The sequence below is a fragment of the Dyella solisilvae genome, from assembly GCF_003351225.1.
Lineage (GTDB): Bacteria > Pseudomonadota > Gammaproteobacteria > Xanthomonadales > Rhodanobacteraceae > Dyella > Dyella solisilvae.
The window spans coordinates 689,211-746,881 of sequence record NZ_QQSY01000002.1; the positions used below are offsets into that span (position 1 = coordinate 689,211).

Here is a 57,671-nt window from a genome sequence, read left to right on the forward strand (position 1 = left end):
GCTGCGGCCGAACAGCGAGGCCAGCAGCACGTTGATCGCAATCGGCACGCATTCAAGCAGCAGCCCGACCATGCCATGCAGCCACAGCCAGCCCATCGCGGCCAGCAGCAGCGTCCACGCCAGCCACGGCAGCGGGCGGCGCGTGGCCAGCGCAGGCGCCATCAGCAAGGTGAGCAGCAAGGCGCAGGCCGCCAGCGAATAGCCCTGCTGATGGGTCAGCATGCCGGCCAGCGCCAGCACCGGATAGGCGAACCACAACGCCATCCAGCGCCGCGGCGTCGTTTTCGGTGGAAGGGCGGAAGAGGACGACATGGGTGTGCTTGGAGCCTGCTCGCGGGACATCGCTACAGCGGCGGCAGCATGCCGCCCGCGCGGGACATCATGCCCGAAGGAAGCTAAACGGGGCGATGCTGCTCGATGTGCTCGGACAGCGTGCGCAGGCTGGTGAAGATCTTGCGGTTCTCGGGGTTGTCCGAGCGCAGCTGGAAGCCATAGCGCTTGGACACGGCCAGCGCGATCTCCAGCGCATCGATGGAGTCCAGACCGAGATCTCCGCCGAACAGGGAGGCATCCGGATCGATCTGGTCAGCCGAGACGCTGTCCAGATTGAGGCTTTCCACAATTAACGTCGCCAGTTCATGTTGTGCGGCAGTCTGCTCGGCCATGCCTTCGATCCGTACGGTGCTAGCGCCTCTCCCCCAGAGGCGGCGGTCGACGAGTGTAACATAGCGACCCTTTCCCCCCGGCTGGAGCCCATGGTTCAGGGACGTGAAAACACCAGGCCGGCCCCACGCCGGGCGCCCCGGGTGTCCTATCGGCAGGCCGACCCGGCGGCCGTGCTGGCCGAGCCCGGCGCCTTGGCCGTGTTTGGCTTCGGGGCGGGCGCGGCGACCAGTGACGATCCTCGCTGGCTGCGTGTGGCGCTGGAAACCTTCGACGCCCCGGCGCCGTTGGAGATCTGGCAGGTGGATGCGCCGGTCACCCAGGGTCGCGAAGGCGACCTTTGCTGGGCCGCCGGTGGCGGATGGCTCTATGCGGCGGTCGAGCTGGATGAAGCCGTGCATGGTGGTCCGCGTGCAACGGCGGCGACCGCCTATGCCCAGCTGCGCGCCTTCCTGGCCGGCCGCAGCGAGCGGCACGTCCTGCGCATCTGGAATTACCTCGCCGACATCAACCAGGGTGAAGGCGACGACGAGCGCTACAAGTTGTTCTGCGAGGGCCGCGTGGACGGCATGGGCGATTTCTTCGCCGAAGGCTTTCCCGCCGCCACCGCCATCGGCCACCACCAGGCGGGCGCGCGGTTGCAGGTTTACCTGCTGGCCTGTGACCAGGCCGGCGAGCGGGTGGAAAACCCCCGGCAGGTCAGCGCCTGGCGCTATCCCCGCCAATATGGCCGCAGCGCGCCTACCTTCGCCCGCGCCATGGCGCTGCCGGCCCAGGACGCGCTGGCCATCTCAGGAACCGCCGCGGTGGTCGGGCACGCCTCGGCCCACGAAGACGACCTGCTGGCCCAGCTGGACGAGACGCTCGCCAATCTGGAGGCCTTGCTCGGCAGCGCCGGCATGGGCGCCGGCTTCGACACGCAGTCTCCGCTGAAGGCGTATGTGCGCCACGCGGCCGATGCGGCGCTAGTGCATGACTTCCTGCAGCGACGCCTGCCCGGCGTCCCGGTGCTCAGCCTGCACGGCGATATCTGCCGGCAGGAACTACTGGTGGAAATCGACGGCTGGCGTTACGCCTAGCACACCCGTTTTAGCCGCCGAAGCCGCGTGGCGAGTGGCAGGCCGGGAAGGCCTGGCGGAAGTGGTCCTGCAGGAATCCTGCGAGCGATGCCTTCCGATCCGGCAGGCCCACATACAGGTCGGCCACCGAGACGTCGCCCTTGCCATCCTCCAGCGCCGACACCGGCACGCTGCTCAGCACCGCCGCGTGGACGGTCAGGCCGCCGGAGCGATAGCGGAACAAAGCGGTGCAGTCGTCGGGGCGCGATTGCCAGCTCATCACCGGATTGGTCTGGCCAAGGTCGATACCCGGCGAGTTGTGCTGGCTGCCCAGGCGTTCACCCGCGCCCGGCAACAGGCCTTCGGTCTCCTCCAGCAGGCAGGACTCGCAAGCCGGGATCACCGTGTAGGTGATCCAGCCGGCTGAGGCGCCCTCGGGGGCGACGAAGGTGTACAGGGTGTTGCCGTCGGCGCCGATGGCCGCGTGCTGCACGCGCCAACCCTGCGGGACCGGCATCCAGCCGACCACTTCGCCGTAGAACCATTGGGGCGCGTCTTTGGACGTCGTGTCGGCCGCCGGCACCGGCGGCAGCTTTGCGGCGTTGGCGCGGACCCAATCACCAGCGCCTGAGTGCACGTCAATCAGCGTGACCATGGCGCCACCGACCGACGTCACGTGCAGCATGTAGTCGACGCCGGGCGCCGACTGCGTCTGCGGCGTCGTGCGCAACTCGCGCACGCCGGCGGAAGCGTGTGACGACGCGGCGGCCAGCACGGCCAGCAGGGCCGCGGCGACGATCAGGAAGACACTGGCGAATCGGTGTTGCATGAACCCACTCCTGTCAGGTGTGCAAGAACCCATGGAACTGGCCTCCACCATCGGCAGAGGACCACACTGTCACGATGAAGCACCGCCCTTGGCGTAGGCCGGATCCAGATGGCCTAGAAACGCGCGGATCTGCGCGTTGAGATACGGGTTGGCCGCGCCCTCCGCCTGATCGACCACGGTTTCGTCGTGGAACGACTGGGTCTTCAACAGGCTGCCGCTGGCCGAGTCGAACACGTGCACGGTGGCGGTGTAGCTCACCAGCGGCGGGCCGTGTCCGCCGCTCATCATGGCGCTGTTGGACAAGGCCATTTCGGGCACGTAGCGCACGACCACCCGATAAGGCCTGGCCTGGTCGCCTGTCGCCGATGGCGTGCCGTTGGAGAAGGCCGGATCATTCGGCGCAACCGCATGGACGGACAGGTGGCGCCAGTCCGCCCAGTCGTCGAAGGCGCGCTCGACAATCTCGCAGTTGACCGTCTTGCTGGTGCAGGCCAGATAGAACTCGAAACGTGGCTTGGCGTCGGCGCCGAACAGTTGCAGCGGCCCGCGGCTCGCCGTCGCGCCACCCGCGCCCACCGATGCCGTGCTCGCACAACCGTGCAGGCACAACGCCGCCAACATCATCGTGCCTAACATCCGGATACGCATGACCAACTCCTTGGTGGGCGAATACGAACCTGCGAAATATCTGCTGGGAAAGCAGGGTTGGACAGCGGCTCAGCTCTTCTTCACCGGGCGACGCCAACCGCCGATCGTCATCTGGCGTGCACGCGCCACGGTCAACTCGCCCGGCGGTGCATCCTTGCCGATCACGGAGCCGGCGCCGATCGTGGCCTGCGCGCCGATGGTCACCGGCGCCACCAGCGCGGTGTTGGATCCGATGAACGCGCCGTCGCCGATGATGGTCGGGTGCTTGTTCACGCCGTCGTAGTTGCAGGTGATGGTGCCGGCGCCGACGTTCACGCCGCTGCCGATCACCGTGTCGCCCAGATAGCTGAGGTGGTTGGCCTTGCTGCCTTCGCCCAGCTTGGCCTTCTTGGTCTCGACGAAGTTGCCGATGTGCACGCCGGCGGCCAGTTCGGTACCCGGGCGCAGGCGCGCGAACGGACCGATGATGCACGGCCCGTGCGTCACCACGCCCTCCAGGTCGCAGTGCGCCTGCACCACGGTGCCGGCCGCGAGGTCCACATCCTTGAGGCGGCAGAACGGGCCGATGCGCACGTCCTCGCCCAGCGAGACCTGGCCCTCCAGGATCACGTCGATGTCGATTTCCACGTCCATGCCGGCACGCACGCTGCCGCGCACGTCCAGTCGGGCCGGATCGGCCATGCGCACGCCTTCCAGCGCCAGCGCCTTGGCCGCACGCTGGCGGTATTCGGCCTCCAGCTCAGCCAGCTGCCAGGGATTGTTGGCGCCGGCGGCCTCGAAGGCGTCCTCGCATTCCACGCATGCGGCGGCGCGGTTCTCGCCGGCGGCCATGGCGAAAATATCAGTGAGGTAATACTCACCCTGCACGTTGTTGCGATCGAGCCGCGACGTCCACCGCTTCAAGGCGTCCGCCTCCGCGGCGACGATGCCGGTGTTGATCAGGTTGGTCGCGCGCTGGGCGTCGTCGGCGTCCTTGTCCTCCACCACCTGGCGCACGAGGCCGTTGCCATCGCGCAGCACACGGCCATAGCCGGAAGGATCCGCCACGCGCGTGGCCAGCAGCGCCACGGTGCCTTCAGCCGAAACCAGCCGCTTGAGGGTCTGCGCCCGCGTGAGCGGCACATCGCCGTAGAGCACCAGCACGACTGCCTCGTCGGGCACGTCCAGCAGGGCCTCGCGCACCGCATGGCCGGTGCCCAGGCGCTGGGACTGCAGCACCCAGCGCAGATCCGCCTGCCCCTCGAAGGCCGCCCGCACCTGCTCGCCGCAGTGCCCGTAGACCAGATGGATCGCCTGTGGCTGCAGCGCGCGCGCCGCATCGAGCACGTGGGCGAGCAGGGGGCGTCCGGCCAGCGGCATCAGCACCTTGGCCTTCTTCGACTTCATGCGCTTGCCTTCGCCAGCGGCGAGGACGATCACATGCAGGGGGGCGGTTTTGTTCATGTGGATCCCTGGATGGAGCTAGCCGCGGAGCATAGCAGCGTGCGGATGGACGGCCTCAGTCGTCTGAATGGCCTAGTTCGGGCACGCCGTCATGGGCGAGCGGCAGCGCCTCGACGAGCGGCCGACCATCGCGCCAGGCGAAGCGGAACAGGTAGCCCACGCTGAACGGCTGCGGCCCGCTGTCCACGTCGTGCGCGTTGCCGGCCGCGTCGGCGGCCCAGCGGCTGGTGCGAAGGGGCATGAAGATCCACTGCAGCGCTGCCTCGCGCACCGCCGCGGCGAATAGGCGGCGCTGCGCATCTGCCTGCGGCTCACCGTCGATACGCACTTCGGCCACCTTGCCCTGTTCATCCACCATCAGCCGCGCCCGGATCTCCTGCGGTGGCAGGCGGGCGGTTACCAGGGTGGGTGGATAGACCGGTAGCGGATGACTCGGCACGTCCCCGCCGGTCGAAGCCTGGCCGAGCGCCAGCGGTATGTGCTGCATGGCGACCGCGGAAGGCGAGCCACCGCTGCGAGGCACAGTAGCGCACGCGCCGAGCACGAGGGTCATGAGCATGATCGCCAGTGGGCCGCGCCGGAGGCATGCGCCGAATCGATCGTCATGCTGCGCCGCCATGGACCGCGCCTCCCAATCGCTGCGCCAGCAGCATAAACAAAAACGCCGGCCCCAAGGCCGGCGCTTCGTATCCTTCGCCCGCTCGCGCGGGGAACGACGGCTTAGTGCTTGAGCGTCTTGCGCAGGCGCTCCAGCGCCTGCAGCTGGGTCATGGCCTGGGCCAGCTTGGCCTGGGCCTCGGCGATCTCGACGGCGTCGGTGCGGTTGGCCAAGGCGTCCTCGGCTTCCTGCTTGGCGCGCTGTGCGGCGGCCTCGTCCAGGTCGGCGGCGCGTGCGGCGGTATCGGCCAGCACGGTGACGACCTGCGGCTGCACTTCCAGGATGCCGCCCGACACCCAGAACTGCTGACGCTCGCCGTTGCCCAGCACCACGTCGACGTGGCCGGCCTTCAGGCGGGTGATCAGCGGCGCGTGGCGGGGCGCGATGCCCAGCTCGCCCATCTCGCCGGTGGCCACCACCAGCTGCGCGTCGCCCGAGAAAATCTCGGCTTCGGCGCTGACGATGTCGACACGGAGGGTATGAGTCATGACGGTATTCCGGTGCGTTCGATGAAAAGCAGACGATGCTGTGTGGAGCTAGGCGAAGCGCGATGCACGCGCTTCACCGCCAGGCTTCACACGGATCAGGCCGCCTTCTTGGCGCCCATCTCCTCGCCCTTCTTGATGGCCTCGTCGATGCCGCCGACCATGTAGAACGCCTGCTCCGGCAGGTGGTCCACTTCGCCGTCCACGATCATCTTGAAGCCACGGATGGTTTCCTTCAGCGGCACGTACTTGCCCGGCGAGCCGGTGAACACTTCGGCCACGTGGAACGGCTGCGAGAAGAAGCGCTCGATCTTGCGGGCGCGGGCCACGGTCAGCTTGTCATCTTCCGACAGCTCGTCCATGCCCAGGATCGCGATGATGTCCTTGAGATCCTTGTACTGCTGCAGCATGCCCTGCACGCGGCGGGCGATGCCGTAGTGCTCGGCGCCGATCACGTTCGGATCGAGCTGGCGGCTGGTGGAGTCCAGCGGGTCGATCGCCGGGTAGATGCCGAGCGAGGCGATGTTACGCGACAGCACCACGGTCGCATCCAGGTGGGCGAAGGTGGTGGCCGGCGACGGGTCGGTCAGGTCGTCCGCGGGCACGTACACGGCCTGGATCGAGGTGATCGAGCCGGTCTTGGTCGAGGTGATGCGCTCCTGCAGGATGCCCATTTCCTCGGCCAGCGTCGGCTGGTAACCCACCGCCGACGGCATGCGGCCGAGCAGCGCGGACACTTCGGTACCGGCCAGCGTGTAGCGGTAGATGTTGTCCACGAACAGCAGCACGTCCTTGCCCTTGCCGTGCTCGTCCTTCTCGTCACGGAAGTACTCGGCCATGGTCAGGCCGGTCAGCGCGACGCGCAGACGGTTGCCCGGCGGCTCGTTCATCTGGCCGTACACCATGGCCACCTTGTCGAGCACGTTGGAGTCCTTCATCTCGTGGTAGAAGTCGTTGCCCTCGCGGGTACGCTCGCCCACGCCGGCGAACACGGACAGACCCGCGTGCGCCTTCGCGATGTTGTTGATGAGCTCCATCATGTTCACGGTCTTGCCCACGCCGGCGCCGCCGAACAGGCCGACCTTGCCGCCCTTGGCAAACGGGCACATCAGGTCGATGACCTTGATGCCGGTTTCCAGCAGGTCGCTGGCCGCGGCCTGGTCTTCGTAGCTCGGGGCTTCACGGTGGATTTCCCAGCTGTGCTCGTGGCCGATCGGGCCGGCTTCGTCGATGGGGTTGCCCAGCACGTCCATGATGCGGCCCAGGGTGGCCTTGCCGACCGGCACCTTGATGGCTTCGCCGGTGTTGCGCGCCTGCAGGCCACGCTTCAGGCCGTCGGTGGAACCGAGGGCGATGGTGCGGACGACGCCGTCACCCAGCACCTGCTGGACTTCCAGCGTGATGTTGGTGCCGTCGATCTTCAGCGCGTCGTAAACCTGCGGCACCTGATCGCGTGCGAACTCCACGTCGATGACCGCGCCGATGATCTGTACAACTTTGCCCTGGCTCATGGAAATGCTCCGGATGGATCTTTTAGGTTCGTTACAGCGCCGCCTTGGCGTCGCTCTATTTAAGTAGTGCAACCATGGATGGTTGCTTTTTGACGCTAGCGATCATGGATGATCGCCCTGAACATTCGCGGTCATGGATGGCCGCTTTTTTGATCTACGCGATCAGGGACGATCGCTCTTACACCGCCGCCGCGCCGCTGACGATTTCCGAGATTTCCTGGGTAATCGCCGCCTGACGCGCCTTGTTGTAGACCAGCGTCAGTTCGCCGATCACCTTGGTCGCGTTGTCGGACGCGCTCTTCATCGCCACCATGCGTGCCGCATGCTCACTGGCGAGGTTTTCCAGCACACCCTGATACACCACCGACTCGATGTAGCGCGCCAGCACGTGCTCTAGCACGGTGACCGCGTCGGGTTCGTAGATGTAGTCCCAGTCGTGCTTCTGCTCGAGTGCGAGACCGGCCACCGGATAGTCCGGCGTGGTCGATCCCGTTTCGGCCGCGGCCAGTTCCTGCGCCACCGCCGGCAGCGGCAGCAGCGCGTGCACGGCCGGCGTCTGCACCATGGTGTTGACGAAGTCGTTGTGGGCGAGGAACACGCGATCGAGGCGGCCGCCCATGTAGGCGTCCAGCGCGATCTTGATCACGCCGATCAGGTCTTCCAGCTTCGGCCGCTCGCCCAGATGGCTGGCGGTGGCGACCAGATTGACGCCCTTGATGCGGCGGAAGAACTGGATGGCCTTCTGGCCCACAGCCACGACGTCGACTTCCACGCCCTGGTTGCGCCATTCCTGGATCGCAGGCAGCAGGCGACGGAACAGGTTGGCGTTGAGGCCGCCGCACAGGCCGCGATCGGTGGAGATGATCACGTAGCCGACGCGGTTGACCGATTCACGCTCCTGCAGGAACGGATGCTGGAAGTCGCTGGTGCTGGCCTGGGCGATGTGCGCGATCACCTTGCGCATGGATCGCGCATAGGGACGCGAGGCCTTCATCAGATCCTGCGCCTTGCGGATCTTCGAGGCCGAGACCATCTCGAGCGCGCGCGTCACCTTGCGCATGTTCTGCGTGCTCTTGATCTTGGTTTTGATTTCGCGTCCGCTTGCCACGTCTGCCTCAACCTTGTGGGTTATTGCGATCCCGGCGTTGCCACCGGCTTGCGGTACGGCCGTTCACACGGCCGTACGCGCGGTCTGTTGCTTACCAGCTACCGGTCTTCTTGTACTCGTCGAGCGAGGACTTGAAGACGGCTTCGATGTCGTTGTTCCAGTCACCGGTGGCGACGATCTTCTTCATCAGGTCGCCGTGGTTCTGGTGCATGAAGGCGTGCAGGCCCTTCTCGAACGGCAGCACCTTGTTCTGCGGCAGGTCGTCGAGGTAGCCCTTCTCGGCTGCGTACACCGACAGCGCCAGCTCGGCCACCGACAGCGGGGCGTACTGCGACTGCTTCATCAGCTCGGTCACGCGCACGCCGCGGTCCAGCTGGGCGCGGGTTGCCGGGTCGAGGTCCGAGGCGAACTGCGCGAACGCAGCCAGCTCGCGGTACTGCGCCAGGGCCAGCTTCACGCCGCCGGACAGCTTCTTGACGATCTTGACCTGGGCGGCGCCGCCCACGCGGGACACCGAGATACCGGCGTTCACGGCCGGGCGGATGCCGGCGTTGAACAGGTCGGTTTCCAGGAAGATCTGGCCGTCGGTGATCGAGATCACGTTGGTCGGCACGAACGCGGACACGTCGCCGGCCTGGGTCTCGATGATCGGCAGCGCGGTCAGCGAACCGGTCTTGCCCTTCACTTCGCCATTGGTGAACTTCTCGACGTACTCCTCGGAGACGCGCGCGGCGCGTTCGAGCAGACGCGAGTGCAGGTAGAACACGTCGCCCGGGTAGGCTTCGCGACCCGGCGGGCGCTTCAGCAGCAGCGAGATCTGACGGTAGGCGACGGCGTGCTTGGACAGGTCGTCATAGATGATCAGCGCGTCTTCGCCGCGGTCGAGGAAGTACTCGCCCATGGCGCAGCCGGAGTACGGCGCGATGTACTGCAGCGCGGCCGACTCGGACGCCGAAGCCACGACCACGATGGTGTTGGCCAGCGCACCGTTCTCTTCGAGCTTGCGCACGACGTTGGCGATCGACGAACGCTTCTGGCCGATCGCGACGTAGATGCACTTAATGCCGGAGTCTTTCTGGTTGATGATCGCGTCGATGGCCAGCGCGGTCTTGCCGGTCTGGCGGTCGCCGATGATCAGCTCGCGCTGGCCACGGCCGATCGGGATCATCGAGTCCACCGACTTGTAGCCGGTCTGCACCGGCTGGTCGACCGACTTACGCCAGATCACGCCCGGCGCGACCTTCTCGATCGGCGAGGTGAGCGGCGCATTGATCGGACCCTTGCCGTCGATCGGGTTGCCGAGCGAATCGACCACGCGGCCGAGCAGCTGCGGGCCGACCGGCACTTCGAGGATGCGGCCGGTGGTCTTGGCCACGTCGCCCTCGCGCAGGTGCTGGTATTCGCCCAGCACCACGGCGCCGACCGAGTCACGCTCGAGGTTCAGCGCCAGCGCATAGGCGTTGCCCGGCAGTTCGATCATTTCGCCCTGCATCACGTCGGCCAGGCCGTGGATGCGAACGATGCCGTCGGACACGCTGATGATCGTGCCCTCGTTGCGGGCTTCCGCGCCGAGCTTGAACTGCTCGATGCGGCTCTTGATCAGTTCGCTGATCTCGGACGGGTTCAGGGTGGTGCTGGACATGGGTCGATATCCTGAAATTTAAGTCTTTGGTGAAGAGTCCAGCCATGGATGGCCAGTTTTTGCTCTTCGCGAAACGGACTTCGCTTGAATGCTTACACCGTCAGCGCGCGAGTCATGCGCGCCAGACGTCCACGGGCGGAGCCGTCGATCACTTCGCTGCCGGTGTCGATCACCACACCGCCAAGCAGCGCCGGGTCGACCTGGGTCTCCAGTTCGATCTCGCGCTTGAAGCGGCGCTTGAGCGACACCTTGAGCTGGTCAGCTTGCGCGGCGTCCAGTGCAAAGGCGCTGGTCACCTTCACCAGCAGCTGCGACTCGGAGTCACGCTTGTACTCTTCGTACTGCGCGGCGATCTCCGGCAGCAGGCCCAGGCGACGATGCTCGGCCAGCTCTCCCAGGAAACGGGCGAACGGCGCATCGGCGGCCATGCCCTGCGGCAGGTGGATGGCCACCAGCTGCGAGGGCTGCACGCGCGGATCGTTGGTCAGACTGGCCACGCGCGTGTCACCGGACACTTCGGCGGCGAACGCCAGCGCCTGCGACCATGCGCCAAGCGAGCCGGCCTCATGGGCCAGCTCGAAGGCTGCACGTGCATAGGGGCGGGCGAGGGTGATTGCCTGGGCCATGACTTAGATCTCGGCCACGAGCTGGTCGAGCATGGCCTTGTGGGCCGACGGGTCGATCTCGCGCTGCACGATCTTTTCCGCGCCCTGGACAGCCAGACGGCCGACCCAGCTACGCAGTTCTTCGCGCGCACGCTGCTGCATGCTGGCGATCTCGTCGGCGGCGGCGGCCTTGAGGCGGTTGGCCTCGGCGATCGCCTCGTCACGAGCCTTGTCCACGATCTGGTTGGCCTGGCCCTGGGCGCGCTCGATGATCTCGGAGGCCTGCTGGCGGGCCTGCTTGATCTCGACGGCAGCCTTGGCGTCGGCGTCCTTCAGCTCGGCGCGTGCCTTTTCGGCGGCGGCGAGGCCTTCGGCAACCTTCTTCTGACGCTCTTCGATCGCATGATTGAGCGGCGGCCAGATGAACTTGGTGGTGAACCAGACCAGGATGGCGAAAGAAACCATCTGGCCCAGGAAAGTCAGATTGATATCCATGAGCTTTCCAATTAACTCCGGTAACGCGTTAAACCGCCAATCGCCGCAGCGCATTCACGCTGCGGCGACTCATTTCCGCCAATTAGCCGCCGACGGCGGTCTTCAGCGCGGCGATCAGCGGGTTCGAGAACGCGAACAGCAGGGCCACGGCCAGGCCGATAATGAACGCAGCGTCGATCAGGCCGGCGAGCAGGAACATGCGGCCCTGCAGCAGCGGGACCAGCTCCGGCTGACGGGCGGCGGACTCGAGGAACTTGGAACCCATGATGGCGATACCCAAGCAAGCGCCCAGAGCGCCGAGGCCGATGATGACGCCGATGGCGATGGCGGTGAGGCCCTGGACGTGAGCGACGAGTTCGACGAGGTTCATGGAAATCTCCTGTGAATCTTTCTAAAGAGTGGTAAGAGCGAAACGGATTAAAGCGAAACCGGATGGAACAGAAACGTCAGTGATGCTCACGCGCCGTGGCGATGTACACGATCGTCAGCATCATGAAGATGAACGCCTGAAGCAGGATGATCAGGATGTGGAAGATGGCCCACGCCGTGTTGAAGATCACGCCCGGCAGGAAGCTGATCCAGCCCGCGAACAGGCCCGCGATCAGCATGAACACCAGCTCGCCGCCGTACATGTTGCCGAACAGTCGCATGGCGAGCGACACTGGCTTAGACAGGTATTCGACGACATTGAGCAGGAAATTGAACGGCACCAGGATCGCCACCACCACCGGGTTGTGGGCGTGGAACGGAGAGGTCATCAGCTCCTTGCCGAAGCCCAGCGCGCCCTTGGCCTGCATGCCATGGCCCAGCACGATGAAGAACACGGCCAGGGCCAGGCCCACGGTGGTGTTGATGTCGGCGGTCGGCACCCAGCGGAAGAAGGTATGGTGCATGGCCTCGATGCCGGCCATTTCCTTGACGGTCCAGCTCGGGGCGTCCAGGGGCAGCAGGTCCATCGCGTTGAGGAAGGTCACCCACATGAAGATGGACAGGGCCAGCGGGGTCAGCGTGCGACGGTCGCCGTGGAAGGTGTCCTTCACCTGGGTGTCGACGAACTCGACAATGATCTCGACGAAGGCCTGTCCCTTGGACGGCACGCCCGACGTGGCCTTGCGGGCCTTCAGCCAGAACCACAGGCAGAACAGCGCGCCCAGCAGGAAGGCCACCACGAGCGAGTCGAGATGGATCTGCATGAACGGGCTGTCACCCAAGCTCACCGTGTTGTGGTGAAGGTGATGCTGGATGTATTCGGTTAGTCCGCCCTGCGGCTCGCTTGCCATGTGTTAGCCCTTGAATCTGAACGCCATCAGATTTATTGCGTAAGCAGCCACCAGCCCCGTGATGGCAGCTAGTGGCGGTAGTTTCCATTGACCAAGGATCATGATCAGCCCTCCGAAGATCACGATCCATTTGAGGACCACGCCTGACATCACGCGCCACATCGTCATGCCGCCCCCACCCAACCCGGCGAAGGTACGCCACGCCAGAAGCGCGGTACCCAGCGCCACGATCGTGGCGCCCGCAGCGGCCGCCATTGCATGGCGGAGCCCCTGCGTCAGGAAGGTGAGTCCCACCGTCGCCGCCACGGCGAGCTGCAGCAAGATAATGCGCAGCGCCAGGCGACGACCGGAAGCAAGACTGTTGAGCACGTGGTGTCCCCGCGCGGTTACGCTCGAAGGCGGCACCGAACCAGCTACGGGCCACGGTCCAATCTGAAAAAGTATATCAGCGAGGCATTTACCGTCACAAGCCGCAGCTGCTGCGACAACTTGTCCGGCCCTCGAAGCCTTCACAATTTCATGCGAAGGATTTCACGCAAAGAAAAAGGGCCGGACTGAAATCCGGCCCTGGACGCAACGTAGGGGGAAGAAGTGCTGCGTCGGTAAAGCGGTCTTACTTGGCGCCAGCGGCCTTCTTCACCGCGGCCACCGGGGCGGCCACGACGTCGTTGGCGGCCTGCTGCTGTTCCTGCACCAGCGCGCCCAGCGACTCGGCGGTCTTCTGGGTCACGGCGATGATTTCCTGGGTCACGGCGACGGCACGCTCGGCGTTCTCGCGGCTGGCGCTCGAAGCCTTCTCCCAAAGGGCGCGCAGGCCATCAATGTCACGCGTTTCCAGCGCCCCGCTGATGAACTCGGCCGCGGCCTCGGACTGCTTTTCCAGAGCCTTGATCTGCAGCTCGGCGATCTTCTCCAGACCCTTCAGCGCCACCGACTGGGCCTTGAATGCGCTGTCGGCCAGCTGCTTGGCGTAGGCGAAAACCTGGGTATTCAGTTGCTGCGTCATGACTTGGTCCCTCGACGGGAGTAGGGGTAGTGGTATGCACTCTACCAAGCCATTTTGTGCAGTGCAATATATTTTTCCTGAACAGAATCACGTGTCATAAAAAGTTCAAGAAAGACACCGCATTACGTCAGACCGACGAAATTGCGCGACGCATCAAAAACTGTCACGGCTACAAGTTGCCCCGGAGGTGCAGGTCTCGTTGACCATCACCTTGTCCAGGCCGGGCAGCGCCGGCTGCAGGCGGGTGAAAATCCAGCGCGCCAGCACTTCGCTGGTCGGGTTCTCCAGCCCCTCGATGTCGTTGAGGTAGTGATGGTCGAGCTGATCGAACAGCGGCGCGAAGGCCGCCTTCAGATCGGCGAAATCCATCACCCAGCCAAGCTGCGGATCGGGCTCGCCCGCGACGTGGATTTCGACGCGGAAGGAGTGGCCGTGCAGGCGCGCGCACTTGTGGCCGGGCGGCACGTTGGGCAGGCGATGCGCCGCCTCGATGTGGAAAACTTTGAAGATATGCATGCGGACATTCTACCGCCGGGTCCGGACATCGCGCCGAAGGCAGGGCACGAACCCACCTCGCGCATACAGCGGACCTGCGTCAGGGAATCTGGTCGCTGAGGATGATCACGTTGAGCTGGCGGCCCTTCCAGTACATCTGGTGGACGCGCTCCCTGAGCAGCTCCAGGGCATCGCCGCGGCAGCTCCCGAAGGTCAGCAGCACCGCCGGTCGCGAACCATCGCCGGGCACCTGCTCGATGTCGTCGACCGGAGGAAATCCGTACTTGTGGAGGAACTCCTTGAGCTCCTCATCCGACGTGTCCGGTGCAATGTTGCCCAGCAATAGACGGCCCATGATCGTCACTCCCGTCAGCAGTTGTTCGCCGGCCATCCCGCTCCACCGGATCAGAATTTCTCCGCGATGTATCGGAACGGGTAATCCGGCTCTTTGTAGTCGCCCCGCTTCTGTCGCTTGGGCAGGGTGACCTTGGGACGGTCCACCTCTTCGTAGGGGATCCGGTTGAGCAGGTCGGCGATGATGTTGAGGCGCGCGCGCCGCTTGTCGTTGGAGTTGACCACGAGCCACGGTGCGAACTGCGTGTCGGTGGCGCGGAACATGTCGTCGCGCGCACGCGAGTAGTCGTACCAGCGGCTGTAGGACTTCAAGTCCATCGGCGACAGCTTCCACACCTTGCGCCCATCGTGGATGCGTCCCTTGAGTCGGCGAGTCTGCTCATCCTCGCTGACCTCCAGCCAATACTTGAGCAGGATGATCCCTGAGGACTCCATGGCGCGCTCCACCAGCGGCGCCACGCGCAGGAAGCTTTCGACCTGCTCATCGGTGCAGAAGCCCATCACGCGCTCGACGCCCGCGCGGTTGTACCAGCTGCGGTCGAAGATCACGATTTCGCCCGCCGCCGGCAGGTGCGGCAGGTAGCGCTGGATGTACATCTGGCTTTTTTCGCGATCGGTCGGCGACGGCAGCGCCACTACACGGAACACGCGCGGACTGACACGCTCGGTGATGGCCTTGATGGTGCCGCCCTTGCCCGCCCCGTCACGGCCTTCAAACACGACGCAGATCTTGGCGCCGGTGTGCTGCACCCACAGCTGGAGCTTCACCAGCTCGGCATGCAGCTTGGCGAGCTCCTCGAGGTAGAGCTTGTTCTTCAGCTTGCCGCCGACCTCGGGCTCGCCTTCGGTCTCGGCCACTTCTGCAGCCTTCTTGTGCTTCGCCATCACGATGTGCCTCCACGCTGTAGAGGAGTGCCCGCCCGGTCCCGGCGGATCCGCCGGTGCGGGAAACCGTTAGAGCTTCAGGCTTGGCGTGTCGACGTTCCGCCAACGCCGGGTGCACGGGGCAATGTCGATGTCTCGTCCCGCTCCGCGGGACGGACTCAGAGCCACTCCAGCAGGTACCAGGCGGTGAACGACTCGCCGGGGGCGAGGACCTGGGCCAATCCCAGGTTGAAGCCGTCGGGCGGGCCGCTCTGCGGCTCCACGCAGGTGGCGTGGTCCGGCTGGTCGTAGACCACCCAGTGGTCGCAGTCGGAGCTCAACTGCAGGCGCTGCCCGGCGCGGTGCAACACCACGGGCCGGCGATTGATGAAGCAGTCGTCCCACGGCCCCGGCGGTGGCTCGACGACCGGCAGGCAGGCCATGCCCTCTTCGTCGCGCGGGTAGCAGCCCGTGGGCGCAAATTCGAGGCGCTCCGGCTTGATGAACCATGGATGCCAGCCGACCGTGGCCGGCATGCCACGTGCTCCCGCCGTGACGGTCAACTCCATCCGCAGCCGGCGCTCGCAGACCAGAAAGCGCTGACGGGCCGTGCCGCCAAACGGCCAGCGCTCGTCCTGCGGCAGAGCCAGTGAGAGCACCAGCTCGCTCGCCCCGTGCACCTCGACTTGCCAGGGCAAGGCGAAGCCCACGCCGTGGATGGCGTGCGCGCCCAGGTTGATCGGCAAGCCGTGATGCTGGCCGCCAAAGCCAAAGCGACCGTGACGGATGCGTCCGGCCCACGGCACCATCGGGTAACTGCCCCAGCCGATCATCGGCGCGTCGGGGCTGTGGCCGACCAGCCAGTCCAGTCCCTCGCAACGGATCTGCGCCACGCGGCCACCGGCGGCCGGCGCGACCGCCACTTCGAGCTCACCCTGGCCGATGCGCAGCAACGGACCCGGCGCCATGGGCGCCATCGCCTCGTCGCTCGGCGGCGTCGGCCCGGTGGCGTCAGGCGCCATAGGGGTCCTGGCAGAGGATGCGGCCTTCCGCGTCGTACTCGAGCTTGGCCATCTTGATCGAGCGCAGGTGGGTCACGCCGCCGGACAGGATCGAGTCGTGATAGAACAAATACCACTGATCGCCGACCGCAACGATCGAATGGTGCGTGGTCCAGCCGACCACCGGGGTCAGGATCCTGCCCTGGTACGTGAACGGGCCGTACGGATGGTCCGAAGTGGCGTAGCACAGCAGGTGCGTATCGCCGGTGGAGTAGGACAGGTAGTACTTGCCCTGATGCTTATGCATCCACGGGCCTTCGAAATAGCGCCGGTCGTGGTCGCCCGCGCGCAGCGGCTGCCCGGCCTCGTCGAGTATCACGATCTCGTGCGACCACTCGGCGAACTGCTTCATGTCCTCGCTGAGCCTCGCCACACGCGGCCCCAGGGCCGGCTCTTCAGGCGTCGGTTCCTCGTTGGACTCGTGGAAGGCGTTGTCGCGGTACTTCTGCAGTTGTCCGCCCCAGATGCCGCCGAAATACATGTAGTGCGCGCCGTCGTCATCCGCGAACACGGCCGGATCGATCGAGTAGCTGCCGACGATGGCCTCCGGTTCCGGCGCGAACGGCCCTTCGGGACGGTCGGACACGGCCACGCCAATCTGGAACAGGCCGTTGCTGCGCTTCGCAGGGAAGTACAGGTAGTAGCGACCATCCTTCTGCGCCGCATCGGGCGCCCACATCTGGCGCTCGGCCCAGGGCACGTCCTTCACGTGCAGCGCGACGCCGCAGTCGACGGCTTCGCTCTCGGGCGACTCCATGCGGAAGACGTGGTAGTCCTCCATGCAGAAATGGTCGCCGTTGTCGTTGAACGGCACGCCGCCCTCGATGTCATGCGAGGGGTAGATGTAGATCTTGCCATCGAACACGTGCGCCGAAGGATCGGCGGTGTAGATGTGCGTCACCAGCGGCGCGGAAATGGCGCGCGCGGCCAGCGCCGACAGGTCTTGGGAAGCAGATTCGTCCGACATGGTAATACCCGGTAAAGATGCGCAGCCGCCTCAGGCGGCCCCGCCGACCGCAAGCCGCCGCTGGCTGAGCTCGTGCTCGATGCGCAGCTCCATGGGCTTGTTGATCTTGTAGAAGAAGAGCAGCCCGACCGCGACCAGGAAGGGCAGGGAACAGAACAGGCTGACGGTGAGGCGGATGCCGTTGACCACGCCGGCCGACTGCGAAGCGGCTTCGGCGACGTAGCCGTAATGGGCGAGGATGCCGGCCACCAGGGCGCCACCCACGCTCAGGCCCACCTTCAGGCCGCACAGCATGGCCGAGAAGATGATGGCGGTGGCGCGGCGACGATTCTTCCACTCCGAGTAGTCCGCCACGTCGGCGATCATGGCCCACAGCAGCGGAATGGTGATGCCGTAGAAGAAGCCGTGCAGGATGTAGGAGCCCACCACCAGGCCGATCGCCGCCGGCGAGTACACGTAGAACGCCAGCAGGAACAGCGTCGAGGCCAGCAGCGCCCCACCGAACACGTCGCGCTTGCCGAAGCGATCGGCCAATCGCTTGGAAAAGCCGATGCCGACGATCATGAAGATGATGCCCATCGCGTTGAACAGGCTGAAGGCCGAGGTGGGCGCATCCTTGGGCCAGCGAAATTCGGTCAGCCCCACATGGGTGAGCAGCGCGTTGAGCCCCGCGATGAAACCGTTGAAGCCCACCCGGTCGAGGAACGCCGACAGCTGCGCCTCATCGAGGTAGTACTTGAAGTAATAGATGTACATGCCGCCCTTCAACGCGAGGTTGACGAACAGCAGGATGGTCACCGCCAGCATGATCTGCCACGGGCGGTTGTTCATCAGGTCGACCAGGTCGTCGCGCACGCTGGAGGCTTGCTCCTGCGACGGCACGATGCGCTCACGCGTGGTGAAGAAGGTGATCAGGAAGAACACCGTGCCGACGATGGCGAATATCGTCATGGTGTTGTGGAAGCCGAGGGCCTTGTCGCCATTGCCCAGGATCAGCACCAGCGGCAGCAGCAGCACCTGGATGATGAACTGCGCCACCATCACCGCCACGAAGCGGTAGGAGGACAGGCTGTTGCGCTCGGCCATGCTGCCGGTGAGCACACCGCTCAGCGCCGAATAGGGAAGATTGTTGGCGACGTAGACCATCACCAGCAGCGCATAGGTGGCCATGGCGTAGGTCACCTTGCCCTGCTCGCCCAGGTTGGGCGTGCTGAAGGCCAGCAGCGACAGTCCGCCGAACGGGATGGCGGTCCACAGCACCCACGGGCGGAACTTGCCCCAGCGGGTATGCGTGCGGTCGGCCACCAGCCCCATCACCGGAGTGAACACGAAGGCGCCGAGAATGCCGACCACAAAAATGAGCGTTGCCGCCGTCCCCGCCGGAATGCGGAAGACGTCGGTATAGAAAAAGGCGAGAAAGGTCACCAGGGTCTGGAAGATCAGGTTGGCGGCCAGGTCTCCCAGGCTGTAGCCGATCTTTTCCACCACCGAAAGCTGTTGCGGGGTGCTGCTGTTCATGCGCGCTGGTGTGCCTGTGTAAAGCTGAGAAACCGGGGCTCCTGCCTTCCAACATCCATCATGACAGGGAGCGGCCCGTCCGGCTCGGGGTAGCCGGACGGGCCGTCACTGCTTCGCGGGCGAAGTAACTGCTTAGAAGCTGCCGCGCACGCCGAGCATGATGGTGTAGCCCGGGTTGTAGTACGTGTACGCCGCGTTGTCGTAGGTCATCGTCTGGCGCAGGCCTGCCTTGGTCAGGTTGATGACGTTCAGCGTGAGGCTCGGCTTGGACGTGACGTTCGCAAACTGGTAGCTGGCCGACAGGTCGAGCTGGCCACGGGCGTCCGTCTTGATCTGCGCAAACGGCAGGCCGTTCTGGTTAGCCGTGGAGCTGATCTGCTGGGAGTTCCAGGTGTAGGCCAGGCGAACCATGGCGCCGTAGTTTTCCCAGTAGGCGGTGACGTTGTAGGTGTGCGGCGAGATGCCGATCGCCTGCGCAGGCACGCCGTTGCCGATGCTCTTCTGGGACACCACCGTGTAGTTGCTCTGGATGCCCAGGCCCTTCACGATGAAGTCGAGCGGCTGCACCCAGTTCGCTTCCGCGCCCTTGATCTGCAGCAGGCCATCCGCGTTCACCTGCTGGCTCACCACGACCTGCGCCGCGCTCGGGCCGCCACGCAGGTTGATCGCCGCCTGCTGCGTATCCGTCAGGCTGGAGAACGGAATACCCATCTGCGAGAACGGAACGACGTTCGTGCCCTGGACGGTGAAGCCGTTGATGCGCTTGCCGAACAGGTCGAGCGCGACATAGCCCTCGGCGCCGGTGTACCACTCGCCGCCGATATCCAGGTTGTTGGAAATGTACGGCTTCAGCTTCGGGTTGCCCTCGGAGGCCACGTTCGCCGACGGGTCGCTGAAGTTGGTGTTCGGCAACATGGCGCTCGGGTCCGGACGGGTCATCGAGCGCGACGCCGCCAGGCGCAGGATCACGCTGTCGGTGGCGTTGTAGGCCACGTTCAGCGACGGCAGGTAGTAGCCGTAGTTGTTCTTCAGCGTGACGTAGGTCAGCTGGCCGCCGAGATTGGACGGACCGGCGATGGTCTGGTCGGTGTAGGCGTGACGGATACCGCCATTGACGCGCAGGTCATGGCCGTTGATATCCCACTTGCCGTTGCCTTCCAGGTACATGCCCCAGGTGCTTTCCTCGATGTTGCCGGCGTTGGCGCCGCTCGACGCCGAGTAGGCGAGCGGTGCAGTGGCATTGAGGTAGGCGTAGTTGGTGGCCGCCATCAACGCAGACGAATTGACGTTGATGAAGCCGTTCGGACCGGCAGTGACGAACTGGCCCCAGTTGCTGCCGACAACAGACTTCACCTCGTTACCCCAGGCGGTGCTGTTGTCGTAAGCGCGGATCTCGCGCGCGATGTCGTCGTAGGCGACGCCGGCGCGGAGGTTGTTGCTGTCGTCGCCGTACTGGAAGTCCCAGCGCGTGCCCTGGTTGTTGGTTACGCGCGCATCGTTCTGGATGTTGACGCGGTAGTAGCTCCAGGGCAGCGTCGGATCGTTGAGATTGATCCCCGGGGTGATGGTCGGGAAGTTGCCACCGGTGTTGTTGAACGACACCGTGGTCGTGGGCGACATGAGCAGGATCGACGGCGCTTCCTGGCGATACCAGCTGCGCTGGCTATAGCCCTGGAAGTCCAGCTTCATGTCGTCGCCGAACAGCAGCGTGCCACCCGGATTGATGTTGTAGAACTTGGTGTGCTGGTCGTACGGGCGCTGTTCCAGGAAGTACTGCGCGTTGGCAAAGTTCGCCTGGGTCACCACGTTGTTCTGGTCGACCTGCATGTTCACCGGGATCATCTGGCCGTTACGGCCGACCAGGTCCATGTCGGTGCGCAGGAAGTTGCGCTCCTTCTGCGAGTACAGCGTATCCAGGTAGAAATGCGCCCAGTCAGCCGGACGCCACTCGAACGAGGCCATGGCGGACTGGTGGTCGTTGGTGCCGTTCGTGAAGGCATCGCGACCAAGGCGCGGGATCAGCGCATTGGCAAGCTGCGACGTGTTCAGGCCCGGGTTCAGCGCCAGCAGCCCTGCGTTGTTGAGGGTCGTGCCAGGCACCAGGCCGAGGCCAGCGCCTGCCGGCACCGTGCTCGGAATGACCCAGCTGCTGCCGCTCGGGCTGCAATGGCCGGTGGCGTTGCCGCACTGGGCGGCGCTCAGCTGCGGCGTGGTGAAACCAACCGTCTCGTAGCCGTTGACGTCATAGTCGTTCTTCGACGCCTGCAGGCCGACCAGGGCGCCCCAGGTGTTGTCAGCGCTGGTGTAGCTGCCGATCACCGCGCCGCGCGGACGCACGTCGCTGCCGATCGAGTTGTAGCTGGCCTGAGCCGAATAGGTCAGGTGCGTGCCCGGGTTGTCGAACGGGCGGGTGGTGCGCATGTCGACCACGCCGGCGATGCCGCCTTCGGTCATGCCCGGGGTCGGCGTCTTGTTGACCGTCAACTGGGTGAAGAACTCGGTCGGCAGCAGGTCGAGGTCGACCTCGCGGTTCTGGTTCTGCGCGTTCAGGCCGCCGGCCGAGGCCACGGCAAGCTGGGAGCCGTTGATCAGGATCTTGGTGAAGTCAGTGCCCAGGCCGCGGATCTGCACGTTCACGCCTTCGCCCGTCACGTCGCGCGTCAGCTGCACGCCCGGCACGCGGGTGAGCGACTCGGCGATGTTGAGGTCGGGGAACTTGCCGATGTCTTCGGCGAACACCGAGTCGGTGACGTTGGTCGCGTCACGCTTGGCGTCGGTCTGGAACTGGATACTGGAGCGGTAGCTGCCAGACACGTTGACCGTGCCCAGCGTCTTGGTCGATGCCGACGACGGACCGCTGGCGGCCTGGCCATTGGCCTGCTGGCCGTTGTTCGTCTGCGGCTGGGTCTGATCCTGCGCTGCGGCCGGCGTCGACGGCTGGTCTTCCGCGTGCGCGACGCCCACGGCGCCAAGCAGGACGAGACTCAAGGCATGCGCCAACACGGTTTTCTTGATTCGAGCTTGCTGCACCATACTCCCCTCACGATTTCTGGTGACCAATCGTCCCCCGAGCGCCGCAATGGCGCCCGCGATTCGTCTTATTGGTGGTTTGTACTTCGCACCCGACGGCACAGCGTCGCGGCGTGCTCGAAAAGGTAGCGCTAACACTTGCGCCCCGCACGCTGCATGGCAGCAAACATTTCTTGCGATCAAAAACAACCGAAAATTCGGCTACATGGACCGTTTTTCCCAGCCCTGTCCGGACTGCTGCGGATGCAAATGACATCCACGGAAAACAGTGGCAATAATGGTAGCGCTATCACTTTCGAATTCAGTACAGGTGGGGGACGCCATGGCGGCAGCCGGGGACATGCGCAACGTGGCGCCAGGGTCGGGTCAGGACGGGGATCATGCTGCACCCGCGTCAAAGTTCGGGGCCGGCATCGGCCGATTCCGCTGGCGCGTCTGCGCCATGCTGCTGGCCGCCACCACCATCAGCTATATCGACCGCCAGGTGCTGGGCGTGCTCGCGCCGTTCCTGCAGGACAAGATGGGCTGGAGCGAGGTGCAGTACAGCACCATCGTCACCGCGTTCCAGGCCGCCTATGCGATCGGCCTGCTGTGCGCGGGGGCGGTGATTGATCGCTTCGGCACCCGCATCGGCTATGCGCTGGCGATCGGCATCTGGAGCCTGGCGGCGATGGGCCATGCGCTGGCCACCGGCGTGGTGAGCTTCGCCGTCGCGCGCTTTGCGCTGGGGCTGGGCGAGTCGGGCAATTTCCCGGCAGCGATCAAGGCCGTCGCCGAATGGTTTCCGCAACGCGAGCGCGCGCTGGCCGCCGGCATCTTCAATTCGGGATCCAACATCGGCGCCATCGTCGCGCCTTTGCTGGTGCCGGTGGTGGCGGCGACCTTCGGCTGGCAGGCCGCGTTCCTTTGCACCGGCCTGCTCAGCGCCACCTGGCTGACGGCCTGGCTGATCACCTACCGCACGCCCGACCAGCAACCCCGGCTGTCGGCGGCCGAGCGGGCCTATATCGGCGCGGAACCGGCGACGGCGGCGGCGCGAGTGCCCTGGCTGCAGCTGCTGCGCCATCGCCAGACCTGGGCGTTCGCCGCGGCCAAGTTCTTCACCGATCCGATCTGGTGGTTCTTCCTGTTCTGGCTGCCCAAATTCCTGCATGCCAAGTACGGCCTCGGCCTGGTGCAGCTCGGCGCGCCGCTGATCATCATCTTCCTGCTCGCCGATGCCGGCAGCATCGCCGGCGGCTGGCTGGCCGGCTGGCTGATCCGCCGTGGCCTCAGCGTCAATCGCGCGCGCAAGGGCGCCATGTTGTTGTGCGCGCTACTGGTGCTGCCGGTGATGTTCGCCGCCAAGGCCGGCAACCTGTGGCTCGCCGTGGCGCTGGTGGGCCTGGCCACGGCCGGGCACCAGGGCTGGTCGGCCAATGTCTATACGCTCACCTCGGACCTGTTTCCGCGCCGCGCGGTGGCCTCGGTGGTGGGCATGGGCGGTTTTGCCGGCGCGGTCGGCGGCATGCTGATTTCCACGGTGATCGGCCTGCTGCTGCAGGCCACCGGCAGCTATGTGCCGGTGTTCCTGCTGGCCGGCGGCGCCTACCTGTTCGCCCTGCTGGTGGTGCAGCTGCTCGTGCCCAGGCTGGAGCCGGCCGCACTGGATGATCAACCCTCGACTGGCGACCACACGTCCGGAGAAACAACCGCATGAACATCGCAAGGCACGCATGGCTGGGCATGTTGCTGCTCGCCGCGGCATGGACGGCGCACGCCGCGCCGCTCGCCGACGGGCAGGCGAAGTTCCTCGGCAGCGCGTACAGCCTGCATCAGGCCGAAGGGTTCGCCGACTACTGGAACAAGGTCTCGCCCGAGAACGCCGGCAAGTGGGCCAACATGGAGCCTGTGCAGGGGCAGATGGACTGGGCCAAGCTGGACGAGGCCTATCACTTCGCCAAGTCGCACGGCTTCCCGTTCCACATGCACGTCCTGGTGTGGGGCCAGCAGCAGCCGACGTGGATGAAGCGGCTGCCGCCCGACGAACAGCGTCGCGCCATCGAGGCGCACTTCGCGGCGGTCGCCGAGCGTTACCCGGATCTGGATTTCGTCGAAGTCGTCAACGAGCCGCTGCACCATCCGCCCAAGGGCTGGTCCAGGGACAGCGGCGGCTACATGGATGCACTCGGCGGTCACGGTGACAGCGGCTGGGATTGGGTGATCACGGCGTTTCGACTGGCGCGCCAGCACTTCCCGCATGCCAAGCTGCTGATCAACGACTACAGCATCACCGGCAGCGACAAGGCCACGCAGCGCTACCTGCAGATCATCCAACTGCTGCAGCGTGAGCATCTGATCGACGGCATCGGCCTGCAGGAGCACGCGTTCGAGACCACGGCCAAGGTGCCGATGGAGGTGCACCGCGCCAACCTCGACCGGCTGGCGGCCACCGGCCTGCCGATCTACGTCACCGAGCTGGATATCGACGGCCCCACCGACGAAGCGCAGCTGCAGGATTTCCAGCGCGTGTTCCCGGTGTTCTGGGAGCATCCCGACGTCAAGGGCGTCACGCTGTGGGGATTCCGGCGCGGCCTGTGGCGTGACAAGCACGGCGCCTACCTCGTGCGCGAGGATGGCAGCGAACGCCCCGCCCTGACCTGGCTGCGCCAGTACGTCGAATCGACCGCTGCGCACCCCGCCGACGCCCCGGCGCAGGCGCCGCGATGACGCCCTGGCTGCAACGACTTCCCGACCTTTCCCTGTCCACACTTCCGACCGACACCCCCTCGCCATGAACTCCGCACCCCACCCGCTGACGCTGCACGAAGACCGTCTGTTTGCCGCCGAGCCCACCCAACGGGCCATCGCGCGCCGCCTGTACGCGCAGGTGTCTGGACTGCCGATCATCAGCCCGCACGGCCATACCGATCCGTCCTGGTTCGCCGGCAACGCGCCTTTCGCCAACGCCACCGAGCTGTTGCTGGTGCCGGACCACTACGTGTTCCGCATGCTCTACAGCCAGGGCATCCCGCTAGACGCGCTGGGCATCCCGCGACGCGACGGCTCGCGCGCCGATGTCGATCCACGCGAGGCGTGGCGTGTGTTCGCCAGCCATTTCCACCTGTTCCGCGGCACGCCCTCGTCGATGTGGCTCAACCACGTGTTCCACGACGTGTTCGGCCTGCGCGTGCGCCTGGACGCCAGCACGGCGGACCAGTACTTCGACCACATCAACGCCGCGCTGCAGACGCCGGACTTCCGTCCGCGCGCACTGTTCGAGCGCTTCAACATCGAGCTGATCGCCACCACCGAGTCGCCGCTCGATCCGCTGGAGCATCACGCAGCCATCCGTGAAAGCGGCTGGGGCGGCCGCGTGATCACCGCCTATCGCCCCGACGCGGTGGTCGATCCGGAGCACGAGCAGTTCCCCGACGCGCTGCGTCAGTTCGGCGAGCTCACCGGCGAGGACGTGTACAACTGGGACGGCTATCTGCGTGCGCACCGCCAGCGCCGCGCTTTCTTCGCTGCGGCCGGCGCCACCTCCACCGACCACGGTCACCCGACCGCGGCCACGGCGAACCTCTCCCCCGCCGAGGCGCGTCGCCTGTTCGACACGGTGGTGCGTGGCGAGGCCACTGCCGCTCAGGCCGAACTGTTCCGCGCCCAGGTGCTGACCGAGATGGCCGCCATGAGCCTCGACGACGGCCTGGTGATGCAGCTCCACCCGGGCTGCTTCCGCAACCACAACCTCGGCCTGTTCGAGCATTTCGGTCGCGACAAGGGCGCGGACATCCCGCTGCGCACCGAGTACGTGCACGCGCTCAAGCCGCTGCTCGACCGCTTCGGCAACGAGCCGGGCTTCCAGCTGATCCTGTTCACGCTGGACGAGAGCACCTACAGCCGCGAACTCGCGCCGCTCGCGGGCCATTACCCGTCGCTCCTGCTGGGACCGGCGTGGTGGTTCCACGACGCGCCGGAGGGCATGTGGCGCTTCCGCGAGCAGACCCTCGCCAGCGGCGGCTTCTACAACACCGTCGGCTTCAACGACGACACGCGTGCGTTCCTGTCGATCCCGGCGCGCCACGACGTGGCCCGTCGCATCGACTGCGCGGTGCTGGCCAAGCTGGTGTCTGAGCACCGCATGGAGGAGGACGAGGCGGCCGAACTCGCGGTGGAGCTGGCCTATCGCCTGCCCAAGAAGGCTTATCGCCTGTAATCAGGCGGAGCGGGCAAGGTGTCATCGACACCTTGCCCGCGACCCGTGTGCGATCAGCGCGCGAAGGCGTGCAGGCGCACGCGGTAGATACGTATCTGGCGCGGATCCATCATCAGCTGACGGCCCTGGTTGCTCTGGTCGCCGTTGAGTCGCTGCAGCACCGTCCAGCCCGCGCCCGAGCGCGTCACTTCCTCGATGCTGCTGATGCCCGCCACGCGGGCGTCGGTGTCGGGATCGCGGCGCACATTCACATGCAGCCCGCTGCCCACGACGAAGAACTCGTCCGGGGCGGACTCCAGCACCAGCATCGCGCCGTCGTCCGTGAGCAGGGTCTTTTCCGGCCACGAACGCGCCAGCGTCCCCGAGAACAGATAGCCGCCGAGCGAGACCGTCTGGGTTGCGCGCGGACTCTTCGCATGCAGCACCATGCCGCGCGTGCGGTTGTCGGCCTGCGCGGCGGGCAGCATGTCACCGAGCTGCTTGAGTGCGCCGTAGACCTGCATCATCAGCGGATCCTGCCCGCCGTCCTTGCCCGGGGCGGGCAGGCTGTCGATATCGAACGGGCTGAAGCCGAAGCCGCGCGCCTGGCCGTAGGCGTACAGCGCATTGTACGGCGCCACCTGCAGTCTCGCCTCCGGGATGAACACTGGATTCCCCAGCGCCTGGTAACGCTGCACCCAGTACTCGAACTCCGGCCAGTAGATGTCCGGTGCGTAGAAGTCGATGTGCGAGGCGACCGCACGATAGACCTGCTGGTAGTACGGATGCGGCCCGCCACTCGGGTACTCGCCCGCACGCTCCAGCGGCGCCGGCAACTGCACGTTGAGGTACATGGGCAGCGCGTACTGCTCCTTGCCGGCCTGCGCCACGCTGTCGATGTAGCTGGCATAGCGCCAGGTCATGAACACTTCGTCGGCGGCGTCGCCGAACACTTCCTTCCAGTTGCGGCCCTGCGGGTTGAAGTGCGCGGCCAGTTCCGGCGTGAGTTCGCCGCGCTTGGACTGCAGCGCCTGCACCAGCGAGGCGGGCACGGCGCTGTTGAAGGCACGGTCGGCCTCAGCCGAACGATCGCGCCCGTCGCCGACCAGGCCCACCTCGTTTTCCACCTGCACCATCAGCACGGTCTGCTGCTTGTCGGTCTGGCGCAGGTGCGCCATCAGTGCAGCGAACGCGCGACGATCGAGCTTGAGGGTTTCCTCGCCGAAGGTCGAAAGGATTTCCAGCGGCGTGCCGTCGACCGCGCGCGCACGCGGGAAGCGCGCGCCGTCAGCCTTCACCCAGCCCGGCGCGTACTCGGAAAAGCCATTCTTCCAGCTGCCAAACCACAGCAGCACAAGGCGCATGTTCTGGCGGCGCGCGACCTCGACCCAGTGATCGAGCACGCGGAAGTCATAGCTGCCCTCCTGCGGTTCCAGCTGGTCCCACGCCACCGGCACCAGCGCCGTGTTCACGTGCAGGCTGGCAAGGTGCGGCAGCACCGTATCGGCCTGGGCCTCGGCGCCCGCCGAGGAGTTGCCCAGCTCGCCACCCAGGATGAGGAACGGCTTGCCATCGACGATCAGCTGGCTGGCGCCGCCTTCAAGCCGGACGCGTGGCAGCTCGGCCGCCTGCGCGGTGGTCGCCAGCATGGCCAGCGAAGCCAGCGCCGTAAGCCATCGGGTCATCAATCTGTTCATGCGTGAGGATTCCATTCTGCGAGTGCGTGGAGGCGGGCCGGCGTCACGGCGCCGCCGGCACGTCGGCGTAGGCGGCAACGGCAAGTGACACCATCGACGGCGAGCCATCGCCCAGCACGTCGTAGGCGCGTGTCAGCGCCGTGGCGAAGGCGGGCGAGTCGGCCAGCGCGCCGAATACCTGGCCCAGCGCCAGGAAGGCCGGCACGTCATGAAGCGGATCGCCATTGCAGCCCTGCCCCACGGCCTGCAGCAGCTCGTTCATCGGATCGACCAGCGCAACGCCGCGCTGCGCCTGACGACGCACGAACTGCATCCAGGCGGCGATCGGCAGGCACAGCGCCTCGATCGAGCGGCCCTGCGCCATCGACTCGGTGATGGTGGACAACAGGCGAACCGGCAGCTTCTGCGAGCCGTCCCACGCGATCTGCGATAGACGATGGCGGATCGACGGATTGCGGAAACGATCAAGGATGGCGTCGATGTAGCGACCCGGTTCCAGTCCGCGCGGCAAGGCGATCGCCGGCGCGATGTGCTCGCGCATCAGCCCCTCGACGAACCCGGCGAGCACCAGGTTACCCATCGCGTCGCCGACGCTGTCCAGCTCCATCAGCGAGCCCAGATAGGCCAGTGAGGAATGCGCGCCGTTGAGCAGGCGCAGCTTGGAGCGATCGTAACCGGCGATGTCCGTGCTGAGGGTGGCGCCCACCTGCTCGAACGGTGGACGCTCGTTGCAGAAGCGGTCCTCGATCACCCACTGCGTGTAGGCCTCGCGCTGGATCGGCCAGGCATCCGCCAGACCCAACGCGGTGTGCACGCGCTCGCGCAGGGCGTCATCGGTCGCCGGCGTGATGCTGTCGACCATCGAGCAGGGGAACGCCACATCCGCCTCGATCCAAGCCGCCAGCGCGGCATCGACGCGCGTGGCGTACTGCAGCACGGCGCGGCGCAGGCGATGGCCATTGTCGGCGAGGTTGTCGCAACTGAGCACGGTGAACGGCGCGACGCCACTGTCGCGCCGCGCGCGCAGGCCGGCCACCAGGTAGCCGATGGCGCTGCGCGGCGTCGCCGGCGCGGCCAGGTCGTGCGCGATGTCAGGGTGAGCCACGTCGAGGTCATCGCCGGCGAGGCAATAGCCCTTCTCGGTGATGGTCAGCGTGACCAGCCGCACGGCGGGTTCGGCGAGGCGCGACAACACCGAAGCCCCTTCGTCGCGGGCGCACAGCAGTTCGCGGATCGCGCCGATCACGCGGAACTGCGTCTCGCGGCCGAGCAGCGCCAGCGTGTACAGGCCGTCCTGCGGGCGCAGCGCATCGCGCACATCGTGGCTGTTGAGCGAGACCGCGCAGATCGCCCAATCCGGGTGCGTGGGCAGCAGGTCGTCCACGTACACCGCCTGGTGGGCGCGGTGGAACGCGCCGGCGCCGATGTGCACGATGCCGACCTGCGTGCGCTCCAGCTCATAGGCAGGTCGCGCCACCGACGACGGCAGGCTGTCCAGGGTGCGCGCCGACAAACGGCCCGCGTCTTCTTGCTTCGACATCATCAACGCTTCACCTCAAATCCATCCTGCTGCAGAAAGGCCTGCATGTCGGCCTCGCGCAGCACGTTTACATCGCCGGGTACGGAATGCTTGAGACAGCCGGCCGCCACGGCGAAATCCAGCGCCTCCTGTTGGGGGACGCCGCGCAGCAGGCCGTGCAGCAGGCCGGCGGCAAACGCATCGCCGCCGCCGATACGGTCCACGATGCCGCTCATGGCGTGCGCGGCCGTGGTCAGCACGCGCTCGCGGGTGGCCAGCAGGCCTGACAGGGCCTGGTCGTCCACGCTGTTATGGCTACGCGCGGTGGCGGCCAGCAGGCGAAGCTGCGGCCAGGCCTCAAAAGCGGCGGCGGCGGCGGCACGGAAACGCTCTTCCGCCTGCGCCTGTGGAAACGCCTGGCCGAGCGCGAGCGCGATATCGCGGTCGTTGCCGAAGATCAGGTCGGCGTGACTCATGATCTCGCGCAGCAGCGCCGGCGCCTGCGCTGCGCGCGTGCCCCACAGCTTGCTGCGGTAGTTGCCGTCGAACGACACCTGCACGCCCAGCGAGCGCGCCGCGCGCACGGCGGCCAGGGCGGCCTGCGCGGTGTGTTCGTTCAACGCCAGGTTGATACCGGAAAGGTGCAGCCACTGTGCGCCGGCCAGCAGCTGCGGCCAGTCGTAGGCGTCGGCGGGCGTGGTGGCGAACACGGAACCGGCGCGGTCGTAGATCACCTCGGACGGCCGCTGCATGGCGCCGTGCGAGAGGAAGTACAGGCCCATGCGCCCTTCGGCGTAACGCACGCCGCTGGTATCCACGCCGTGGCGACGCAGTTCGCCCGCGCCGGCGCGGCCGATGGCGTGATCGGGCAAAGCGGTCACCACCACGCTGTGGTGTCCCAGGATGGCGAGCGAGGCGGCGACATTGGCCTCCGCGCCGCCATAGCGCGCCTCCAGCGACGGTGACTGCAGCGGCAGCTCGTGGCCAGGTGGTGACAGGCGCAGCATCAGCTCGCCGAAACAGACCACGCGGGCAGGTGGCTGGTGGGACATCGTCAATCTCCGTCAGTCGCGCACGTCGAAGGGCTGGGTCAGGCGGATGTCGGCGCTGGAGGCGCCGATCTGCACTTCATAGCGGCCCGGATCGACAGCGTAAGTGTGTTGCTTATCGTCGTAATAGCGTAGATCGGCGCGCGGGGTGACTTCGAAGCGCACCTGCTTCTCCTCGCCCGGCGCGAGGCTCACGCGCTGGAAGCCGTGCAGCTCGCGCACCGGGCGCCACGGCCCGCCGTGCGCGGAGCGCAGGTACAGCTGCACTACTTCATCGCCCGCGCGCTGGCCGGTGTTCTTCACCTTCAGCGTCACACCCAGACGCCCGTCCTTGCCAACGGTCGCCTTGTCGAGCGCGAGATTGGAATAGGCAAAGCTGGTGTAGGACAGGCCATGACCAAACGCGTAGAGCGGCTGACCCTGGAAGTAGCGGTAGGTGCGACCGTCCATCCGGTAGTCGTCGAAGGCCGGCAGCGCCTGGCCCTCCTTGTAGAAGGTGACCGGCAGGCGACCGGACGGATTGACCTTGCCGAACAGCACGTCGGCCACGGCGTCACCGCCGCGCTGGCCCGGATACCAGGCCAGCACGATGCCCCGCACATGCTGCTGCGCCCAGTCCACCGCCAGCGCCGAACCGGAGGTGAGCACCAGCACCACCGGCTTGCCGGTCGCGCGCAGCGCTTCCAGCAGCTTCTGCTGGGTCGCCGGCAGGCGCAGGTCGGTGCGGTCACCACCGGCGAAGCCGGGATAGTTGACCTTCATCTCCTCGCCTTCGATGTCGCTGGTCAGGCCACCCACGAACACGATCGCATCGGCCTTGTGCGCGGCATCCATCGCCTCCTCGAACGGCGGCTTGGCCCCCGGCAGGCGCCAGGCCAGCCGCACGTCGGGGTTGTGGTCACCCTTGGCGTATTCGAGGCGGATGTCGACGGCCTTGCCGGCCTGCAGCTCCACCGTGGCGTGCGGCTCATGCCTGGTGACATCTGGATTCCAGGCGTCAAGCAGCAGATGCCCGTCCAGATACAGACGATAGCCGCCGCTGGCCACCGCGCTGAGTTCGTAGCGCCCGGACACCGGCGGCAGCAGCTGACCAGTCCAGCGCGCGCTGAAGTGATTGGCATCCAGCGCCTGGTCCACCGGCAGTTCGCCCTGCATCACCAGATCGTCAGTCGGCGCGCTGTGGTCCCAACTGAAGCCGATCTTGTCGTCGATGCGGGTGAGCACCGGCGAGGTGGAGAAATCGGCGCCACGGAAGTACTCGCCCTTGAGTCCGTGCTCGCTGGCGTTGGCCGAGGGACGCAGGTAGTTCGCCGCCACCAGCTCGCCCTCGCCCTTGCTGTCGAAACCCTCGACCAGCGAGGCGCCCTTGGCGTAGCTGATCTCTGCCTGCGGCAGCGCGCGGCGGATGCCTTCGAGGACCGTCACCGGCGCGGCCGGCGTGCCGTGATAGTTGCCGAGCAGTGCAGTCACATCGTCAGCGGTCGGACCAATCACCGCCACCCGGCGCAACTGCGGCGACAGCGGCAGCACGCCGTCGTTCTTCAGCAGCACGATGGATTCTTCGGCGGCGCGGCGCGCCAGCTGGTCGTGCTGCGGCGACTGGTTCACCGAGTACGGGATCTGCGCCCAGCGCACGCGCTCCGGCGGATCGAACATGCCCAGCCGGAAGCGCGCCAGCATCAGCCGGCGCAGCGCCGCGTCGATTTCCGCCTCGCTGATCAAGCCCTGCTGCACCGCCTTGGCGAGCGCCCCATAGGTCTTGCCGCAATTGAGATCGTCGCCGCTCTTCACCGCCAGCGCGGCGGCCTGTTCGGCGGTCTGCACGATGTGGTGATGGCGGTAGATGTCCTCCACCGAATCGCAGTCGGACACCACGTAACCATGGAAGCCCCAGTCCTTGCGCAGAATTTCCTGCAGCAGGCGCGGGCTGGCCGAGGCCGACTCGCCGTCGACGCGGTTGTACGCGCCCATCACTGAATCGACCTTGCCTTCCTGCACCAGCGCCTGGAAGGCGGGCAGGTAGGTCTCGTAGAGGTCGCGCTCGCTCGGGTGCACGTCGAACTGGTGGCGCTCCGATTCCGGCCCGCTGTGCACGGCGTAGTGCTTGGCGGTGGCATCGAGCTTGCGGTAGGTCGGGTCGTCGCCCTGCAGGCCCTGCACGAAGGTCACGCCCATGCGCGAGGTGAGGAACGGATCCTCGCCATAGGTCTCCTGGCCACGACCCCAGCGTGGGTCGCGGAAGATGTTCACGTTGGGCGACCAGAAGGTCAGGCCCTCATAGCGCCCGTGCATGCCGCGGCGCAGGAAATCCTGGTGCTTGGCGCGCGCCTCGTCGCTGATGGCGGTGGACACCTCGCCCATCAGCGCCGTGTCGAACGTCGCCGCCATGCCGATCGCCTGCGGAAACACCGTGGCCTGGCCGGCGCGCGCTACGCCGTGCAGCGCTTCGTTCCACCACTCGTAGGCCGGCACGCCCAGCCGCGGGATGGCCGGTGCGTTGTTCTGCATCTGCCCGACCTTCTCCTCGAGCGTCATGCGCGCGACGAGGTCGGCAGCGCGATCCTCGAAGCTGCGGCTGAGGTCGAGATAGACCGGCGTGGCGGCATTGGCCGTCTTGGCGGCGCCTGCGGACGGCGCGCCGATCGACGACGCGCTCGCCGTGAGCAGCGCCGTGATGATCAGCGCCGCCAGCGACCACCGTGCGCGGCGCCCGCCAATCTCACGCGATTTCGTGTCCGTCTTCATCCAACCCTTGCGCATCTTGCTGTCTCTCAATCGTTACCGAGCTGGCGTGCATAAGGCCCCACCACCGCGCCGATAAAGCCACCCGCCACATCGGTGCTGAGCACCGTGCCGTCCTCATCGCGACCCAACCACTGCCAGCCGGCGCCGCCGTCGTAGGCGAACGAGTAGTTGCCTCCATCCCCGGCGATCTGCAGTTTCAGTTGCGTCGTGGCCGCGGGCAGCACGGTCTTCGCCACCAGCGTGCTGTCCTCGCCCCGATGGCGGCGCAGCGACAGCACCAGTTGCCCACCGCTGCGCTGCACGCCCATGGCGTACCAGTAGTGCTCATTCTGGAAGGCCGCTATGCCGGCCTCGACGCCCGCCTCGGCCGGCACAACCAGCGAGGTGCTCGCTTCGAAAGCGAGGTGCTGCTGTCGCCGCGCCAGGAAGGAGGGATTGCCCAGCGTGTCCAGGTCCGCAGCCAGCGGATGGATGGCCAGCTTGCCGGGATGCGAGCGCAGGTCCGCCCAATCCTGCTTCGGGACGCGCACATACAGCCATGCGGGATCGAGCGTCGTCTTGTCGAACGCGTCGCGCCAATGGAAGTTGCCGCTCAAGGGCTCCTGCGGCAGGTCGCGCTGCAGGAATGCCGGTCCCTTCGCGACTGTCGGGATCACCTGGCCATGCGGCAGGATGGTCGGCCAGCCGTCCTTCCACGTCACCGGCAGCAGGAAGGTCTCGCGTCCGGTGTTGTAATGCGTGCCGCCGTAGGCGCGACTGGCCAGGAAGATCGCCCACCAGCTGCCGTCCGCCGCCTCGACCAGGTCGGCGTGGCCAGCGTTGACGATCGGGTCGGCGCGATCGGCCGCAAGATCGCGCTGGGTGAGAATCGGGTTGCCCTCGTAGGACACGAACGGACCCCACACGGACCGGCTGCGCAGCACCACTTCGGAGTGCTGCGGCCCGGTGCCGCCCTCAGCGCACATCAGGTAATACCAGCCGTCGCGCTTGTAGAGGTGCGGCCCTTCGATCCAGATCGGCTTCTTCGCCAGATCCGTGCCGCCGTTGAGCACCACCTTGCGCGAACCGATCGGCTTGCCCTGCTTGAGGTCAATCTGCTGCAGCCAGATCGCGCGATGGCCCTCATACAGCGGCTTGCCTTCCGGCGCGTCGTTGTTGAGCAGATAGGCCTTGCCATCGTCATCGAAGAACAGCGACGGATCGATGCCCTGCACGTCGCGCAGCCAGATCGGATCCGACCACGGTCCGGCAGGATTGCGCGCGGTCGCGATGAAATTGCCACCGTTGTCCACCGCCGTGTTGACCACGTAGAACGTGCCGTCGTGGTAACTGATGGCCGGCGCGAACACGCCGCGCGACATGCCCAGCCCGTCGAAGCTCAGCTCCGACGGGCGATCGATCACGTGACCGATCGGCGTCCAGTGCACCAGATCGCGGCTTTCGAACACCGGGATGCCCGGGAAATACGCGAAGCTGGAATTGACCAGGTAATAGTGCTCGCCCACGCGCACCACGCTGGGGTCCGGATAGAAACCCGCGAGCACCGGATTGCGAAAACTACCCGGGGTCAACGGCTGCTCGAACGCCTTGTCGTGCCCGACGTACTCGAAGTCGTCGAACAGCACCGGCTCGTACGCATGCGCGCACGGGCCGAGCAAGGCGAGGAGTCCAACGAGACAACCGCTGAGCCACCGGGTCGCCGTCATCACCAGTCCCACATCGCGCCGTCTTCCAGACGTGCGATCGGCAGCTGCTTGGGCGAATACGGATAGCGTGCGGCCAGCTTCTCGTCGATGGTGACGCCATGGCCCGCGGATTCGCCGCAATGCAGGCGACCGGCGCGGAACTCGTAGTCGTGCGGGAACACTTCGTTGGTTTCGTCCGAATGGAACATGTATTCCTGGATGCCGAAGTTCGGGACCCAGGTGTCGAAGTGCAGCGCCGCGCCCATGCACACCGGCGAGAGGTCGGTGGCGCCGTGGAAGCCGGTGCGCACCTGATGCAGCGCGGCGAAGTCGGCCAGGCGACGCAGGTGGGTGATGCCGCCACCGTGCACGATGGTGGTGCGGATGTAGTCGATCAGCTGGTTCTCGATCAGGTGCTTGCAGTCCCAGATCGAGTTGAACACCTCGCCCACCGCCAGCGGCGTGACCGAATGCTGGCGGATCAGCTCGAACGACTTCTGGTTCTCCGCCGGCGTGGCGTCTTCCAGCCAGAACAGGCGGTACGGCTCCACGCTGCGCGCCAGGCGCGCGGCTTCGATCGGGGTGAGGCGATGGTGCACGTCGTGCAGCAGCTCCACTTCCGGACCGTGGTCGGCGCGCAGGCGCTCGAACAGCTGCGGCACGATCTCGAGGTAGCGCGGCGTCGACCACACGGTCTCCGCCGGCAGTTCGCTTTCGGCCGGCTCATACGGCTTGCCGGCGGTGGAGATGCCATAGGCCTTCTTCACGCCCGGCACGCCGCACTGCGCGCGGATGGCGAGGAAGCCCTGCTCCTTGAACTGGCCCACCACGTCGCTGGTCTCGCTGATGTCGCGACCGTTGGCGTGGCCGTAGACCAGCGCGCCCTCGCGAGAGCGACCGCCGAGCAGCTGGTAGATCGGCAGGCCGGCCATCTTGCCGAGGATGTCCCACAGCGCCACGTCCACCGCGGCGATCGCGGTCATGGTGACGGGACCACGACGCCAGTAGGCGCCACGATAGAAGAACTGCCACATGTCCTCGATGCGGCCCGCGTCGCGGCCGATCAGGTTGGGCACGACGTGGTCCTGCAGGTAGGACGCCACCGCCAGCTCGCGGCCGTTGAGCGTGGCGTCGCCAAGGCCGATGACGCCCGAGCGCGTCACGATCTTCAGCGTGACGAAGTTGCGACCCGGGCAGGTCACGATGACCTTGGCGTCGACGATCTCGCGATCGTGTGACGAGGAGTGCTTGGTGGCTTCAGGAACGGGGGCGCTGCTCATGGATGGGATACCTGACTGGTGCGGGAGGAGGTGACGGGGATTTCGAACGGACCTGCGGGTAGGCCCGAGTTGTCATAGAGAGTGCAGACCGGGCTGTCGGCCCAGCAGTAGCGCACACGCGCGATCGCGCTGGCCGGCAGCGCCGCGCGCAGCACCACGCTGTCGCCGTGGATGTCGGCCTCGGCGTAATGGCAGCTGCCGGCGGCCGTGCCGCACAGCTCGAAACCGACCGGGCGATCCGCGCCGTAAACGACCAGCGCGTCGGTGACGTCCTTGAAGCGCAGCGTCACCGCGTCGCCATCGGCGACCGCGCTGGCCGGGACCGGACCGGAGGGCGCGAGCTTCTCGCCGTAGACCACGTGACGCGACGCGCGCGCGAGACGGCGTCCGAGTTCCTGCTTGTTGGCCGGATGGATGTCGGTGCGCTCACCAATATCGACAGCCACGGCGAGGCCGGAGTGCGCATCGTCGGCAGCGGCCAGGCGCTGGGCTTCGCGCACGGCGGCCGAACCGCTTTCCACCGGATGCGTGGGCGCGGCGCCGTAGCCGGCCAGCTGCACGATCAGCATCGGCAGGTTGGCGCCGAAACGCGTGCGCCAGTCGCTGCGCAGTGCTTCCAGCAAGGTCTGGTAGCGGGCCGGGTCGCCGGTGTTGGACTCGCCCTGGTACCACAGCATGCCGCGCAGGCCATAGCTGCCCAGCGGCGCGATCATGCCGTTGTAGAGCGTGGTGAGGCCGGCGGTCGAATGCCACGGCAGGCTCGGCGGCGAACCAAACGACTTGGGCACCACCTGGTATTCCCACGTGTTGCTCACCGGCACGCTGGAGCCGTCGGCCAGGCGCACGACGCGCTGTTCGGCCGGCCCGTACAGGCCATCGTCCTTGTAGGTGCCGAGCACGTTGATGGCGATGAGGTTGACGCCCTCATGCAGCACGCCGGCAGGCAGCTGGTACACGCGGCCATCACCGCCATAACCGGTGCCGACCCAGCGACCGTTGACCCAGGTCTGGTCGGTTTCGTTGATCGGGCCTAGCGCAATCGCAGTGGCCTGCGCCGCCTGTTCCTTGGTGAGGTTCACCGTGGTGCGGTACCACAGCATGCCTGTGAAGTTGGCCAGCTCCGGCACGCCCCAGTTCTGCCAGGCGCCCTTGTCGAGCGGCGCAGGCTTCCAGCCCTCATGGCTGACATGCGCGGGGCTCCACGGCTGGTTGTCCGCGCTGACACCGGGGCGCGCATGCCACCAGGCCTGCCACATGCGGTCCCACTGCTCGCCGGCCTTGGCGCGGTCCTTGTTGTACAGATCAAGCAGGTCGAGCGAATCGTCGAATCCACCCACCTTGCGCAGCGCACGTGCGCTCATCCAGGGCTCGATGCGCGAACCGCCCCAGGCGGCCACGATCAGGCCCATCGGCACCGGCTCGGTCTTCTGCAGCTCGCGTGCGTAGTAGTAGCAGGCGGCGGAAAACTCCACGACGTTCTCCGGCGTGGTCTTCAGCCAATGATCGCCGGCAGGAATGCTGGTCAGCGGCAGCGGGCTGCTGACGTTGTCCACGGTGAGCATGCGGATGCGGTCGTTGCTGGCGTTCTGGATCTCGGCGCGCGAATCCAGCGTGCGCTTCACCTGCAGCACCATGTTGGACTGGCCCGAGCACAGCCATACATCGCCCACGAGCAGGTCGCTGATCGACTGCGTCCGGCCGTCGGCGGCGCTCACCTTCAGCGCATACGGTCCACCGGCGGGCAGCGCGGGCAGCGTGGCTTCCCAGCGACCCTGCGCGTCGGCGCGCGCCTTGACGCTCTTGCCGGCGAATTCGACGGTCAGCGCCTCGCCCGGCTTGGCCTGGCCCCATACCGGGTTGGCATGCTCGCGCTGGAGCACGGCGTGGTCCTGGAACAGCGCATTGAGCAGCGCGGCATCGTTGTCGGCAGCGCTCGCCGCGCTGGCGCCCAGGCCCGCCAGCGCGAGCAGCGCGGCAGTGATCCGGCGGGAGAGACGAAAGGTTGGCATGGCGGCAGTCGGCATCATCAGTAGCCCGGGACGAAGGGGAACGACAGCGATTCGTAGTAGCTCAGCGGGTGCTGCGGCGGCGCGACACCGGCAGGCAGCGGCAGGCCGTTGAGGCTCTGGAAATAGGCGATCGAGGCATCACGCCACCACAGCGCCTCCTTCTGCTGGATGGCGAGGAAGGTGGACGCCTTCTGGTAACGCTCGGCGTCGATGTGACTGCCGACGCGGCCCCAGGTGTCGCGCATCTGGCCTACGGTGTCGACACCGCGGGTGTAGTGCATCACCAGCTCGTTCCACAGCGTCTGGCCCGACTGCATGCGGTAGCTCCACGGCAGGTGGTGGAACCACAGCAGGAAGACTTCGGGCGTGGTGGCGGGATCATTGAACTTGGCGGCCAGCGGCGGCGCGTACTGGGCCACCGCGTTGCTGCCGGTGCTGGTGCGGTCGAAGCCGATGCCGTCGTGGTCGGCGCGGTGGTAGTACACCGGCGTCCAGTCGGCGCGCGGGCCAGTGGCGTCCCAGGGCGCGGGACCGTAGTGGTGGCCGTGGCCCATCAGGTGATGCAGGCCCAGCGGGGTCATGTAGTCGACCACCGCCTCGCGCGAACCCATCATCATGTCGACCACCGGGGTGACGAAAGCCGCTTCGTCGGTGAAGGTCATGCGCACCCAGTCGGCGGCGATGGAGCGCGCGGACTCGGTGGGGTTCCAGGCGAGGCGCCCGAACGCGTACCAGTTGGCCTGGTTGAAGTCCGAGCCGCACCAGTCGCGGTCCGTGCCGATGTTGGCCACGCCGGCGATGCCCGTAAGTTGGTGACCATCGAGCTGGCCGTCGATCACCTTGGCCACGGTCGAGCCCTTGCCACGGGACATCGTGTCGGAGGAAAGCGTCTCCTCGAACATCGTGCCCAGGTAGGCCAGGTGGGTGGCGAAGCCCAGGTATTCCTTGGTGATCTGGAACTCCATCATCAACGGCGTCTTCGGCATCGCGCCGAACAGCGGGTTGAACGGCTCGCGCGGCTGGAAGTCGATCGGGCCGTTCTTCACCTGCAGCAGCACGTTGGAACGGAACTTGCCGTCCAGCGGCTTGAACTCGGCGTAGGCCTGCTTGGCGCGATCGTCCCTGTTTTCCTGCGAGTAGACGAAGGCGCGCCACATCAGCACGCCGCCGTGCGGCTGCAGCGCATCGGCCAGCATGTTGGCGCCATCGGCGTGGTTGCGGCCGTAGTCCTGCGGGCCGGGCTGGCCCTCGGAATTGGCCTTGACCAGGAAGCCGCCGAAGTCGGGAATCAGCGCGTAGACCTCATCGGCCTTGGCGCGCCACCACTTCTGCACCTGCGGGTCGAGCGGATCGGCGGTCTTGAGCCCGCCGATCTCGATCGGCGCGCTGAACTTCACGCTGAGGTAGACGCGGATGCCGTACGGGCGCATCACGCCTGCCAGCGCCTTCACCTTCTCCAGGTACGGCGCGGTAAGGATCGCCGCATTGGCGTTGACGTTGTTGAGCACCGTGCCGTTGATGCCGAGCGAGGCATTGGCGCGTGCATAGTCGGTATAGCGCGGATCCAGCCAGTCCGGCAGCTTCTGCCAGTCCCAGATCGACTGGCCGGCGTAGCCACGCTCGGTATGGCGATTGAGGTCGTCCCAGTGGTTGAGCACGCGCAGCTTCAGGCGCGGCCATTCGCGCACGTCGAGCTTGTCGAGCGCCTGCCCGGTCTGCACCAGGCGCAGCAGGTGGAAAGCGCCGTACAGGGCGCCGACGTCGTCATTGGCGGCCACCACCGTAGCCGGGTGGCCGGCGACGACCACGCTGCGGATCAGGTAGCCGTCGTGGCCGAGCGCGCGCAGGTCCAGGTGCAGGCCGGCGATCTGCGCCGAGGACGCGGGCGTGCCCACCACGATCGCGCCATCGGCGCTGACCGTGCTGGCCACCACTGGTGCGCCACCCAGCAAGCCGCCAAGGCCGCGCAGCAGCTCCTGCCGGGTCACCTCTTGCGTGGGCGATGCGCCGCCGATGACCAGCTGCGCGGCATGCGCCCTGACCGCGGCGGCCTCCGCCTGCGGCAGCGGGCGGTAACGCAGCCACAGGTCGTAGCCGTCCTCGGCCCGAGCCACGTTGGCGCCGAGCAGCGCCAGCAGCATTGGCAGGCCGGTCAGCACCGCCCGAAAAAGCGTGTAAAAACGCGCTCTAAGCGCCGCCGGAGCCGCTACGGTTATCGCTAACATGTGCAAGAATGCTTTCATACTCGATCCGTAATCACGACCGTAACGATGTCCGTGGCAACCGCGACACGGTCTCTGCGGAATCAGCACCGTGCAAGGGAAAACGGCATTGAAGAACACCGTCAGGAAGTCTGTTCGACGCAAGGGCGCCGCCATCACCATCGATGACGTTGCCGTGTTGGCGAAGGTATCGCCGATGACCGTTTCGCGCGTGATGAACGGTCACAGCAAAGTGCGCGACGCGACCCGCGAGCGGGTGATGGAAGCGGTGCGCGAGCTCGGCTACATCCCCAATCTCGCGGCCAGTTCGCTGGCCGCGGCGCAGGACGCGCGCATCGCACTGATCTACACCAACCCCAGCGGCGGCTACCTGCGCGAACTGCTGCTCGGCGCCTTGCGCGGCGCGGCGCGCACCGCGGCGCAGCTGGTGATCGACAACTGGGACGAACTGGACGTCGGCGCCGAGCGCGTGGCTGCACGAGCCCTCGCCAACAGCGTGGCCGGCGTGATCCTGCCGCCGCCGCTGTGCGAATCGAAGGTGGTGATCGAAGAGCTGGTCAACGCCGGCGTGCCGGTGGTGGCGATCGCCGCGGGCCGCTTCAACCACGACATCTCCAGCGTGCGCATCGACGACTTCATTGCGAGCAAGGAAGTGACTGAGCACCTGCTCAGGATGGGCCACAAGCGCATCGCCTTCATCAAGGGCCATCCCAACCAGACCGCCAGCACGCGTCGCTACGAGGGTTACCAGGCGGCGCTGAAGGACGCCGGCATTCCGCTGGATCCCGCACTGGTGCAGCAGGGCTACTTCACCTACCGCTCCGGACTGGACACGGTGGAGAGGCTGCTGTCGCTGCGCCAGCCGCCCACCGCGATCTTCGCGAGCAATGACGACATGGCGGCGGCCGCCATCTCGGTGGCTCACCGGCGTGGCCTGGATGTGCCGCGCGACCTCTCCATCATGGGCTTCGACGATACCTCGGCCGCCACCACGGTGTGGCCCGAACTCAGCACGGTGCGCCAGCCGATCGCCAGCATGGCCGACTCGGCCATCGACATCCTGCTGCGCTCCATCCGCCGCAAGGACAACGATACCAAGGTGGTGGTCGATCACGTGGTTGCCCATCAGCTGATCAAGCGCGATTCGGTGGCGCCGCCCGTCGCGCGCAAGACGCGCGGCTAAGCGCGAATCCTGCTGCACATCCGTGGCTCCGGCGGCGCAAGGCCGCCGGCAAAACGCTGCGCCACCCAACGCGCTAGCCCTCCATCTGTTCCAGTTCCTTGCCGCGGGTCTCGTGCACGTAGCGCAGCACGAACACCACCGACAGCGCGGCGGCCAGGGCATACAGGCCATACGCGCCAGCCAGGCCAATGCTGGTCAGCAGGATCGGGAAGGTCACGGTGATGGCGAAATTGGACGTCCACTGCGCCGCGCCAGCCACGGCGAGGGCGGAGCCGCGGATCTGGTTGGGGAACATCTCGCCCAGCATCACCCACATCACCGGGCCCCACGACATGTTGAAGAAGGCCACGTAGGCGTTGGCCGCCACCAGCGCCAGTGTGCCCATCGGCGGCGCCAGGCTGATCTTGCCATTGGCGTCGAGGCCGGCATGGGCGAACGCAAAGGTGACCAGGGCGAGCGTGATCGTCATGCCCACCGAGCCGACCCAGAGGAGCGGCTTGCGGCCAAGCTTGTCGATCAGCATCACCGCCACCAGGCAGGCGCCGATGCTGAGCGCGCCCGAGAAGACGTTGATGAGCAGCGCATCGTTTTCGGAGAAGCCCACCGCCTGCCACAGTACGGCGCCGTAGTAGAAAACGACGTTGATGCCGACCAGCTGCTGGAAGGTGGCCAGGCCGATGCCCACCCACACGATGGGACGGACGCGACCGCTGGTCTTGTCCAGCAGATCCGACAACTTGGGACGATGGCGATCCTGCGCCAGTGAGCCGCCAATCTCGCTCATCTTGGCGCGCGCCTCGTCCTCGCCATACAGGCGCGTCAGCACCGCCCTGGCTTCGACGTCGCGCTTGCGCACCACCAGGAAACGGGGACTTTCGGGAATGAACAACAGCGAGACCAGGAACAGCGTCGACGGTAGCGCCTGCATCCAGAACATCCAGCGCCATGCATCCTGATGCAGCCACAGCACGCCGGTGGAGGCGCCCGCCGCCTTGGCCAGCAGGAAGTTGCTGAGGAATGCGCTGAACAGGCCGCTGATGATGGCGATCTGCTGCACCGTCGCGAGCCGGCCGCGATAGCGCGCCGGCGCCACCTCCGCGATATAGGCGGGGGCGATCACGCTGGCCGCGCCAACGGCGAAACCGCCGGTCATCCGCGCAGCCACGAAAAGTGCGGCATTGGCCGCGGCGCCGGCGCCAAGCGCCGACAGAAGGAAAAGCAGCGCCGAGACGATCAGTACCGAGCGTCGTCCCCACACGTCGGCGACGCGGCCGGCGAAGAAGGCGCCCAGCGCGCAACCGAGCAGCATCGAGGCGACCTGGAAGCCGATGGCCGCGGAACTGGAATGGAAGGCCTGCTTGATGCCGTCCACGGTGCCGTTGATGACGCCGCTGTCGAAGCCAAACAGGAAGCCGCCGAGCGTGGCGACGCAACTGATCTGGACGATGAGGCGGGTGTTTTCCGTTGTGCCAGTACTGGCCACGTTTTCAAACGGGACGCTGTTCATGCCGACGGTGTCTCATGGTCATGTTTCCGGTCTCCCCCAAGCCGGCAAGGCGCGTTCCCGCGCGCCTTGCCGACCACTCAGATCAGACGCGAGCAAAGCCCGCCGTCTGCGCTCAGCGCAGCAGGTACTGGTTGAGCAGGTTCTCGTAGAGCTCCTGCTTGCCGCTGGTCTTGGCCGGCTCACCCTGCTTGACGGCGAGGGAGTGCAGGTCGGCCAGGCCGAGCTTGCCCTGTTCGAAGTCGCGGCCAGCGCCCTGGTCGAAGCTGGCGTAACGCTCGGCGCGCCACTTCTCCAGCGGCGACTTGGTGAGCAGCGCGTGCGCCACTTCCAGGCCGCGTGCGAACGCGTCCATGCCGCCGATGTGGGCCAGGAACAAGTCGTCGGCGTCGGTGGACTCGCGGCGCACCTTGGCGTCGAAGTTCAGGCCGCCCGGGGCGAGGCCGCCCTGGCGCAGCACCACCTGCATGGCGCCCACGGTGTCGTACAGGTCGGTCGGGAACTGGTCGGTATCCCAGCCGTTCTGCGCGTTGCCGCGATTGGCGTCGATGCTGCCGAGCATGCCGTGGTCAGAAGCGACCTGCAGGTCATGCTCGAAGGTGTGGCCCGACAGCGTGGCGTGGTTGGCTTCGATGTTGAGCTTGAAGTCGTTTTCGAGGCCATGCTGGCGCAGGAAGCCGGCGACGGTGGCCGAGTCGAAGTCGTACTGGTGCTTCATCGGCTCCATCGGCTTGGGCTCGATCAGGAAGTTGCCCTTGAAGCCGATGCTGCGACCGTAGTCGCGCGCCATGGTGAGGAAGCGGCCGAAGTGACCGAGCTCGCGCTTCATGTTGGTGTTGTGCAGCGAGGCATAGCCTTCGCGGCCACCCCAGAACACGTAGTTCTCGCCGCCCAGCTCCACGGTCGCGTCGAGCGCGGCCTTGATCTGCACGCCGGCGCGTGCCACCACGGCGAAGTCCGGGTTGGTGCCAGCGCCGTTCATGTAGCGCGGATGGCTGAACAGGTTCGCCGTGCCCCACAGCAGCTTGACGCCGGTGGCCTTCTGGCGCTCCTTGGCCAGCGCAACCATGTGCTTCAGGTTGCTCTCGTACTCGCCGATGTCATCGGCGTCCGGAGCCAGGTCGATGTCGTGGAAGCAGTAGTACGGCACGCCGAGCTTGGTGAAGAACTCGAACGCAGCGTCGATCTTGGCTTCAGCGCGGGCGAGCGGCGTGGCGCCGACGTCCCACGGGTAGTTGCGCGTGCCGGGACCAAACGGGTCGTGACCGGCGTTGCAGAAGCTGTGCCAGTAGCACACCGCGAAACGCAGGTGCTCGGCCATCGTCTTGTCGCCGATCTTCTTGTTGGCATCGTAGTGCTTGAACGCCAGCGGGTTGTCCGAGCCAATGCCCTCGAACGGGATTTGGCCGATGCCGGGGAAGTATTCGCGCTGGCCGATGAAGGTGGTGCTCATGGAATGCGGGTCCTCGTCGAGAATAAAAAAAGGATGCGGGTGCGACGGCGGGTCAGTCAGCACCCGCAGCCGGGGAAAGGGCGTAGTAGGACTTGGCCACGTCGAGGTGGCTAAGGAATTGCGCGTAGTGGCCTTCGTAGGCCGACACGTTCTTTGGATCGGGGCGCGCCGAGAGCCCCGGCGCGATCAGCACATGCTCGCGGGCCATCGCCGCGAGATCGGCGTCGCCGCCCTGGGCGTGATCGAACGCCCACAGCGCCTGCAGCGCGGCGCCAAACGCGGCGCCCTCGGCCTGCAACGGGACTTCCACCGGGAGATTGAATACGTCGGCGATCATCTGGCGCCATGCCGCGCTGTGGCTGCCGCCGCCGGTGAGGCGGATGGCGTCGAACTTCAGGCCAGCCGCCAGCAGGGCGTCGAAGCCGTTGCGCAGCGCATAGGTGGCGCCCTCCATCGCGGCGCGATAGGCGTTGGCGCGCGTGAAGTTGCCCAGATCCATGCCGTGCAGGCTGCCGCGTGCATGCGGCAGATCCGGCGTGCGCTCGCCGTTGAGGAACGGCAGCATCACCAGCCCACCGGCGCCCGGCAGGGTGCCAGCCAGCACGGAATCGCCGTCGCGGGTGTTGAAGCCGAACGCCTTAGCCGTGCTTTCGGTGGCGACCGTGCAGTTCATGGTGCAGATCAGCGGCAGCCAGCCACCCGTGGACGAGCAGAACGCCGCCCAGCCTGCGGCTTCGTCCACCACCGGATGATCGGCGTAGGCGAACAAGGTGCCCGAGGTGCCCAGGCTCATGCTGAGCACGCCCGGCTCGACGTTGCCGGTACCGATGGCGGCCATCATGTTGTCGCCACCGCCCGCGGAAACGCGCACGTTGTGCGGCAGGCCCAGTTCGTCGGCGATGGCCGCCGAAATCGGGAAGCTCGCATCGGCCTCCACCAGCGGAGGCAGGCACTTCAGCAGGTCACGGTCCGCATCCGTCGCGGCGAGCATCTCGCTCGACCAGCGGCGCGTGCGCACGTCCAGCCAGCCGGTGCCCGAGGCGTCGCCGTATTCCATCCAGCGCTCGCCGGTGAGCCAGAAATTCACGTAGTCGTGCGGCAGCAGGATGGTCGCTAGCTGCTCATAGGCCTGCGGGCGATGCTTGCGCGTCCACGGCAGCTTTGACGCGGTATAGCCGGCCAGGATCGGGTTGCCGGCCAGCGAAACGCACTTTTCCGCGCCACCGACCGCAGCCATGATCTCGTCGCACTCGCGCTGCGTGCTGGTATCGCACCACAGCTTGGCCGGCGCCAGCACATTGCCTGCGGCGTCGAGCGGCACAAAGCCATGCTGCTGGCCGGAGACGCCGATGGCCACCACGCGCGAACGGAACGCGGGGTCGAGCTTGGCGAAACAGCTGCGGATCGCCTCGATCCACCACTCCGCCTTCTGCTCGCGGCTGCCGTCGTCACCGGCGATCAGATCCAGAGGATGGCCGTGCGTGGCCACCAGGCGGCGCGCAGCAGCATCGTAGGCGACCAATTTGACGCTCTGGGTACCTACATCCAGTCCAACCACAAGGCTCATACGTTTTCCGGAACCAAAAATGTTAGCGCTATCATCGCATAGCTTAATAAAACCCCCGAACGGGTCTGGCAAGGCCTGGGAGCTGCCTGCCGCCTGAAGGAGGGTGCGTTCTGCCGACTGTACTAGCGTGTCGCCGAAATGCCATGCCGCAATGCAAAAAAGCCCAAAATGTGCCCTCCGGGACCTGTCTGGGAGGCGCAAGAACCCTCGACTCGGGCCTCCTTGAGACGCCCGCAGCGCGCCAGCGACCCAAATCCGTCCGGTCCTGGCTGCGGTCCGGCGGCCCGCCCGGGCAGGTGTCACCTGATCACGAGGCCTTTCCAGCAACACCACGACGCCTGGCGCCGCGCTGCGACGAGCGCACCCTGAGCTCGCCGTGGACGGATAGACGTCCATCATGTGCCAGAGGTGGCTGCACGAACGTGCAAACGAAACCATTTGATGCGGCGCAGCGTGTCGCCGCATGATGGTAACGCTAACTTGCGGAGCAAGTGCCCTGCCATCAAGAGTTGTTGGATGTTGCCTCATCGCGTCGCGCTGCTTTTCAACGCCAACAAGGTCTACGACCGGCAAGTCATCGCGGGCATCGGGCAATACCTCACCTTCACCCGAGTGAAGTGGGACCTCTTCATGGAAGAGGATTTCCGCAGCCGCACCCTGGGCATCCGCCAGTGGCGCGGCGACGGCATCATTGCGGACTTCGACGATCCGGTGGTGGCCGAGGCGGTGTCGGCCCTGCCGCTTCCTGTGGTGGCCGTGGGCGGTTCGTATGCGGACGAGTCGCATTACCCATCTGGCATTCCTTACGTCGCCACCGACAACAAGAAGCTCGTGCAGCTCGCGTACGGCCATCTGATCGAGCACGGGCTGGAACGTTTCGCCTTTTTCGGCAAGCCGCCCGAGCCGGACAACCGCTGGGCCCACGAGCGCGAGATGTGGTTCCGCCACCTGACCGCGGCGGACGGGCTGGAAGGCATCGTCTACCACGGCTCGCCGACGAGCGCGGGCGGCTGGGGGCGGGCGCAGCAGGAAGTGGCTGAGTGGATCCGCTCGCTGCCCAAGCCGATCGGCATCATCGCCGCCACTGACGCGCGCGCCCGCCAGCTGCTGCAGGCCTGCATCGTCGGCGACGTGCCGGTGCCGGAACAGGTGGCCATCATCGGCATCGACAACGATCCCATCGTGCAGGTGCTGAGCTGCATCCGGCTCACCTCGGTGATGCAGGGCGCGGAGGAGATGGGCCGCACCGCCGCGCAGCTCCTGCACCAGATGCTTCACGGCGGCGATTGCTCAGGCGCACGCGTGCTGGTGCCACCGACCGGCATCAACGTGCAGGCGAGCAGCCTGTACCAGTGCATCCGCAGCCCCCACGTGATGCGGGCCCGCCACTACATCCGCCAGTACGCCTGCATGGGCATCAAGACCGAGCAGGTGGCCAGCTACGTCGGCGTCTCGCGCACGCTGCTGGAAGAGCACTTCAAGCGCGAGCTGAAGAAATCCGTGCACCAGGTGATCCTGGAGCACAAGCTGGAGCGCGCGCGGCACCTGCTGGCCGACCCGATGATGTCGCTGACCGACGTGGCGGTGCGCAGCGGCTTCACCTCGCTGCAGTACATGTACGTGGTGTTCAAGCGCGAATTCAACTGCACGCCCAAGCAGTATCTGGAACGCCTGCAGGCCTGAGCCAGCGGATCAGGGACCGCCAGCCTTCGCAGGATCGCCGTAGAGGATGCCGCGGCCGCTGGTGCCGAAGTAGACACGCCCGAACACGCGCGGATCCCCGGTGATCATGCTGATGGCGCCATAGCGATGGGCGTCGTCGTCGATGCGCAGCCAATGCTCGCCGCCATCGGTGGACCGGAAGATGCCTTCCTGATCGCCCCGCTTGCCGGCCGCATACAGGGTCGACTGCGAGCCGCCCGGCGCCGCCTTGCCGAAGCCAAAGGCGTCCACGCGGGTCATGTCCTTCGCTTTGTTCAATACCTTGCCATCATCGCTGCCGTGGACGAGTCCCGCGCGACTGGACAGGTAGAGCTGCCCCGCCACGTCGGGTGAAGCTCCGAGGCGCAGGCGTGACGACGAAGACGCGAAGTCACCCAGCTCTCCACGGATGGGCTCAAAGTGCGCCCCGCCGTCCCGGCTGACGAAAACGGCCTTCTTCTCCGCGTCCACCGCATAGAAACGCTTGGGGTCGATACGATCGGCCACTACCCGCACGGACTCTTCCACTCCAACGACGGGCTGCCAATGGGCGCCAACGTCCTGTGTGAGGTAGCCGTGCTTTGCGTCGCGCGGAAACCACACGACGTGCCCTCCATCCGCCGCGATGGCGACGCTGCCACCACCCGCGCCCTCCATGTGTACCGGCTCGGTGGCGAACGGCTGCCAATGGGCGCCGCCGTCGGTCGAATAGGCCAGGCGGACAGCGCTGCCTTCGTGCTCGCGCAACCAACCGCTGCGCACGACCACCTCGGGCCGTCCGCCCGCGTTGGCGATGTCATCGGCGTCGGTGTAACGCGGAGGCGCGGCGAACTGGGGCGGCGCCACGGCGAGGTCGTCGTGGCGATAGCCGTCCATGTCGTACATCGCGCTGAGCAGGTGGGGGCCAGTGGCGGGACTGATGATCGCCTTGGCGACGATTTCCTCCAGCCCGTCATCGAGGAAGCGCCAGTGCACCGTGCCGCCCTGGTCCACCTGTCGCAGATCGTCGGTCGCCCACACGCCGTAGCCGGTGACGAACCAGGCGCGATCGGGGTCATGCGGGTCGATGGCGATGGAGGCAATCCAGTGCGGCGTGTGCTCCTTCAGCCAGGCTGGGTGATCCGTATCGAACTGCGAATGCGCGAAGACTTCCTGCCAGTGCTGGCCGCCGTCGGTGCTGCGGAAGAGCAGGTCCTTCGGCGTGTAGTGGCCGAACGTGGCCGTCATCACCGCCTGCGGATCGGCCTTGTCCACAGCAATGGCGTTCCAGCCAAAGCCACTGGGCTGCCCGTCGGTGCGCGGAATGGGCGTGATGTCGGTCCACTTCCCGCTGGCCGGTGCGTACTTCCACACCGCGCCGTCATGCATGTTGTCCGGCCCCGCCTCATCCCCGTAAGTGAGGACATAGCTGCCGTCTCCGGCGCGCACCATCAGATGCGGGCGCAGGCCGGTGGGCTGGCCGGCGACCGCGCTCCAGCTGCGGCCGCCATCGTTGGATCGGAAAAGACCGCCGCCCCGGGTGGACACGCCGGCATACAGCGTGCCGCTGGCATGCCCACGTTTGCCGCTGCCCGGCTCGAACACCACGAACACGATGCCGACCGGCTGCGTGCGTGATCCGTGCCTTGCGCTGGCATCCGCCCCGGAGGCGACGGCGGGGAAACCGTCTACCTTCTTCCAAGTCGCGCCATGGTCCGCGCTGCGCCACAGGCCGGCGTTGCGCGAACCAAGAAAAAGAATGCTCCCGTCGTTGGGATCGACCGCGAGCCGCTCGCCGTTGTTACGGCCCTGCTCATTGCCACCCACGGGAAAGGGAAGATCGCTGCGGGTGAAATGGTCGCCACGGTCGGTGGAGACCAGCACGGCGCCATTGCCCGCCCAGGAAGCCGTATAGGTTCCGGTCAGCAGGTAGAGCCGCCCCGCATCACGTGGATCGACCGCGAAGCCGTCCACGCCGTACAGGTTATCGTCGGAGGCCGGCAGCCAGTCGAGCAGCGGCTTCCACCGCGAACGCGACGGGTCCCAGCGATACGCGCCGCCGACATCGGTGCGCGCATACAGCAGACCCGCCTCATTCGGATGGTAAAGCAGGCCACTGACGAAACCACCGCCGCCAATGCGGACATTGGCGAAGCGGTAGGCCACCGCATCATTGCCGGCATGCGTGGGCATGCCGGCAATGAGGAGCAGGCAGGCAAGCATCCAGCGGCTTGCCCTCCTGGCCAGGTCGTTCATCAGAAGGTTCCGCGGAACACGATCTCGTAACGACGGTCGTTCTGGAAGATCGCGCGGGTGTACAGGTTCGGATCCACCGCACCGCTGACGTAGGTGGACGGACCCATCAACACGCGCGTGGTCGAGTTGGTGAGATTGTTCATCTGCAAGCCGATCTGCATGTTCTTGTTGATCTTGTAGAACACCGAAGCGTCAAGCTGGCCGAACGAATCGTTCCACATCGGCAGGTAGGTGTCACCCGAATCTTCCGAGGTGATCAGGTAGCGGCTGCGCCACGACCAGGCCAGGCGGGCCGACCAGTTGCTGTACTCGTACATGCCGATCAGGTTGTAGCTGTTCTGCGACAGGCCGGCCATGGGCAGCGGCGGGTTGGTGACGACGTAGCTGGCGCCGCACGAACCGTTGGCATGGTCCGGATCACACGAGGTGGTGCCGGCGATCTTGCTGCTGTGCAGGAAGGTGTAGTTGGCCTGCACGCCCAGACCCTTCCATGCGCCCGGCAGGAAGTCGAAGAACTGCGAGTAGCCCGCCTCGGCGCCCGACACGCGGCCGGTACCGGCATTCTGCGGACCCGTCACCGCGAACTCCTGGCCACTGATCGTCTCGGTGGTGACTTCGTTGGTGATGTAGTTCTTGATTTCCTTGTAGAACACCGTCGTGTACAGCATGCCGGTGGGCGAGAAATACCATTCCAGCGCGGAATCGAACTGGTTGGCTTCCATCGGCTTGAGCGCCGGGTTGCCGCCGGTGCTGGCGGTCCAGCCCTGGATGGTGGATTCCTGGCCGGCCGGGCCGCCCCACGAGGCGCCGAGCTTCATGTACGAGTTGAGCTGGTTGATATCCGGGCGCGTCATCGCCTTCGACGCAGCCAGGCGCAGCTGCAGGTCGTCGGTCAGCTTGAAGCGGATGTTAAAGCTGGGCAGCAGGTTGTGATAGCTGGCCTTGCCTTCGATCGGCACGTAGGCGCCGCTGAACAGGGCCAACTGTTCCGGCGTCAGCGTGGAGGTGCTGCCGCTGATGTTGCTGGCCGAGGGATACAGGATGGAGCCGTTGGAACGCACGTCCGTGTTCACGTAGCGCGCGCCGATGTTGCCGTCGAACGGAATGCCCAGGAAGGTGTCGTTGCCGAAATACAGCACGCCGTAGAGGGCCTGCGTGTTTTCGCCCAGGTGGTTGTCTTCACCCGGCAGACCCGTCTGCTGTGCCTGCCAGCCACCGGCGGCCTCGATCGCGTACAGCGCCTGGATCGCCTTCTGGTAGTTGCCAACCAGCGCATTGCTGGGGAACCACAGCGTGGTCGGCAGGTTCGCGCCACGGTAGAAGTTCGACATGTTGATCTGCTGGCTCATCCAGCTCGGGATCTGGTTGAACCAGTCGAGGCCCGTCGAGGTGTACTTCGACGCGTCCCAGATCTGGCTGATCGGGCCCCAGTTGTAGTTGCCGTTGGTGTTGTCGCTATGCGCATCGCGATCGGTCGCGCGCGCGCCGACGCGGAAGAACTGCAGCCAGTTGTTGTCCTGGAAGTTGTATTCCAGATCCAGGCGTACGGTGCGCTGCTCGGCCCAGTCGTGCTCCAGGTGGTCCATCGCCGCGCCGAGGTAATAGTTGCCCGGGTTGGCCAGGTAGGACGGATCGGCCAGCGTCAGGCTGGGCGTACCGACCACGCTCACGTTCGCCGGCGGCATGTAGAACTGGCCGAAGACCGAGAAGTCCTGCGTGTTGGCGATGGACTTCACGAACTGCACGTCACCGGACAGCAGGATGTGGTCGTTGATGTTGTACTTGAAGCCGTTCGACCAGTCCGTCGTGCGGGTGAACTGGGTCTGGATACGGTTATCGGTGTAGTAGTTCACGTAGCCGTTGGGGATGCCCATCGTCGACGAGCCACGCCACGCGTCGGACGCCACCGTACCGCTCTGGAACACACCCTGACCGTTGTAATTGAATTCGGTACCCGGCGCCGGCAGCACGTTGTTGTACGCGCTTTCGTTCGTCTGCACGTTGTACTGCTGCCACTGCAGGTTGTAATCCGAGCGGAAGAACTGCGAGTAGAACTCGAGATCGTCGTTCGGACGCCACTGCAGGGCGCCATACAGGCCGATGCGGCGACGCTGCATGTTCATCTCGAGGTAGTTGATGTCACCCGGCACGTACACCGTGCTGGTCGGCGAGCCCGCGGCGATGTTCGGGGCGTAATACGACGTGTCCGTCGCGTCCGGACGCATCACATAGGGGTTGGTCTGGATGCCGTCGTTGCGCGAGGCGAGTTCGGAGTAGGACACATCGAACAGGGCGCCGAATTCGCCGGCGTCGTCGGTCTTCCAGCGGTTGCTGTACAGGAACGAGGTCGACGGCTTGCTCTTCTGCGCCATGTCGCCTTCGTTGACGCCGAAGGAGAACGCGGTCACCTGGCCCGGATTGTCGAACGGCATGCGCGTGCGCAGGTTCACCGTACCGGCAATGCCGCCTTCGATGATTTCCGCCGACGGGTTCTTGTACACGTCGACGCCGGCCATCAGCTCGGCCGGCACGTCCTCGAAGCCCAGCGAACGACCGTTGTTGGCCGAGAAGCTGTCGCGACCGTTGAGCTGGCTGGAGACGTACGGCAGGCCGCGGATGAGCACGCCGCTGCCTTCGGAGGACGGATGGTCCGGGTCGTTGTCGGCCAGGAAGTGGTCGACGGTGACGCCGCTGATGCGCTGCAGGGTTTCGGTCACGCTGCGGTCGGGCAGGGCCATCATGTCCGTCGCGGTGACGGAATCCACGATCTGGCTGGAGTTCTGCTTCAACGACTGCGCGGACTCAAGGGCGGCGCGGATACCGGTGACGGTCACGCCATCGAGGTTCTGGACCTCCTTCTGGCCGTCGTCCTTCTTGGTCTCGTCCTTCTTCTTCGCATCGGCCTTCTTGGTCGCGTCAGCCTTGCTGTCCTTCGCGGCCGGCGCCTGCGTGGTGGCGCCCGGAGCCTGGGTGTTGTCCTGCCCGAAGGCCATGCCCGGCGCCTGCATCAGCGCCAGACCTAGCGCCACACCCGCAGCCAGACGGCGACGGGACAGAGAAGCGGTGATAAACGGGTACACGCCGTGCTGCAAAGCCGGCGTTTGCATCTTGCCCTTCATACGAATTGACTCCCCCAAGAAGTGATGTCACCAGTGGCCCCCGCCACCGGCTCGCTTTGTTCTTCACTACGCCGGAAGCCTGGCTCGCAACCCTCCAAAGGTTGCGGTCCCCATGCGCAGACTTCGCGTAGGCCTAGTGAATAGGAGGGAGTGCCGTCAAACAATTATGAAAATGCTGGCGGCTCTTCATGATTCTTCGTTTGCTGTCGCCGCATTTCGGGGGAAAGGGTCCAAATAAATGTCATTAAAATGCGTAGGGCGCTAGTGAAAATGTTTGGTGCAGTGCAATGCCGCCGCCCCAGAACCCCAGGACAGATCTCGTCCCGCAGACGCTCAGTTGATCGCCACCTGTTTCTGCATTGCCCTCCTAGAGAGCACAGCATCTCTATGAGTCGTCGCGACACCTTTTAGAAACACGGCGCCTCCGCCCATTGGGCGGCGCCGATTCCGTCACAGAGCCTTGTACCAGGCCACAAAAGTTTGCAGGTCGCCCAAGGTCGGGAATTGCCAGTAGTCGGCCGCATGCCCCGCATAGAGCCGGGGGGCATTTGCTTCCAGCGTGTGAATGCGTGGATCTTCGGCGGCGTAGCGCCTTTTGCGCATCCCTTGGTGGGTCGGATTGGCCCGTTCCCACACCGGCTCGCTCCACAGGTACAACTGCTGCGCCGTGCGACTTAGCGCCAGCTCGCGGCGAGCTCCTGTACGGAAGCAGCGCAGATAAAGAATGTCTGGGTTGCCGATGCTGATGAGCTCGGCAGTCAAATGCTGTTCGGCCTGTTGGACGATCTGCGACACAGGTTTTGATGCGGACATTTAAGACTTCTTGTTTGGAGTCGGTAACTTGTATGGTCAGTTGCGCCAGAGGCTGGTCACCCTTACGTGCGACCAAGGACACCTTAGCCTTGAAGGTCTAGCCGGGTGCTTCGACCCTCCAGCCGAGCTACCGTCAAGCGTTCGGCCGCGGCATTCCAGATTTTGCCCGCAGGGCTTCGTACAACTGCGCCGGACCAAGCAAGATGTCTTTCAACCCCTCGCGCACCCGTTCGGAACCCAGCGCCTGGGTGCTCATCGTGGAATGGGCTTCCAGCGCATCCATGATGGCGTGCAGCAACGCATCCTTGAGGTCCGGCGAGTTGGCGAACTGCTCTTTGCTGTTGCTGCTGGCTTGCTGCAACAGGGTCTCGTTCTCAAGCAGCTTCCCCTTGAGCACCCCGTTGACGTAAACCAACTGGTCATCGTCCGTCAGCTGCCCTTCGAACAAGCCGTTGACCCGTTCGATAATCTCCGCCAGGTAAGCCTGCTGCTTGTCCTGCACGGAGCCGCTACCCACCGCATCGATCGGCGGCAGCTTGTAGCTGCCGTCTGCATTGAGATTGAGCGACTGCCGCCCGGCGCTGCGCAGCGTGTGGTGTGTCAGAACCACTTTCGACAGGTCCACGGTGTCGCGCTCCCGGCCAAATTCCAGCAGCGGGATCAGTCGCTTGTAGAAGAGCTGACGCTTCTCGATGTCCGTATTGCCGTAGTCGAACATCTGGGAGAGGAACGCATACAGGCGGACGAACGCGCCCATGTCGCTCTTGAACAGCACCAACGCGTCCAGGATGTCCTTGCTCGCCTGTGCCACTGTGTCAGCACCTTCGTCCAGCGCCGCCAGCCTGGCTTGTTGCGCCGCCTTGTAGCGCTTGAGCAATCGATCAGCCACCGGGCTGATGGCCGCGGTCAGCTGCGCCTGCGTGCCACGCGGATCGGTCTCGACCTTCGCCACTCGCTCCACTTCGAAGTCGTCATAGTGACCACTGGCATCCAGCTTGGCGCGCAGGTCATAGACCTGGTGCGGATCGGTGGTAGCTTCCAGCTCGGCGGTTTCGTAGTAGGTCTTGAACGCCTTGAGGATTTCGGGCGCGTCGTTGACGAAGTCGAGGATATAGGTGGTGTCCTTGCCAGGGTGCGCGCGATTCAGACGCGACAACGTCTGCACCGCCTGGATACCACCCAGCATCTTGTCCACGTACATGCCGCACAGCAGCGGTTGGTCAAAACCGGTCTGGAACTTGTTGGCCACCAACAAGAGGTGAAACTCCGGCTTGGCAAAGGCTTCGCGAATATCCCGTCCCTGCAACCCGGGATTGAGCACCGCGCTCGTCTCGCTGACCGGATCGGGATAGCTCTCCGAATCATCCACTTCGCCGGAAAAGGCCACCAGAACGCCCAGTGGGTAGTTCTGTCGCTCGATATAGGCTCGCATCGCCTTCTGCCAGCGCACGGCTTCCTTGCGGCTGGCCACCACGACCATCGCCTTGGCCTTGCCGTTCAGTAGCGGCTGCACGTTTTCGCGGTAGTGCTCCACCACGATCTGGACTTTCTGGGCAATGTTGTACGGATGCAGGCGCACCCACTGCATGATGCCCTTCATGGCCGCGCTGCGTTCGACCTGCGCCTCGTCGAGCTCCCTGCCGTTGTGGGCCAGTCGGAAGGCGAGCTTGTAGGTCGTGTAGTTTTTCAGCACATCAAGGATGAAGCCCTCCTCGATGGCCTGCCGCATGGAATACACGTGGAACGGTTGTGGCAGTCCATCGGGGCCGGGCTTTCCAAACAGTTCCAGGGTCTTCTGCTTGGGCGTCGCGGTAAACGCGACATAGGTCAGCCCCTTGTTCCCCGACCGAGCGCCCATATTGGCCGTCAGCACCATCTCGGTGTCGATCTCGCCGCCATCCTCCAGTTCGGCCCTTTCTTCCGCACTCAGCAACTGCTTGAGCTTGGAGGCCGCCTCGCCGGTCTGTGAGCTGTGCGCCTCGTCAGCGATCACCGCAAAGCGTTTGCCTTCGGTGGCCGCCAACTCCTGCACGGCCTGCAGGGCGAATGGAAAGGTCTGAATCGTGCAGACAATGATCTTCTTGCCATCCTTCAGCGCCTGGCTGAGCTGCGCACTCTTGCTGCCATGTTCGCTGGTGATGGTCGCGACCACGCCGATGGTGCGCTCGAAATCGAAGATCGCCTCCTGCAACTGTGCGTCGAGCACATTGCGATCCGAGACCACCAGCACGCTGTCGAAGAGTTTGATGTTGTCGGCACCATGCAGGTCAGCTAGGAAATGCGCGCTCCACGCGATGGAATTGGTCTTGCCCGAACCTGCGGAATGCTGGATCAGGTAACGCTCACCCGCCCCCTGCGCCAGCACGTCGGCCACCAGCCGGCGAGTGGCATCGAGCTGGTGGTAGCGCGGAAAAATCACGCCGGTAGGCTGCTTCTTGTCGTCCCGCTTGCCGATCAGATAGCGGCCAAGGATCTGCAGCCAGCTGTCGCGAGCCCACACTTCCTCCCACAGATAGGACGTCGCGAAGCCATGGGGGTTGGGCGAATTACCGGCTCCACCCTCGTTGCCTCGATTGAACGGCAGGAAAAATGTGGCCGGCCCGGCCAGCCGGGTGGTCATCATCACTTCGGCCTGGCTCACGGCAAAGTGCACCAGGGCGCCACCAGGGAATCCGAGCAACGGCTCCGCCAGTCCGCCCTTGGGTTGAGGCAAGCGGTCGAAACGGTACTGATCCACCGCGTCGCGAACGCTCTGCGTGAAATCGGATTTCAGTTCCGCAGTCGCCACGGGAATGCCGTTGACGAACAGCACCAGGTCCAGCGCATCGTTGGGGTGGTTGGGCGAATGCCGCACCTGCCGCACCACGCGCAGCCGGTTAGCCTCGTAGCGCTGCTGGATTGCCGCATTGATCGCCAGGGCTGGCTTGAATTGAACCAGCGACAGCGGCTCCTTCAATCCCATCATGTCCACGCCACGGCGCAGCACTTCCAGCGTGCCGCGTTCATTGAGGTTCTTGCGCACCCGCTCGGCAATGCGCTCACCCACGGCGGGGCCGTGAGTCTTGCTCAAGCGCTGCCAGCTGTCCGGCTGCGTCGTCTCGATCCAGGCCAGCAGGTCCGGCAGATAGAGCGCGCAGGCGCGGTCGTAGTGGACGGCGTCGCCTTCCGCATAAAGCCAGCCATGATCGCCAAGGTGCTGGCAGATAGCTGCTTCGAAGTGGTGTTCTTGATGCAGGTTCATGGGGCGCCTAGCAATTCGGGATGGTGGTCACGCAACCATTGTTCGGTATGCGCCAGCAGGTTTTCCGCCGCCGCCAGACAGGAGGCCAGCGTGGCGTCAGAAATCGGGTCGCCCTCGTAATCGCTCAGGTTGCGCTGCTTGCGCAACGCATCGAGCACGATCACGTCAGCGGTCGGCACGCCCATGGTGAGGGTCAGGCATTGGATGGCCGTCTGGTGATGGCCCGGCTGGCTGGTGGCCGTCCGGTAGCCGCTTGCCCACAAGCCGAGCATCGCGCATTGCATTACGCATTTGTAAGCCGCGTCGAAACGATTGTCGGCACTGATCGCCGCGACGTCGGCGTCCGCCAGGTTGCGCCGAGCTGCCTCCAGCAGCTTGCCCACGGCGGCGACATCAGCCGTGTGGGCCAGCAGGCGCTTGATCGCCAGCAAGTTCTGCAAGGTCATCCTTATCCCCACTCAGGAACACATTGGGCTTGTCCAGAAACTGGCGGACAAACGCGTCGCCACTGGCCGCCCGTCGGCGGAACTCCGCCGCCGAATACAACACCGGATTGATCTCCCGCTGCAATGACTGCTGCGCGGGATACAGCGCCTGCACCAGCTCGGCAAAGCCAGCCTCACCCACCACCAGCAGGTCGATGTCGCTGCCGGCGGACGCCGTACCGGTCGCCATGGAGCCAAACACCAGAGCTATGCGGATCTGCTCCGCCAGCGGCGCCAACGCCTCGCGCAATACGGGCACGATGCCGT

The 57,671-nt window shown here is 65.8% G+C and carries 46 protein-coding genes (2 of these 46 cut by a window edge); 6 read left to right on the forward strand and 40 right to left on the reverse strand.

Annotation, left to right across the window (positions count from 1 at the left end; translation table 11 throughout):
* Positions 1–312: the 5' end (the start) of a COG4648 family protein gene (locus DVT68_RS10290; protein WP_114824973.1), read on the reverse strand. 411 nt of this gene lie to the left of the window's left edge; the window shows 312 of its 723 coding nt (coding positions 1–312); its start codon is at positions 310–312; its stop codon lies off the left edge, out of view.
* Positions 313–395: 83 nt separating this feature from the next.
* Positions 396–665, reverse strand: a complete 270-nt coding sequence (locus tag DVT68_RS10295; RefSeq protein WP_114824974.1) for a phosphopantetheine-binding protein — start codon at positions 663–665, stop codon at positions 396–398.
* A 90-nt stretch (positions 666–755) separates the two neighbouring features.
* Here DVT68_RS10295 and DVT68_RS10300 point away from each other — a divergent pair, with 90 nt between their 5' ends.
* Entirely contained in the window at positions 756–1,742 is a 987-nt protein-coding gene (locus tag DVT68_RS10300) for a chorismate transformation FkbO/Hyg5 family protein (protein ID WP_114824975.1), read from the forward strand.
* 10 nt (positions 1,743–1,752) lie between these two features.
* Here DVT68_RS10300 and DVT68_RS10305 read toward each other — a convergent pair whose 3' ends face one another.
* The 21 genes from DVT68_RS10305 to DVT68_RS10405 form a co-directional block, all read right to left on the reverse strand.
* A complete protein-coding gene (locus tag DVT68_RS10305) occupies positions 1,753–2,550 on the reverse strand; it encodes a DUF4850 domain-containing protein (RefSeq protein WP_114824976.1) in 798 nt (265 codons plus the stop codon).
* A gap of 69 nt (positions 2,551–2,619) precedes the next feature.
* Positions 2,620–3,198 carry a hypothetical protein gene (locus tag DVT68_RS10310; RefSeq protein ID WP_147281704.1) on the reverse strand — a complete coding sequence of 193 codons (579 nt, stop codon included), beginning with the start codon at positions 3,196–3,198 and terminating at the stop codon, positions 2,620–2,622.
* Positions 3,199–3,267: 69 nt separating this feature from the next.
* Positions 3,268–4,641, reverse strand: coding sequence for a bifunctional UDP-N-acetylglucosamine diphosphorylase/glucosamine-1-phosphate N-acetyltransferase GlmU (gene glmU / locus DVT68_RS10315; protein WP_114824978.1), 1,374 nt, complete (start codon positions 4,639–4,641; stop codon positions 3,268–3,270).
* 55 nt (positions 4,642–4,696) lie between these two features.
* Positions 4,697–5,260, reverse strand: a complete 564-nt coding sequence (locus tag DVT68_RS10320) for a hypothetical protein (RefSeq protein WP_233523427.1) — start codon at positions 5,258–5,260, stop codon at positions 4,697–4,699.
* A 101-nt stretch (positions 5,261–5,361) separates the two neighbouring features.
* The gene (locus DVT68_RS10325) at positions 5,362–5,787 is read right to left on the reverse strand and encodes a F0F1 ATP synthase subunit epsilon (protein WP_114824979.1); all 426 of its coding nucleotides are present in this window, start codon (positions 5,785–5,787) and stop codon (positions 5,362–5,364) included.
* Between the two features lie 95 nt (positions 5,788–5,882).
* Positions 5,883–7,295, reverse strand: coding sequence for a F0F1 ATP synthase subunit beta (atpD, locus tag DVT68_RS10330; RefSeq protein ID WP_114824980.1), 1,413 nt, complete (start codon positions 7,293–7,295; stop codon positions 5,883–5,885).
* A 178-nt stretch (positions 7,296–7,473) separates the two neighbouring features.
* On the reverse strand, positions 7,474–8,403 hold the full coding sequence (atpG, locus tag DVT68_RS10335; RefSeq protein WP_114824981.1) for a F0F1 ATP synthase subunit gamma: 930 nt from the start codon (positions 8,401–8,403) through the stop codon (positions 7,474–7,476).
* Positions 8,404–8,494: 91 nt separating this feature from the next.
* The gene (atpA, locus tag DVT68_RS10340) at positions 8,495–10,045 is read right to left on the reverse strand and encodes a F0F1 ATP synthase subunit alpha (protein WP_114824982.1); all 1,551 of its coding nucleotides are present in this window, start codon (positions 10,043–10,045) and stop codon (positions 8,495–8,497) included.
* Positions 10,046–10,137: 92 nt separating this feature from the next.
* Positions 10,138–10,671 (reverse strand): F0F1 ATP synthase subunit delta, encoded by a 534-nt coding sequence (locus tag DVT68_RS10345; protein ID WP_114824983.1) that lies wholly within the window; start codon positions 10,669–10,671, stop codon positions 10,138–10,140.
* 3 nt (positions 10,672–10,674) lie between these two features.
* Entirely contained in the window at positions 10,675–11,145 is a 471-nt protein-coding gene (locus DVT68_RS10350; RefSeq protein WP_114824984.1) for a F0F1 ATP synthase subunit B, read from the reverse strand.
* Between the two features lie 82 nt (positions 11,146–11,227).
* Complete coding sequence (atpE, locus tag DVT68_RS10355; protein WP_038622390.1) at positions 11,228–11,515, reverse strand: F0F1 ATP synthase subunit C; 288 nt, start codon at positions 11,513–11,515, stop codon at positions 11,228–11,230.
* A 76-nt stretch (positions 11,516–11,591) separates the two neighbouring features.
* On the reverse strand, positions 11,592–12,425 hold the full coding sequence (atpB, locus tag DVT68_RS10360; protein ID WP_114824985.1) for a F0F1 ATP synthase subunit A: 834 nt from the start codon (positions 12,423–12,425) through the stop codon (positions 11,592–11,594).
* A gap of 3 nt (positions 12,426–12,428) precedes the next feature.
* Positions 12,429–12,794 (reverse strand): hypothetical protein, encoded by a 366-nt coding sequence (locus DVT68_RS10365; protein WP_114824986.1) that lies wholly within the window; start codon positions 12,792–12,794, stop codon positions 12,429–12,431.
* A gap of 244 nt (positions 12,795–13,038) precedes the next feature.
* A complete protein-coding gene (locus tag DVT68_RS10370; protein ID WP_114824987.1) occupies positions 13,039–13,431 on the reverse strand; it encodes a phasin family protein in 393 nt (130 codons plus the stop codon).
* Between the two features lie 153 nt (positions 13,432–13,584).
* The gene (queD, locus tag DVT68_RS10375; protein ID WP_114824988.1) at positions 13,585–13,947 is read right to left on the reverse strand and encodes a 6-carboxytetrahydropterin synthase QueD; all 363 of its coding nucleotides are present in this window, start codon (positions 13,945–13,947) and stop codon (positions 13,585–13,587) included.
* Positions 13,948–14,026: 79 nt separating this feature from the next.
* Positions 14,027–14,281 (reverse strand): RNA recognition motif domain-containing protein, encoded by a 255-nt coding sequence (locus DVT68_RS10380; RefSeq protein ID WP_114825334.1) that lies wholly within the window; start codon positions 14,279–14,281, stop codon positions 14,027–14,029.
* 50 nt (positions 14,282–14,331) lie between these two features.
* Entirely contained in the window at positions 14,332–15,165 is an 834-nt protein-coding gene (gene ppk2 / locus DVT68_RS10385) for a polyphosphate kinase 2 (protein ID WP_114824989.1), read from the reverse strand.
* Between the two features lie 158 nt (positions 15,166–15,323).
* Complete coding sequence (locus DVT68_RS10390; protein ID WP_114824990.1) at positions 15,324–16,166, reverse strand: aldose 1-epimerase; 843 nt, start codon at positions 16,164–16,166, stop codon at positions 15,324–15,326.
* Positions 16,156–17,172, reverse strand: coding sequence for a glycoside hydrolase family 43 protein (locus DVT68_RS20690; protein WP_114824991.1), 1,017 nt, complete (start codon positions 17,170–17,172; stop codon positions 16,156–16,158). The genes DVT68_RS10390 and DVT68_RS20690 overlap by 11 nt, the downstream gene beginning before the upstream one ends.
* A 30-nt stretch (positions 17,173–17,202) precedes the next feature.
* On the reverse strand, positions 17,203–18,690 hold the full coding sequence (locus tag DVT68_RS20695; protein WP_114824992.1) for an MFS transporter: 1,488 nt from the start codon (positions 18,688–18,690) through the stop codon (positions 17,203–17,205).
* Between the two features lie 132 nt (positions 18,691–18,822).
* Complete coding sequence (locus DVT68_RS10405) at positions 18,823–21,723, reverse strand: TonB-dependent receptor (protein ID WP_114824993.1); 2,901 nt, start codon at positions 21,721–21,723, stop codon at positions 18,823–18,825.
* A 439-nt stretch (positions 21,724–22,162) separates the two neighbouring features.
* Between DVT68_RS10405 and DVT68_RS10410 the strand changes: the two genes are divergently transcribed.
* The 3 genes from DVT68_RS10410 to uxaC all read left to right on the forward strand — a co-directional run bounded on the left by DVT68_RS10410 (position 22,163) and on the right by uxaC (position 25,918).
* Positions 22,163–23,419, forward strand: coding sequence for an MFS transporter (locus DVT68_RS10410; RefSeq protein WP_233523447.1), 1,257 nt, complete (start codon positions 22,163–22,165; stop codon positions 23,417–23,419).
* Positions 23,416–24,429 (forward strand): endo-1,4-beta-xylanase, encoded by a 1,014-nt coding sequence (locus DVT68_RS10415; RefSeq protein WP_114824994.1) that lies wholly within the window; start codon positions 23,416–23,418, stop codon positions 24,427–24,429. Before DVT68_RS10410 ends, DVT68_RS10415 begins: the two co-directional genes overlap by 4 nt.
* A 64-nt stretch (positions 24,430–24,493) precedes the next feature.
* Positions 24,494–25,918 (forward strand): glucuronate isomerase, encoded by a 1,425-nt coding sequence (gene uxaC, locus DVT68_RS10420; RefSeq protein ID WP_114824995.1) that lies wholly within the window; start codon positions 24,494–24,496, stop codon positions 25,916–25,918.
* A 53-nt stretch (positions 25,919–25,971) separates the two neighbouring features.
* Here the strand turns inward: uxaC and DVT68_RS10425 are convergent, their stop codons facing one another.
* The 8 genes from DVT68_RS10425 to DVT68_RS10460 are packed head-to-tail and all read right to left on the reverse strand — an operon-like array spanning position 25,972 to position 40,022.
* The gene (locus DVT68_RS10425; protein ID WP_158543488.1) at positions 25,972–27,594 is read right to left on the reverse strand and encodes a GH35 family beta-galactosidase; all 1,623 of its coding nucleotides are present in this window, start codon (positions 27,592–27,594) and stop codon (positions 25,972–25,974) included.
* A 43-nt stretch (positions 27,595–27,637) separates the two neighbouring features.
* Positions 27,638–29,134 (reverse strand): mannitol dehydrogenase family protein, encoded by a 1,497-nt coding sequence (locus DVT68_RS10430; RefSeq protein WP_114825336.1) that lies wholly within the window; start codon positions 29,132–29,134, stop codon positions 27,638–27,640.
* 2 nt (positions 29,135–29,136) lie between these two features.
* Positions 29,137–30,165 carry a sugar kinase gene (locus tag DVT68_RS10435; protein ID WP_114824997.1) on the reverse strand — a complete coding sequence of 343 codons (1,029 nt, stop codon included), beginning with the start codon at positions 30,163–30,165 and terminating at the stop codon, positions 29,137–29,139.
* A gap of 12 nt (positions 30,166–30,177) precedes the next feature.
* Positions 30,178–32,907: a glycoside hydrolase family 3 protein gene (locus DVT68_RS10440; protein ID WP_114825337.1), complete on the reverse strand. Its 2,730-nt coding sequence runs from the start codon at positions 32,905–32,907 to the stop codon at positions 30,178–30,180.
* A gap of 26 nt (positions 32,908–32,933) precedes the next feature.
* A complete protein-coding gene (locus tag DVT68_RS10445) occupies positions 32,934–34,613 on the reverse strand; it encodes a glycoside hydrolase family 43 protein (RefSeq protein ID WP_114824998.1) in 1,680 nt (559 codons plus the stop codon).
* Positions 34,613–35,872, reverse strand: a complete 1,260-nt coding sequence (manD, locus tag DVT68_RS10450) for a D-mannonate dehydratase ManD (RefSeq protein ID WP_114824999.1) — start codon at positions 35,870–35,872, stop codon at positions 34,613–34,615. The genes DVT68_RS10445 and manD overlap by 1 nt, the downstream gene beginning before the upstream one ends.
* On the reverse strand, positions 35,869–37,881 hold the full coding sequence (locus DVT68_RS10455; protein ID WP_114825338.1) for a sialate O-acetylesterase: 2,013 nt from the start codon (positions 37,879–37,881) through the stop codon (positions 35,869–35,871). Before DVT68_RS10455 ends, manD begins: the two co-directional genes overlap by 4 nt.
* Positions 37,882–37,898: 17 nt before the next feature.
* Complete coding sequence (locus DVT68_RS10460; RefSeq protein ID WP_114825000.1) at positions 37,899–40,022, reverse strand: alpha-glucuronidase family glycosyl hydrolase; 2,124 nt, start codon at positions 40,020–40,022, stop codon at positions 37,899–37,901.
* 190 nt (positions 40,023–40,212) lie between these two features.
* Between DVT68_RS10460 and DVT68_RS10465 the strand changes: the two genes are divergently transcribed.
* Positions 40,213–41,286, forward strand: coding sequence for a LacI family DNA-binding transcriptional regulator (locus tag DVT68_RS10465; RefSeq protein WP_114825001.1), 1,074 nt, complete (start codon positions 40,213–40,215; stop codon positions 41,284–41,286).
* 73 nt (positions 41,287–41,359) lie between these two features.
* Here the strand turns inward: DVT68_RS10465 and DVT68_RS10470 are convergent, their stop codons facing one another.
* The 3 genes from DVT68_RS10470 to xylB form a co-directional block, all read right to left on the reverse strand.
* Positions 41,360–42,793: a sugar porter family MFS transporter gene (locus tag DVT68_RS10470; RefSeq protein WP_114825002.1), complete on the reverse strand. Its 1,434-nt coding sequence runs from the start codon at positions 42,791–42,793 to the stop codon at positions 41,360–41,362.
* Between the two features lie 112 nt (positions 42,794–42,905).
* Positions 42,906–44,243, reverse strand: a complete 1,338-nt coding sequence (xylA, locus tag DVT68_RS10475; protein ID WP_114825003.1) for a xylose isomerase — start codon at positions 44,241–44,243, stop codon at positions 42,906–42,908.
* Positions 44,244–44,295: 52 nt separating this feature from the next.
* Positions 44,296–45,810, reverse strand: coding sequence for a xylulokinase (gene xylB / locus DVT68_RS10480; protein ID WP_114825004.1), 1,515 nt, complete (start codon positions 45,808–45,810; stop codon positions 44,296–44,298).
* Positions 45,811–46,326: 516 nt separating this feature from the next.
* Between xylB and DVT68_RS10485 the strand changes: the two genes are divergently transcribed.
* Positions 46,327–47,493 carry a XylR family transcriptional regulator gene (locus tag DVT68_RS10485; RefSeq protein ID WP_114825005.1) on the forward strand — a complete coding sequence of 389 codons (1,167 nt, stop codon included), beginning with the start codon at positions 46,327–46,329 and terminating at the stop codon, positions 47,491–47,493.
* A 9-nt stretch (positions 47,494–47,502) separates the two neighbouring features.
* Here the strand turns inward: DVT68_RS10485 and DVT68_RS10490 are convergent, their stop codons facing one another.
* From DVT68_RS10490 to DVT68_RS10515, 6 genes are all read right to left on the reverse strand, one after another.
* A complete protein-coding gene (locus DVT68_RS10490) occupies positions 47,503–49,746 on the reverse strand; it encodes a beta propeller repeat protein (RefSeq protein ID WP_233523428.1) in 2,244 nt (747 codons plus the stop codon).
* Positions 49,746–52,853: a TonB-dependent receptor gene (locus tag DVT68_RS10495; RefSeq protein ID WP_425477492.1), complete on the reverse strand. Its 3,108-nt coding sequence runs from the start codon at positions 52,851–52,853 to the stop codon at positions 49,746–49,748. Before DVT68_RS10495 ends, DVT68_RS10490 begins: the two co-directional genes overlap by 1 nt.
* Before the next feature lie 462 nt (positions 52,854–53,315).
* Positions 53,316–53,678 carry a hypothetical protein gene (locus DVT68_RS10500; protein WP_147281705.1) on the reverse strand — a complete coding sequence of 121 codons (363 nt, stop codon included), beginning with the start codon at positions 53,676–53,678 and terminating at the stop codon, positions 53,316–53,318.
* A gap of 133 nt (positions 53,679–53,811) precedes the next feature.
* A complete protein-coding gene (locus tag DVT68_RS10505) occupies positions 53,812–56,919 on the reverse strand; it encodes a type I restriction endonuclease subunit R (protein ID WP_114825007.1) in 3,108 nt (1,035 codons plus the stop codon).
* Positions 56,916–57,365 carry a DNA-binding protein gene (locus DVT68_RS10510; RefSeq protein WP_233523430.1) on the reverse strand — a complete coding sequence of 150 codons (450 nt, stop codon included), beginning with the start codon at positions 57,363–57,365 and terminating at the stop codon, positions 56,916–56,918. Before DVT68_RS10510 ends, DVT68_RS10505 begins: the two co-directional genes overlap by 4 nt.
* Positions 57,313–57,671 carry the 3' portion of a nucleotidyltransferase domain-containing protein gene (locus tag DVT68_RS10515; RefSeq protein WP_114825008.1) on the reverse strand. Its footprint extends 271 nt past the window's final position, so only the last 359 of its 630 coding nucleotides appear in the window; its start codon lies beyond the right edge, outside the window; it ends in the stop codon at positions 57,313–57,315. Before DVT68_RS10515 ends, DVT68_RS10510 begins: the two co-directional genes overlap by 53 nt.

Bases quoted from the DNA above. Each gene is read 5' to 3' on its own strand.
- DVT68_RS10320 (WP_233523427.1), bottom strand. From the start codon at position 5,260: ATGGCGGCGCAGCATGACGATCGATTCGGCGCATGCCTCCGGCGCGGC.
- atpD (WP_114824980.1), bottom strand. From the start codon at position 7,295: ATGAGCCAGGGCAAAGTTGTACAGATCATCGGCGCGGTCATCGACGTG.
- atpB (WP_114824985.1), bottom strand. From the start codon at position 12,425: ATGGCAAGCGAGCCGCAGGGCGGACTAACCGAATACATCCAGCATCAC.
- DVT68_RS10445 (WP_114824998.1), bottom strand. From the start codon at position 34,613: ATGACGGCGACCCGGTGGCTCAGCGGTTGTCTCGTTGGACTCCTCGCC.
- DVT68_RS10305 (WP_114824976.1), bottom strand. From the start codon at position 2,550: ATGCAACACCGATTCGCCAGTGTCTTCCTGATCGTCGCCGCGGCCCTG.
- DVT68_RS10370 (WP_114824987.1), bottom strand. From the start codon at position 13,431: ATGACGCAGCAACTGAATACCCAGGTTTTCGCCTACGCCAAGCAGCTG.
- DVT68_RS10350 (WP_114824984.1), bottom strand. From the start codon at position 11,145: ATGGATATCAATCTGACTTTCCTGGGCCAGATGGTTTCTTTCGCCATC.
- DVT68_RS20690 (WP_114824991.1), bottom strand. From the start codon at position 17,172: ATGTCGGACGAATCTGCTTCCCAAGACCTGTCGGCGCTGGCCGCGCGC.
- ppk2 (WP_114824989.1), bottom strand. From the start codon at position 15,165: ATGGCGAAGCACAAGAAGGCTGCAGAAGTGGCCGAGACCGAAGGCGAG.
- DVT68_RS10460 (WP_114825000.1), bottom strand. From the start codon at position 40,022: ATGCTGCTGGCGCTGCTCGGCGCCAACGTGGCTCGGGCCGAGGACGGC.
- DVT68_RS10415 (WP_114824994.1), top strand. From the start codon at position 23,416: ATGAACATCGCAAGGCACGCATGGCTGGGCATGTTGCTGCTCGCCGCG.
- DVT68_RS10470 (WP_114825002.1), bottom strand. From the start codon at position 42,793: ATGAACAGCGTCCCGTTTGAAAACGTGGCCAGTACTGGCACAACGGAA.
- uxaC (WP_114824995.1), top strand. From the start codon at position 24,494: ATGAACTCCGCACCCCACCCGCTGACGCTGCACGAAGACCGTCTGTTT.
- DVT68_RS10500 (WP_147281705.1), bottom strand. From the start codon at position 53,678: ATGTCCGCATCAAAACCTGTGTCGCAGATCGTCCAACAGGCCGAACAG.
- DVT68_RS10495 (WP_425477492.1), bottom strand. From the start codon at position 52,853: ATGCAAACGCCGGCTTTGCAGCACGGCGTGTACCCGTTTATCACCGCT.
- glmU (WP_114824978.1), bottom strand. From the start codon at position 4,641: ATGAACAAAACCGCCCCCCTGCATGTGATCGTCCTCGCCGCTGGCGAA.
- DVT68_RS10505 (WP_114825007.1), bottom strand. From the start codon at position 56,919: ATGAACCTGCATCAAGAACACCACTTCGAAGCAGCTATCTGCCAGCAC.
- atpA (WP_114824982.1), bottom strand. From the start codon at position 10,045: ATGTCCAGCACCACCCTGAACCCGTCCGAGATCAGCGAACTGATCAAG.
- DVT68_RS10410 (WP_233523447.1), top strand. From the start codon at position 22,163: ATGCTGCTGGCCGCCACCACCATCAGCTATATCGACCGCCAGGTGCTG.
- DVT68_RS10325 (WP_114824979.1), bottom strand. From the start codon at position 5,787: ATGACTCATACCCTCCGTGTCGACATCGTCAGCGCCGAAGCCGAGATT.
- DVT68_RS10440 (WP_114825337.1), bottom strand. From the start codon at position 32,907: ATGAAGACGGACACGAAATCGCGTGAGATTGGCGGGCGCCGCGCACGG.
- DVT68_RS10310 (WP_147281704.1), bottom strand. From the start codon at position 3,198: ATGCGTATCCGGATGTTAGGCACGATGATGTTGGCGGCGTTGTGCCTG.
- manD (WP_114824999.1), bottom strand. From the start codon at position 35,872: ATGAGCAGCGCCCCCGTTCCTGAAGCCACCAAGCACTCCTCGTCACAC.
- DVT68_RS10510 (WP_233523430.1), bottom strand. From the start codon at position 57,365: ATGACCTTGCAGAACTTGCTGGCGATCAAGCGCCTGCTGGCCCACACG.
- xylB (WP_114825004.1), bottom strand. From the start codon at position 45,810: ATGAGCCTTGTGGTTGGACTGGATGTAGGTACCCAGAGCGTCAAATTG.
- DVT68_RS10300 (WP_114824975.1), top strand. From the start codon at position 756: ATGGTTCAGGGACGTGAAAACACCAGGCCGGCCCCACGCCGGGCGCCC.
- DVT68_RS10455 (WP_114825338.1), bottom strand. From the start codon at position 37,881: ATGCCAACCTTTCGTCTCTCCCGCCGGATCACTGCCGCGCTGCTCGCG.
- queD (WP_114824988.1), bottom strand. From the start codon at position 13,947: ATGCATATCTTCAAAGTTTTCCACATCGAGGCGGCGCATCGCCTGCCC.
- DVT68_RS10380 (WP_114825334.1), bottom strand. From the start codon at position 14,281: ATGGGCCGTCTATTGCTGGGCAACATTGCACCGGACACGTCGGATGAG.
- DVT68_RS10425 (WP_158543488.1), bottom strand. From the start codon at position 27,594: ATGAACAGATTGATGACCCGATGGCTTACGGCGCTGGCTTCGCTGGCC.
- DVT68_RS10435 (WP_114824997.1), bottom strand. From the start codon at position 30,165: ATGTCCCACCAGCCACCTGCCCGCGTGGTCTGTTTCGGCGAGCTGATG.
- DVT68_RS10345 (WP_114824983.1), bottom strand. From the start codon at position 10,671: ATGGCCCAGGCAATCACCCTCGCCCGCCCCTATGCACGTGCAGCCTTC.
- DVT68_RS10430 (WP_114825336.1), bottom strand. From the start codon at position 29,134: ATGTCGAAGCAAGAAGACGCGGGCCGTTTGTCGGCGCGCACCCTGGAC.
- DVT68_RS10490 (WP_233523428.1), bottom strand. From the start codon at position 49,746: ATGAACGACCTGGCCAGGAGGGCAAGCCGCTGGATGCTTGCCTGCCTG.
- xylA (WP_114825003.1), bottom strand. From the start codon at position 44,243: ATGAGCACCACCTTCATCGGCCAGCGCGAATACTTCCCCGGCATCGGC.
- DVT68_RS10390 (WP_114824990.1), bottom strand. From the start codon at position 16,166: ATGGCGCCTGACGCCACCGGGCCGACGCCGCCGAGCGACGAGGCGATG.
- DVT68_RS20695 (WP_114824992.1), bottom strand. From the start codon at position 18,690: ATGAACAGCAGCACCCCGCAACAGCTTTCGGTGGTGGAAAAGATCGGC.
- atpE (WP_038622390.1), bottom strand. From the start codon at position 11,515: ATGAACCTCGTCGAACTCGTCGCTCACGTCCAGGGCCTCACCGCCATC.
- DVT68_RS10295 (WP_114824974.1), bottom strand. From the start codon at position 665: ATGGCCGAGCAGACTGCCGCACAACATGAACTGGCGACGTTAATTGTG.
- DVT68_RS10405 (WP_114824993.1), bottom strand. From the start codon at position 21,723: ATGGTGCAGCAAGCTCGAATCAAGAAAACCGTGTTGGCGCATGCCTTG.
- DVT68_RS10485 (WP_114825005.1), top strand. From the start codon at position 46,327: ATGTTGCCTCATCGCGTCGCGCTGCTTTTCAACGCCAACAAGGTCTAC.